Raw genomic sequence first — 56,487 nt, 5'->3', positions numbered from 1 at the left:
GACACATAAGAGGGTCGGAGGCGATGAGTGCACCGGGTGCCGACAACGAACGGTTACTGGAGTGGGTCGAGCAGGTGGCGATGTTCTGCACGGGGGAGTACGGGGTGCCGCCGATCGCGGGCCGGATCCTGGGTTGGTTGATGATCTGCGATCCGGCGGAGCAGTCCGCCGAGCAGATCTGCGGGGTGATCGGTGCGAGCCGGGCGTCACTGGCGACCAACATGCGAGTGCTGACTGATGCGGGTTTCATACGGCGCCGCTCGAGACCGGGTGAGCGCACGAACTATTACCGGATGGACGACGACGCGTGGGAAACCGTGGTGCGTCGCCGGGTGGCCTCCCTGGCCGCGTTCCGTGATGTCATCGCCACGGGAATCGACCTGTCGGGAACAGGGTCGGCCCGGTCCCGGCGGCTACGGGCCGCGCACGACGTTTACGACTGGATGGCCAAGCGACTCACCGACGAACCTCTGCCTTTCGAAAAGGACAGCAAGCGATGACCGAATCTGTAGAGCGTGGCCGGACCGCGATAGTAGTTGGTGGCGGGATCGGCGGGCTCGCCGCGGCGATCGGGCTGCGGCGGGCCGGATGGTCGGTCACGGTACTGGAGCGACGTGCCGATACCGGCGAGGTCGGGGCTGGCTGGTCGTTCGCACCCAACGCCGTCCGCGCTGTGGATGCGCTGGGGATAGGCGAAGAATTCCGTGCTGTGTCGGTTCCGACACAGGCCGGTGCGACGCTGCGCACCCCCGACGGCCGCTATCTCATGCGATTCCGTCCAGGACGTGATACGGCACTGCTGGCCAACCATCGCGCCGATCTGCACGGTGTGCTGCATGCGAACCTTCCGGCCGAATGCGTGGTCCCTGCCGCGGAAGTCATCGGCGTCGAGCAATCCGGCAGCGAGGCGACTGTCACCTACCGCACCGCGGAAGGATCGCGGCGAGCCACCGCCGATGTGGTCGTGGGAGCCGACGGTATCCGCAGCACAATCCGGCGGTCCGTCTTCCCGAAAGCGCCCGAACCGGTGTTTCAGCGCATTCTGTGCTGGCGGGGGGTCACCACGTCCGGCGCGGTATGGCCGGTCGACGGATTCCAGACCTGGGGTCGCGGAGCACGTTTCGGGGCACACCCGCTGGCCGGCCAGCGCGTGTTCTGGTTCCTCGCCATCCGCTGCGACCAGCCCGGCATTCGATACGACGACGATCTCACCGAGATCGGCCGCCGCGTCGGCTACTGGCACGACCCGATCCCCGCCATGCTGGCCGCGACACCGCCGGAAGCGATTCTGCGCCATGATATTTACGACCTCGAGCCGCTCGAGTCGTACATCGATCGCCGGGTCGTGCTGCTCGGTGACGCCGCGCACGCGATGACTCCGTTCCTGGCTCAAGGTGCTTGTCAGGCGTTCGAGGATGCGTGCGTGCTGGCCGCGCAACTGTCAGGTGACACCGAAATCCCCACTGCCCTGGCGGGCTACGACCGGCTGCGCCGGCCCCGCAGCCAACGGGTGGAGCGCATGGCCCGCCAGGACCCGCGAATCAGCCTGTCCACCAACCCTTTCACTTACAGCCTCATGACCGGGCTGACCAGTCTGGCAGGCAGCGGTATCGGCGCCCGCAAGTCCGCCCACCTGTGGGATTGGACCCCACCCACCATCAACACACACCCAGCCACGGTGAAAGGCGAATGACATGACTGTCGAGCACGTGATGTTCCGCAGTGACCAGGTCCGATGCGCTGGCGATCTCTATCTGCCGGACGAGATCGACGATCCATCCCCCCTTCCCGCGGTCGTGATGGGTCACAGTGTGCACATGGTCAAGGAGGCACTGGCGCCGCATGCGGACTATCTGGTCCGGGCCGGATATGCCGTGCTGGCCGTCGACTACCGCACCATCGGATCCAGCGAAGGCACACCTCGGGGGCAGGTCTTTCCCGGCCGTTACGTCGACGACGTCCGCAACGCTCTGTCCTATCTGGAAACACGTCGTGAAATCGACCCGCGGCGGATCGGTGTGTGGGGCCACAGTCTCGGCGCGACCGTAGCCATCCAGGCAGCTGCGATCGACCGCAGGATCGCCTGCCTCGCCTGCCAGAACCCGAGCATGTTCAACGGCTGGCGAGCCTTGGAGAAGAGCCGCGGCCGCGCCGGTGTGCAAGCCCTGCTCGACACGATCGACCGCGACCAGCAACAACGGTTCGCAACCGGCACCGGAATGCGCATCCCGCTGCTCGGTACCGGCGATCCCCACATCGTCGACTACCTGACCCTGGCCAAAGAAGCATTTCCCAGTTTCGACGACGAGGTGCAGGTGGAATCCCTGGCCCACATCCTCGCCTGGACGCCGGAAGTCTTCCTGACCCGAGTGGCGCCGCGGCCGCTGCTGATGGTCACCGGAAGTGCGGACCTCACCCACGACATCGACGAAGTCCTCACCGCCTTCGCTGCTGCCCACGAACCGAAACAGCTCGAGATACTGCCCTACGACGAACGCGGCCTCACCATCGAACCCGGCCTCGGCCAAGCCATGGCCATAGCCGTCGACTGGTTCGATCACCACCTACGCACAGCAGCCACCATCACCACCTCCCCACCCGCCAGCCAAGTCCGATCCCAAGGCCTACGCACAGAATTCCGTTGACACGAACACAACAGCAGCACAACAGAGCGTCCAGGGTCAGGCTCGGTGCCGCTCGCGACGGACGAATTCACTGACCTGCGCGGCCGCGGGCGGGTCCGCTCCACGGCGGGTGCAGGTCAGGGCCGCTATCAGCGCCGCCTCGTCCAGGAGTTGCACCAGGTCGGTTTCGCTTATGGCGCGCAAAGCTTTTCGACGGTCAGCACCCAGCAGGTCGCGACGGTGCAGACCGGCGAGCAGGCCCGTGGAGAAGGCGTCGCCCGCGCCGACGGTATCCATCACCTCGATCGACAGGCCGGGGCGGTGAATCGGGGTGCGATCCTCGGCGGTAGCGGCGAGGGCGCCGTCACCACCGAGGGTGACGACGACCAACGCCGGGCCCCGGCATGCCCAGTCCGTGAGGACGTCCCGCGGCGAACGTCCAGGGTAGAGCCAGGCCAGATCCTCCGAACCGACCTTGACCACATCGGCCAGCGGTAGCACCGTGTCGACCCGGGTCCGCGCCTGTTCATGATTCATCAACTGCGGCCGCATATTCGGGTCGTAGGAGATCGTCGCGACGGGTCGGGCGCGTTCGATCAGGCGAAGTAGAGCGTCGGCGCCGGGCTGCTGGGTCATCGCCAGCGAGCCGGTGTGCAGGGCGACGACGCCACCGTCGAGCGCATCGGCGAGTTCGGCATCGGTCCACTGCCAATCCGCGGTGCCGTCGATGCGGAAGTCGTACTGCGCCACACCGTTCGCGTCCAGATCGACGATGGCAAGGGAGGTCGGTTCCCGCGCCTGAATCGTATGGTCGAGGCTTATGCCGTTGTGCCGCAGATGGTTCCGGACTCGGTTACCCATCGCGCCCACGCCGATGCGCGCAAGCATCCGCACCGGAGTAGCCAACCGGGCCAACCCCACCGCGACATTGGCCGGGCTGCCGCCGGGCATCGCCACGAACTGTCCCGGAGCGTCGGCGGGCACGAGGTCGACCAGCGCCTCCCCGGCGACGGCGATGATCCGCGCTGCCCCACCGGCGTCTTCCACACTCTCCTCAGCCCCGGACACGGTGACTGTCCACCTCCTCACCGGCCATCGCCCCGGTCATGATGGCGACAGCGTCGGACATCGAGAACTCGTGCGGTTCGATAACCGCTACCCGGCGGCCCAGCCGCTGGATGTGCACGCGGTCGGCGATCTCGAAGACGTTGGGCATGTTGTGGCTGATCACGATCACCGCCAGGCCGCGGTCGCGGACCTCACGGATCAGATCGAGTACCATGCCGGTTTCCTTGACCCCGAGGGCCGCGGTGGGCTCGTCCATGATCACTACATGCCGGGCGAAGGCAGCGCTACGCGCCACCGCCACCCCCTGACGCTGCCCACCCGAGAGCGTCTCCACGGACTGCTTCATCGATCGGATGCCGATCTTCAGATTCGCCATGTGCTCCTGGGATTCGCGGACCATCCGATCCTTGTCCAGCATCCGGAACACCGAACCCAGGATGCCGCGGCGGCGCAATTCCCTGCCCAGGAACAGATTCTCGGCTATATCGAGCGCGGGAGCCACCGCCAGATCCTGATACACCGTCTCGATGCCGGCGCGGCGGGCATCGAGGGGACGGCGGAATCGCATCGGCTTGCCATCCAGGAGGATCTCGCCCTCGTCCGGAGCCACCGCACCCGAAAGCGTTTTGATCAGAGTGGATTTCCCAGCGCCGTTATCGCCGATCACCGCGAGGATCTCGTTCGGATACAGGTCGAAGTCGGCGCCGTCCAGCGCGGTGACATGGCCGTAACGCTTCACCAGTCCCTTCGCCTGCAGGACAGGCTGTTTCAACTCACTCATCTCTGCGCCCTCCTGCGGTTGAACTGGTCCACGGCCACCGCGGCGATCACCAGGATGCCGGTGATCAGCGTCTGATAGATCGACGCGACGCCCATGAGCTGCAGGCCGTTTCGGATGATTCCGACGATCAGCGCGCCCAGCAGCGTTCCGATCACACTGCCGCGCCCGCCGAACAAGCTGGTGCCGCCGAGAACCACGGCGGTGATCGAGTCGAGATTGTCGGTCTGCCCCGCATTCGGATCACCCACCCCGGTGCGCGCGACCAGCAGCAACGCGGCCAGGCCGTAGATCAGCCCGGCGACGGTGTAGACGCCGAGAAGGACTCGGCGCGTGTCTATTCCGCTCAGCCGCGCGGCCTCGGGATTGTTTCCGACGGCATAGACGTGCCGCCCGGCCGAGGTCTGCCGCAGCACATACCACGCCACGGCGAACAGCACCAGCATGGCCACCGAGCCATAGGTGATGTCGGTGCTGCCGAGCGGGAACGTCCGGTCGAAGAAGGTGAGCATCGGAGGCAGTCCCGAGATGGTCTGCTCCTGTGAATAGATGTGCGTCAGCGCGAACGCGACACCGTAGGTACCGAGCGTGACGATGAACGGCGGCAACTTCAGCATGCTGACCAGCGAGCCGTTCACCAGTCCGAATGCCGCGGTCAGCGCCAGGCCCAGCACGATCGCCAGCAGCGGCGGCAGCCCGGAGTCCACGGCCAGTTTCGTGATCGCGATATTGCCCAGCGCCATCACCGCACCGTTGGACAGGTCGATACCGGCGGTGAGGATGACCAGCGTCTGCCCGATGGCCAGTGTCCCGACCTCCATCACCTGCTGCACGATCAGCGAAAAGTTGCCGCCGGTGAGGAACCGGTCGGATTCGGCGGCGAAGAAGACCACGGCGATGAGGATCGCCGCGACCGGGCCGAAGTTCGGCAGATTCAGCACGCGCGTCAGGGTCGACGAAATCGACCGCGGCGGAGTGCTTTGCGGGGCGGAGGTGGTGGCGGTCATGCGAATCCTTGCTTCGGTGAAGTGTGGCCTGGGGAGGCTGGGCGATCAGCCCCAGCAGTTGTCCAGGCCGTACTGCACATCCTTGGAGTCGATGCCGGCGCGCGGTTCGGCGGTGACGAGGTTGACCCCGGTGTCGGTGAAGCCGGTGGTCTTCTTGCCGGTCCTGGCGTAGTCGACGATCGCCTGCACGCCCTCGCCGGCCATCTTCAGCGGGTACTGCTGGGCGGTCGCAGCGATCTTGCCGTCCTTGACCGCCTGCACGCCAGTGCAGCCGCCGTCGATGGATACGATCAGCGCGTCGTTCTTCCGGCCGGCTGTCTCGAGCGCGGTGTACGCGCCCAACGCCGAGGGCTCGTTGATGGTGTAGACGAGGTTGATGTCGGGATCCTTCTGCAGGCAGGTCTCCATCGCCGTCTGCGACTTGGCTTGGTCGCCCTGGGCGGCCTGCGCACACACCACGTTCGGCGCGGTCACGTCCTGGGTCATATCCTGGGTGGCCTGAGCGGCGCCGTAACCGGACAGGAATCCGTTGTGCCGCAACGTGCCGACGCTCACGCCCGGGTTCAGGTCGATCATCGCAATCTTGACCGGCTTGTCACCCTCGACGGCCTTGGCGTACTTGCCGATCAACGTTCCCGCGGTGAAGTTGTTCGTCGCGAACAGCGCGTCGACCGCGGATTGCGGCTCGGTCGGGGTGTCCAGCGCGAACACTACGACGCCCTTGGCACGGGCCTTGGCGATCGCCGGGACGATCGCCTTGGTGTCGCTCGCGGTGATCATGATGCCCTTGACGCCCTCGGCGACCATATTCTCGATCGCGGTCACCTGGCTGGCGTTGTCCCCGTCGAATTTTCCCGCGGCCGTGACCAGTTTGACCCCCGCCTGGTCGGCGGCCTTCTGCGCACCCTGTTTCATCTTGACGAAGTACGGGTTGGTGTCGGTCTTGGTGATGAGCCCGACCTCGATTTGCCCGCTGCCGCCGGCCCCCTTGCCACAGGCAGTGGCCGTGAGGGCGACACAGGTGAGCGCGACCGCGGCGGCGGCGAAACGAGAAACACGAGGGGATATGGCACGAGAGGACATCGATGTGCTCCTGGCGGGTACTGCGAAGACAACGTTGTCAGAGACCATAGACCGTGGCGCAGCTCACGTCCAGAGCTGTGTCCAACTGTCACCACTCCGCTTATCCGCTGGCGGACGCGGCTTCATCGATCGGTGTGGGCGTTCCACGGCGTGCTAGAAAAGAAGGTGATGTCAGCGTTGTCAAGTTCCACGCCGCCCACCTCTCGCGCACCACGACGCGGTGCCACCATGCGTGAGGTCGCCGCACTGGCCGGCGTGAGTATCAAGACGGTGTCGCGGGTGGTGCGCGGCGAAGCCGGGGTCTCCCCGGAGCTGGCCGCGCGGGTCACCGACGCCGCCGCCATGCTCGACTACCGGCACAATCTCGCGGCCAGCACGCTGCGTGGGCGCGGTCAGAAGACCGCCGCGATCGGGCTGGTGCTGATGGATGTCGCCAACCCGTTCGCCTCGGCGCTGCATCGCGCGGTGGAGGATTTCGCACACGACCGCGGGACATTGGTATTCGCGGTGTCCAGCGACGAGAACCCCGGCCGTCAGCGCGAGGTGCTCGACGCGCTGCTTTGCCGCCGCGTCGACGGGCTCATCGTGATGCCGGTCGGCATCGATCACGGCATGCTATTGCACGAGCAAAAGCGCGGCACCCCAATGGTTTTCGTCGACCGACTGCCCGCGGCCGCCGAAATCGACAGCGTCACCGTAGACAATCGCGAGGGCGCGCGGCGCGCGGTCGAACACCTCGCCGCGCACGGCCATCGCCGCATCGCGTATCTCGGTGACCTGCAAACGATCTGGACCGCCGCGCAACGCTACGCCGGCTACGTCGAGGGCCTGGCCCGCAACGGAATCACCCTGGACCCGGAACTGGTCCGTGCCGACCTGCACTCCCCCGAGGCCGCCGAGACCGCAGCCGACATTCTGCTCACTCGCCCCGACCGCCCTACCGCGATCTTCAGTGCCCAGAACCTGGTCACCGTCGGCGTGTTGCGCGCCATCCAGAAACACGGCCTGCACCATGAGATCGCCCTCGTCGGCTTCGACGACCTCCCACTGGCCGAACTCCTCACCCCGCGCCTCACCGCCGTCGCCCAGGACCCCGCCCGCATCGGCCACACCGCCGCCGAACTCCTGTTCGCCCGCCTCGACGGCGACCCGTCCCCGCCCCATCACCGAGTGATCCCCACCCGTCTCGTCCCCCGCGGCTCCGGCGAGATCCCCCCACTCGCCGAGCGAGACAGAACACCGCGATCACCGCGCTGAGCATGACAGAAATACACACACCGACCTCGACAGACAGCCATTACCATTACCGATATGTCCATCCGGCACCATGCGCGCCCCGACCTTCCCTCGACGATGACCTGGGAGGAACTCGAGCTCTTGCCCGAGGAGATCGCGGGTCAGATCGAACTGTGGGAGGGGCGCGTCGTATGGGCACGACGAGGACCGGCCGAGCACCGGGACTGCACCGTCGAGTTTCGCAACGCACTCAGACGGTGCGCCCGCGCAGATATGGCCGAGCGTCCGGACCGGTGTTGGCGAGTCAGCGTCGAAACAAATATATTCCTCGGCGACACCGGTAAATCCGACTTTCTGACCCCCGACTTCTTGGTCTACGGCTGTCTGCAGGAGAGGTACCAGGACATTCGCGCCTCGGACGTGCAACTGGTCGGCGAAGTACTGTCGCCGTCCAACACTCCGCGTGACGTCGAAATGAAGAAGACGAGATACGCGAATGCCGGTATCCCCTGGTACTGGGAGGTGCTCCTCGGGCGCGGAGAGCATCCCACGACCACCGTTCGAGCATTCGGCCTCGAGACCGGCCACGGTCGGCTTCCTGAAGATGTAACCCCGTTGCGTCGGGCGAACTACATCATCGCCGGAGAGTGGATGTCCGGCCCTCCGGAGACCGAGGACCTGGAGGACGGCCTGGACCCCGGCGAATTCGATTCCGACGGAATCACTTTCGATTTCCCGTTTCCCATTCGTATCCCGTGGTCCGAACTCGAATACTGACGCCGCACCCGGCAGACCCGGCGGCGTCGGGCAAGATCGTCTCGCAATCTCGGCGCGGGTGACCGAGCCGCCGACTCGGCACATGAGACGACGGCGTCGCCGACGGCGGACAGGTGGCGGGTGCCCACACCAACGGTTCTGGCAGCTGTCACAGCACGGTGAACACTTCGGCCCGAAATCGAGCCTCACACCATAGTCCGGTCTGCGGTTATCATGACCGGCATGGGTGTCCCACACGTCGCGCCGCCGAACCTCCCGGCGTATATGACCTGGGAGGAACTCGAACTCCTGCCCGAGGAGATCGCGGGTCAGATCGAACTGTGGAACGGGCGCGTCGTGTGGGCGCGGCGCGGTCCTGCAGAGCATCAGGATTTTACGAACCTGCTCTGGTCGAGCCTGCGACGCTGTGCTCGGCAAGAAATGCAGAACAGTCTCGGACATTGCTGGCGAGTGTCAACCGAAACGAACATCTTCTTCGGCGAAACCGGCAAGTCCGACTACGTAACTCCCGATTTCCTCATTTATCGTTGCCTCGAGGAGGAGTTTCAGGATATCCGGGCAGCTGATGTCTACGTGGCCGGAGAGGTCATTTCACCCTCGAATTCCGATCGTGACATCGAAGCAAAGAAAGCGCGCTACGCGCATGCGGGCATCCCGTTGTACTGGGAAGTGCTGATGGGGCACTCGCCCCGCCGCATAAAGACCGTTCGGGCGTTTGCGCTGGAAACCGGTCATGGGAAACTGCCGGCGGGCGTTACGCCGCTACACTCGGCGAACTACATCATCGCCGGGGAGTGGCGATCGGATACACCCGATGCCGACGACCGCGCAGCATATGGCGAATTCAATTCCGACGGAATCACTTTCGATTTCCCGTTTCCCATCCGTATCCCGTGGTCCGAACTCGAATACTGACGCCGCACCAGGCAGACCCGGCGGCGTCGGGCAAGATCGTCTCGCAACCTCGGCGCGGGTGACCGAGCCGCCGACTCGGCACATGAGACGACGGCGTCGCCGACGGCGGACAGGTGGCGGGTTCGAAGAGTTGCCACTGCCATAGGGATCCCGAATCAGTTGGCCGCGTTGAGGTCTCGGCCGAGGCTCGAGGCAGTGTCGGTCAGCAGCGGGATGATGGCGTCCATGTCCAGACCGGAGACCCGCGCCTGCGGGCCGGAGATGGACACGGCGGCGCGAGTCGGAGCATCGGGGATGGCGACCGCGAAGCAGCGGACGCCGATCTCCTGCTCACCGTCGTCCATGGCGTAGCCCTGCTCGCGGATTCGATCGATCTCCTCCAGGATCACGGCCGGATCGGTGATGGTGTGAATTGTGCGGGGGCTCATCGTGATTCGCGACAGGATGCGATCGACCTCGGCGGGCGACAGGGTGGCGAGCACAGCCTTGCCGACGGCGGTGCAGTGCAGGTCCACGCGCTGACCGATCTCGGTGAACATCCGCATGGCGTGCGGTGAGGGCACCTGCGCGACGTAGACGACCTGATCGCCGTCCAGCACAGCCATATTGGAGGTCTCCCCGGTCAGATCCCGCAGCCGGGTCAGATGCGGGCGGGCCGAGGCGCCCAGCACCCGGCCGGCCGTCTCGCCGAGACGAATAAGCCTGGGCCCCAACGCGTACCGCCGCGATGGCTGCTGCCGGATGTAACCGCCCGAGATGAGTGTACGCAACAGCCGGTGGATGGTCGGCTGCGGCAGCCCGGACGCCTCCGCGAGCTGGGACAGCGTCGCATCCCCACCGGCGTCGGCCACCAGCTCCAGCAGTTCGAAGGCCCGGTCGACGGACTGCACGCCGCCACTGGCCCGCGTCTGCGTTTCGGTCACGCCGCTACTCCTCCTCGGTAGGCATTTCCACCATCTTGCCAGCGAATTCCGCCATACGGAAGAGTGTCTGGTGTCTCCGCTCAGCAGAAGCCCGGGATGCCGCGCCAAGCGTTGCCCGGCTCGGGTGCGTCGTCACGTTCGACAGTGGCCTCGATCAGCCCGTACGGCCGGTCCGCGGCGATGAACACCTCCCCCGGGTTGTCCAGCCCGAAACGCTCCAGGTCGTATTGGAAGTGGTGCTTGTTCGGGGCCGAGAAGCGGATCTCGGCGACGTCCGGATGCTGTTCGAGCACCGCGTGCCCCATGCTGTAGAGGGTTTGCTGCAATGCGTACGAATGCACAACGGCGAACTGCCGCAACAGGATCGCGCGAATCGAGTCGAAACTTCCGTCCCAGTCGATCGCGTCGGCGCCGCTGTAGCGCCAGCGGGCGACGAGAGAGGTGGCCATGACGCGGTCCGTGGTCGGTTCGAGGGTGGTGTACTCGTCCTGGAAGAAACCGTGGAATTCCGAACCGGTCGACTTCAGCACCATCAGATCCTTGATCCCGGACACCACGTGCGCCCGCCGATCCGGCCCGGCTCCGTCGACATTGACCACCGTCGTGCGCACACCGCCGCCGGTGCGCACGAAGGAGTGGTCGTGCGGCGCGCCGTCCACCGGGATGCGGCCCCAGGAGTACTCGTCGATCTCGATGCGCGCCCCGTCCGCGCCCGGACAGCGGGCGATGAAATGGTCGCCGAGAGTCAGCGCGAACTCCTCGATCGCGGCCACGCCCTTCTCCTTGGCGAAGGCGAATACCGTGTTCTTCTGCGTATCGGTGGGCAGAACGTCCCGCTGATCACCGGTGACGTGCGCGTCCTCGAACCGGCCGCGCAGCGCGGTGGAGACATTCAGGTCGCGGATCCGGTGGCGATCGGTGTCCCGGAATACGCGCACGAGACGGTTCTCGGCCTTGCCGTACTGATTGGGCCCGAGCCGAATGGCCATGGGTCAACTCCCTCGGTAGGTGGAAATGGCGAACGGGGACAGCAGCAGCGGAACATGGTGGTGCTGTCGCGGATCGGCGACGGTGAAGGTGATCGTCACCTCGGGGAAGAAGTGCTCACGGTCGCCGTAGTAGGCGGCGGTGTCGAAGGTGAGCCGATGGTCCGCGGCCGCCGCCCGCTCCGGGCCGAGGGTGGTGCAGCGGCCGTCCTCGTCGGTGCGGCCGGAACCCAGCTCGCGCCAGCCCTCGGGCGAACGCACTTCGAGCCGGACGGGAACGTCGTGCGCGGGGCGGCCGTCGGCGGTGTCGAGCACATGGGTGGTGATGGCGCTGCGGGTCATGGAATTACCGTCCCTTCCAGCCGCTTTCGCGTGATCGCGGCGAGTTCCGTTCTGGTGACGTGGATTTCGGTGTCGGGATCGTTGTCCAGGCGCGCGGTGAGGTCGGCGAGCAGCTCCGGCCCGCTGCGACCGGCGGCGCACACCAGGTAGATGCGCCCGAATCGGGCTTCGTAGGCGCGATTTCCCGCACGCAGCCGTTCGAGGAGCGCGGCGTCGGCGGGGTCGACACCGGACTGCTCTCTCGCGGCCGATGAGCCGGGGACCGTGGCCGCGCCGATACGAGGATGATCGGCCAGTGCGGCGCGCACCTGTTCGGGACGCAGTGCGAGCACCTCGCGCTCGGCCAGGGACAGCAGCGTCGCCCGATCGGGGTAGGGACGGGCGGCGGCGACCGCGTCGATCCACTCCACCAGGCCGATCACCGCTCGCAGGGTGTCGCGCCAATCGTCCTCGGGTAGCTCGTTCAACTGTGCCATCGTCAGGGGTAGTCGCACTCGCCGCACCTCCGAGTCTCATTGTTCCGGCAGACTCACGACCGAAAGCCGAATGGCCGAATCGCAGACGTTGACCACCATGCCCGACAGGCGTTACCGTCATATTACGGAAGTAAAATTCCACATTACGAAACTCGCCGTTCGGGCGACCCCGTGGTGGGATCGACGGCAGCGGATTCGCCCGCACCCACTCAGACGAAGAAGAGATGGCATGACACGACACCCCCTGCCTTATGCGGTGAATCTGTCCATCCTGTTCACCGAACTGCCGCTGCTCGAGCGCCCGGCGGCGGCCGCAGCCGCCGGATTCGACGCGGTGGAGTTCTGGTGGCCCTTCGCCACCGCGGCCCCGGCCGATGCCGAGGTCGACGCCTTCGCCGCCGCGATCGAACGAGCCGGGGTGCGGCTGATCGGGCTGAACCTCTTCGCCGGGGATATGCCCGCCGGTGACCGCGGACTGGTCTCCTGGCCCGGCCGCGAGGAGGAGTTCGCCGCGGGTGTCACCGCCGCCGCGCGAATCGGCAGGCGGCTCGGCTGCCCGGCGTTCAACGCCTTGTACGGCAATCGAATCGAGGGACAGGACCCGGACGAGCAGGACGAGGTGGCGATCCGCAATCTGGGTATGGCCGCCGGCGTTCTCGGTGCGATCGGCGGCACCGCCTTGATCGAGCCGGTCAGCGGGATGCCCGCCTATCCGTTGCGCACCGCGCAGGATGCGATCGGCGTCATCGATCGGGTGCGTGATGCGCACGGTGCGACGAATCTGGGCCTGCTCGCGGACCTGTACCACCTGAGCGTCAACGGCGACGATCTGGACAAGGTCATCGACGGCTACGCGGATCGGATCGCACACGTCCAGATCGCCGACGCACCCGGACGTCACGAACCCGGCACCGGTGACCTGGACATCTTCGGTTATCTGGACCGGATCGCCGATACCGGTTATCGCGGCCACGTCGCCGCGGAATACGTCCCCAGCGGAGCCAGTGCCGAGAGCTTCGGTTGGCTGCCGGCAACCCGCTGAACGAACCGCGGCATCGGCGCCCGAGCGCGACGATCTGCGGCACGAGCCAGACCGGCCGAATACCACTGGGACACAGCGATATTGGAGCGCAAATGAGCAGGATCGGATTCATCGGACTCGGAATCATGGGCGCACCCATGGCATCCGCCGAGGATTTGGGCACCGTCACCGATGCCGCCCGCCAGGCAGACCTCGCACTGCCGACCGCCTCGCTCATCGCCGCCGCCCGCGCCCGGGGCCTCGGATCGTTCGATCATTCCGCACTGCCGACGGTGATCGAGAAGCTCGACGGACGCGGCGAGTCATGACGCGGCGAGGGAGTACCCCGGGCGGACCACCGCCGCGAATCGTCCTGGCGCCGGACAAGTTCAAAGGATCGCTCACCGCCCGGCAGGTCGCCGATGCGGTGGCCGAGGGAATCCGGCGGATTCGCCCCGATGCCGATATCGTCCGGGTACCCGTGGCCGACGGCGGGGAGGGCACGGTGGATGCGGCGATCGCCGCCGGATTCGAGGCGCGCACGGTCCGGGTGACCGGGCCAACCGGCGAACAGATACGAACTTCGTTCGCGTACAACCGATCCGTCGCGGTCGTCGAAGCGGCCGCGGCCTGCGGGTTGTACCAGCTGCCCGGCGGTGTACTCGCCCCGCTGACGGCAACCAGTCGCGGCGTCGGCGAGCTGATTCGCGCCGCGCTCGATACCGGTTGCGGCACAATCATTCTCGGTGTCGGTGGTAGCGCCTGCACCGATGGCGGGGCCGGATTGCTCGATGCGCTGGGCGCTTCGCTGCTCGACGCCGACGGCCGACCCGTTGGTCCGGGTGGCGGCGCACTGACAGATATCGCCGATCTGGATCTGCATCGGCTCGATCCGCGTGTCCGCGAGGCCGAACTGGTGCTGGCCAGCGATGTGGACAATCCGTTGCTCGGAATCCGTGGCGCTGCCGCGGTTTTCGGTCCGCAGAAGGGTGCGGGCCCGAGTGAGGTGGCCGCCCTGGAAGCGGGTCTGGCGCATTGGGCCGAGCTGGTGGCCCAGCACACCGGATTCGATGCCGCCGATCGGCCGGGAGCCGGGGCGGCCGGAGGGATCGGCTTCGCCGCCCTGGCCGTGCTCGGGGCGCACCGGTCCAGCGGTATCGATGTCTTGCTCGACCTGGTCGGATTCGACCGGATCGTGCGAGGAGCGGACCTCGTGGTGACCGGCGAGGGCTCGCTCGATGCGCAGACCCTGCACGGCAAGGCGCCCGCGGGCGTCGCGGCCCGCGCCGGGCGCGCGGGGATTCGCACGATCGCCGTGGCGGGTCGGCAACTGCTGGATGAAGCTCGGCTGCGCGCGGCGGGATTCGCGGCCGCGTATCCGCTCACCGATCTGGAGCCGGACACGCGCCGTTGCCAGGACGAGGCCGCGGCGCTGCTGCGACGACAGGGTGAGCGGATCGCCCGCGAACAGCTCACCGCACCGATCCCGCCGCCACCCCACTCGCCATCATGACCGAGACCATGCCCGCCGCCCGAGCCCGTGCACATCGTCCGCACCCGGTTCGACGCGCACACATCATCAGCAAGGAGCACCGCACGCACGAATACGCCGACCCGCATGCCGACGCCGCGTTTCATGCCTTCGGCGGCGTCGCTCCGCCTCGAACACAGACAACACAGGCCCATGAGGCCGAGCCGCCGATGGCTGTCCATCGGCCCGCCGGCCCCGACGATGCGACCGCACCAGTGATACCGGAGTACCCGCGCCTATGAACGCACCGAACCCCCTCGCGGACAGAGTCTTTCGCGCCCGCCGGGTGATCACCCCGGCCGGGGAGCTTGCGGCATCGGTGGTGGTTCGGTCCGGCCGGATCAGTGACATCGCACCGTACGATGCGGTTCCCGGCGCACGACAGATCGTGGAGATCCCCGATGACGCGGCACTGCTGCCCGGACTGGTCGACAGCCACGTGCACGTGAACGAACCCGGGCGCACCGAATGGGAGGGCTTCGCCACCGCCACTCGCGCCGCGGCGGCGGGCGGTGTCACGACGCTGATCGATATGCCGCTCAACAGTATTCCCGCTACCGTGACGGTGGCGGCGTTGCGCGAGAAGCAGAATGCCGCCGCGGCGCAGTGCAGTATCGATGTGGGATTCTGGGGCGGGGCGGTCGGCAGCAATCTCGCCGATATGGGCGATCTTGCGAATGCCGGGGTGTTCGGGTTCAAGGCCTTTCTGCTGCCCTCGGGCGTCGAGGAGTTCTGTCATCTGAACTCCGCGCAGCTCGAGGCCGCGGTGCGCGTCGTCGCCGAACTCGACGCGCTGCTGATCGTGCACGCCGAGGACCCGAACGTCATCGATACCGCGCCCGCGCCGCACGGCCGCGGCTACGCCGAATTCCTCGCATCGCGACCCGCCGAGGCGGAGATCCGCGCCATCACAACGCTGATCGACCTGGCCGAACGGTATGACGCCCGGGTACACATCCTGCATCTGGCCGCGGCCGATGCCCTGCCGATGCTCTCGGCGGCGCGGATACGAGGCGTGCGAATCACCGCCGAGACCTGTCCGCATTATCTGTCCCTGTGTGCCGAGGAGATTCCGGACGGGGCAACCGAATTCAAATGCTGTCCGCCGATCCGCGACCGGGTGAATCAGCGGAATCTCTGGAACGGATTGCGCGACAACATCGTCGACTGCATCGTCAGCGACCACTCGCCGAGTACCGTGGCGCTCAAACGTGCCGGTGACGGGGATTTCGGCAGGGCCTGGGGTGGGATCGCGGGCTTGCAGGTGGGCCTGCCCGCGGTCTGGACGGCCGCACCGGACTGGGTCGATCTGGTCGATCTGGCCCGCTGGATGGCCACCGGGCCGGCGGATCTGGTCGGACTGGAACGGAAGGGCCGCATAGCGATCGGCGCGGACGCGGATTTCTGCGTCTTCGCACCACACGAGGAGTTCACCGTCGACGCGGCCGAACTGCGGCATCGAAACCCGATCTCGGCCTACCACGGGCGCACTCTGCGCGGCGTGGTCCGATCCACCTGGCTGCGCGGCGAACGGATCACCGACGGCCGCCCCCGTGGCCGCCTGCTGCAGAAACGAGGTATCGATGAGTGAGTGGTCCCAGCGTCCCGATCTGGCCGCCCGGCACAGCGGCGGCAGTGTCGTCGCCGCCAACGACGAATTCTTCGCCGACCGAGAGAATCTCATCCGAGACGAGGCCCCGGTGTTCCAACCGCATACCTTCACTGCCAAGGGGCAGGTGTACGACGGCTGGGAGACGCGGCGCCGGCGGGACGGCAGCCCCGGGCCCGACTGGGCGCTGATCCGTCTGGGTATCCCGGGCATTCCGGCCGGAATCGTTGTTGACACAGCGCATTTCGTCGGAAATTATCCGCCGCGGGTGTCGATCGAGGGATGCGGTGTGCTCGGACACCCCTCGGTGACGCAACTGCTCGAGGCCGATTGGCACCCCCTGGTTCCGGTATCCCCGGTCGAGGGCGACACGCGCAACACTTTCGAGGTCGGTTCGGACCGCCGGATCACGCATGTGCGGGTGAACATGTACCCGGACGGCGGTATCGCGAGGGTCCGGGTGCACGGCACCGCGGTTCCCGATCCGCAGTGGATCGACGACATCCCCTTCGATCTGGCGGCCCTGCACAACGGCGGCCGGGTGGTGGCCTGCAGCGACGGCTTCTTCTCACCGCCGAACAATATGCTGCAGCAGGGGATTTCACGCCTCATGGCCGACGGCTGGGAGATGCGGCGGCGCCGCGACGGCGGAAACGACTGGGCCACCGTGGCACTGGCCACCGAGGCGGTTCCCACGGTGCTCGAGGTGGACACCACGCACTACAAGGGAAATGCTCCGGCCCGGATCTCACTCGACGGCCACGCTGCCGACGGGAAACCGATCGGCCTGCTCGATCCAGTGGCGCTGCAACCCGACGCACCGCACCGATTCCGCCTCACCGGGGACATCCCGGTGCAGCAGGTGCGGCTCAACGTCTTTCCCGATGGCGGCATCGCCCGCCTGCGCCTGTTCGGCCGGATCACCGACGCAGGGCGCAGCGAGCTCGAAAAGCGTTTCAGGAAAACCACTTCCGGCCGATGACCAAGGAGACGCTATGGTCCTGATGTTCCTCAACGGTGACGGTATGCGCGGCGGTCGCCTGAACGCCCTGCTCGACGGCGCACCATTGCTCCGGACGGCGCGCAGCGCGGCGAAGTACCGCTACTACTCGGTCGGCGACCGCTTTCCCGCCATGATCGCCGCCGACGATGGCCGCGCGGTCACCGGCGAGGTGTACGACGTGCCGCTGGAAGTGCTGCGGGACAGGCTCATTCCGAGCGAGCCGCCCGAACTCGAACTCGGCCTGATCGAACTCGAGGACGGCACCGCCTGCCTGGCGACGGTCCTGCGCGCCGATCTGCTCGGCTCGCCCGAACTCATCGATATTTCCGATATCGGCGACTGGCGCGCCTACCGCGAGGAATCGGCCGCCGCACAACGCGATACCGAGATCTCACCCGAGTGATCGGTCCCGACCGGGATAGAGATACCGATCCAGGGCGGCACACGGCGAGATCGGCGTGTGCACCGGCACCTCGGGCCCGGAGTCCCCCCGCAGGCGACCCGATACGGAGAATTTGCTTCCGCACAATCCGGCTCCGCTCCACCAACGGCTCTACTGCCGAACGGATTCAGAACCTGCCTGATTTCATTGCGGCAGAGTCCCATTGAGAATCCAGTCAGCGCAGCCCGCCGACCACATCGTCCCGGTGGGAACGCCGCCCATCACCTACCAGGATGCTCACAGGAGGTCCTGGAGGTACTGCCGGCGAGCGCGGAGGAATCTCACAGGGGCGGCGAATACCGTTGCCGCCATGACAAATTCGACACGTTCCACGGAATCCGCCAGGTCGTCTCGGCGGCGCGGGATCACGCTGCTCATCGGTACTACGGGGCTGGCCGTGGCGGTTGCGGCGGGGGTGAGCGCGTGCGGTTCATCGGGAGGTTCGAGTTCGGCGGCGTCCACGTCCGCGGCGGCATCGAGTTCGGCGAAAGCGGGTAAGCGGATGGGGCACGGACACGGGGTAATGGGCACCATCGCCGCGGAGAACGCCGACACCTGGACACTCACCAAGAAGGACGGAACCACCGAGACCGTCACCATCACACCGCAGACCACCTTCGGCAGCAAGCAGAATCCGGCACAGAAGTCGCAGTTCACGGTCGGTGAGAACGTCGTCGTGCGCGGTAAGGAGTCCGGGACCACCATCACCGCCACCGCGATCATGCCGGCCAAGGCCCGCCCCGCCACGACCACGCCGTCCGCTTCCAGCGCCCCGCCTCCCACCAACTGACCGTCCCGTCGTTCCGGTAGCCCGCGCTCCCCGGCCACCGGAACGCATTCCGGCGCAACCCACGATATCCGTTGCGCGGCAGGCACTTCCGATGTGCGCCCCGCTGCCGACCGGCGGCGCCGCACAACGGGCCGGTCCGGACCGCAGATTCGGCGCAGGGATCCCGATTCGGCGGACTCTCGGCGCTTCTCACAGCTCACACCTAATCTCCACCTACTCGCGACACATGCTCGGTGGCGAAGCTCTCCTGGTCGGTTCGCCGGTGACGAACCGGCGGATCGGACGACGTCCGGCGAGACAAGGAGATGCGATGCGAATCAAGTCGAGGTTGGCAGCGGGTGCGGCGGCGGGAGCCGTGGCATTCGCACTGGTGGGCATGGGTGCGGGTATGGCGAGTGCCGCTCCGGCCCCGCAGCAGAACCCCGCACCGAACGGGCAGTGTGCTCCGCCGGCCGGCCACCCGCAGGGGCCCCCGCCCAGCAACCACCAGAAGCCGCCGGGCAACCCACCCGCGGGCAAGCCGCCCGCTTGCCCGCACAAGTAGTTCTGCGCGGGAGATGAGGGCTGCGTAGAAAGACGAAGTGCGACACGGTCCCATGCCCGTTGTTCGGGCATGGGACCGCGCGCATCGGCGTCCCCATCCGGGCGATCGGCCCGGAGTGAGGTAGCCCCGGGGCCGGACTGTATCCGGCCCGCGACGCGCTCACAACGAGGTGAGCACATCCTCGAAAGCCGCCTCGGCGGCTCCGAGAAGTTTGAGATCCGCTCCGAGAGAGGACTTCTCGATCCGCACGCCACCCAGCGCGCGACTGACAATACTGCGCTTGCGGACCTCCTGCTGGATGCGCTGCACCACCGCTTCGGGCAGGATCGCGAACAGGTCGCCGAGCACCACCAGCTCCGGCCCCAGGATGTTGACCACATTGACCAACCCCAGGATCAGCCAGTCGACGTAATCGCCGAGCCTGGCCACCGGGTCCGAATCCCTTCGCAGCTCACGCAGTTCCGCCACGATGGCCCCCCGCGGCACCGATTCGGCCAGCCCCAGCGCGCGGCGCAGCGCGAGCTCGCCGACCTCGGTCTCCCAGCAGCCCGCATTCCCGCAGTGGCAGGCGCGCCCACCGGGATGCACTGTCATATGGCCGATTTCACCCAGGTAGCCGCCGGAGCCGCGCAGCAGACCGCCCTGGGCGATGATGCCGCCGCCGACGCCCACATCCGCGGAGACGAATACCGCGTCCGACGCGCCTCGCCCCACCCCGCGCACGTATTCGGCCAGCGCGCCGAGTTCGGCGTCGTTGCCCACCACCACCGGAACGCCCAGCACCGTGCCCATCCGCTCGCCGAACGGCACATCCGTCCAGCCGAGATTGGACGAGTCGTGCACCATTCCGTCGGTGCGGCGCACCACGCCGGGCACCGAGATTCCCGCGGCCACCGGATGCAGATCCAGATCCTGGGCCAGCAGCGCCGAGGATTCCGCGACGTGGGTCACCACCTCGTCCGGATCTCGTTGCCGCCCAAGCAGATTCCAGCTGTTGCGACCCAGGATCTGACCGCCCAGACCGACCAGCGCGATACCCGCGTGCTCGACCTGGACGTCCACCGCCAGCACCACAGCCGCCTGTGCCTGCGGCAGCACCAGCAATGAAGGACGTCCCGCGCCCTGCGGCAGCCGCGGCACCCGCTCCTCGACCACACCGTCCCCGGCCAGGCCGTCGACCAGCATCTTGATGGTCGAACGGTTCAGTCCCAGTTCGGCGGCCAGCGCCGCGCGAGTGGCCGGGCCGCCGACGTGCAGGATCCGCAGCAGCGAGGCGCGATTGAACTTGCGCACCTCGTCCGGCCGCGCAACGTTCATGCGCGCGTCCCGCCGCCGTGCGGCACGGCCGTGCGCAGAATGCGCCGCGCCGCCGACTCACTCGAGCGCCCGTCCATGACTCCACCTCGCCCGTGCTTCGGCTCCGTCGGGTGCGACACGCACGATATCGATCGTTCGATCGCAAGCTCGTCCACGAACCCACCCTGCGACCTCGGCACCCGCTTACTCCCTCTCACCTGTTCCGGCCCGGTCCGGCCGAATGCCATCGGTGCGATCCGGAGCTGCGGACCGCCGGTACGCCGGTGTCCAGAACATTTCCGAACACCGTGCACCCCGATGACATTCGGTCGTTCTGCCGTTCGTCTCATCGACCCGTCGCGGCGGCCCGGCGGCGAGACAGGGCATCGACCGTCGCCGCCAGCAGCAGGACCAGGCCGGTGACCACCGACACCACGGCGGCCGGCTGGCGCAGCAGGCCCAGGCCGTTGGAAACCACCGCGAGCACAGTACCGCCGATCACCGCGTCGGCGATCCGGCCCTTCCCACCGAAGAGGGAGGTACCGCCGATCACCGCCGCACCGACCGCGAACAACAGCGTATTCAACCCACCGGCCTGTGGATCGACCGAACCGACCTTGGAGGAGTACACGATCGCACCCACCGCCGCACAGCCCGAGCTGATCACGAACACGCTCGACCGCAACTGCGTGACATTGATGCCCGCACGCCGCGCGGCCTCCCGGTTCCCGCCGATCGCGTAGAGGTGCCGCCCGTACGTGGTGCGGTTCAGCACATACGTCCCGACGACCAGCAGGACCAGCACGATCGGCACCACGTACGGCACTCCGGAGATCTTTATCAATGAGCTCGGCGACCGGTTCACCGACATGAACGCCGTCGCCACCGCGGCCAGTACCGTCAGCACCGCCACCTTGGCCACCACCAGCGGAGTCGGCTGGGTCACCAAACCCTTACCGCGTCTGCGGAAATGCCCGAACAACGTCACCGCGCCGAAGCCTCCCGCACCCACCACGAACAGCACCCAGCTCCACAGCACCGACAGATTGCCGTTGGCCACCGAGTCCAGTACGTGCGAGGAGCTGATGCCCAGCACGCCGCCCTCGCCGATCAACTGCAGGATCGCGCCCTGCCAGGCCAGGAACAGCGCCAGAGTCACCACGAACGACGGCATGCCGATCTTGGAGATCAGGAATCCGGTGATGCAGCCGATGGCGGTGCCGACGCACACCGCCAACAGCATCTCGATCCACGGATCGGCATGGAAGCCCACCACCGTGATCAACACCCCGAGCAGCGACATCGCCACCCCGGGCCAGATCCGCAGCAGTCCCGCCAGCACCGCGGCGAGTACCAGCAGTCCGTTGAAGATGAAGAAGACGGTACTTCCCATGCCCGACAACAGATTTCCGTTGTCGACATAATGCATCGCCAGGACCGCCCCCGCCACACCGGAGGCGGTGCCCGCCGATAGATCGATCTCACCCAGCAACAACACGTAGACGATGCCCATCGCGATGATGGTCTGCCCGGCCCCCTGGGCGAGCAGATTGGCGATGTTGTTGAGTGAGAGGAATACATCCGACAGCGAGCTGAACAGGACGACCAGCACCACCAGACCCAACAGCGCAGGCAGCGAACCGATCTCGCCGCCCCTCACGCGGGCGAGATAAGCACGCACGGCCTCCGCCGTGGATACGGTGGTGGTGTCGATACCGAAATCGGCGATCGCCGTCCGGTCCCCGGTGGCGGACTCGGGGGTCTCCCCGCCGCCCGCTGTCTCCGCCGAAACTTGCGTCATCACAATCGCTTTCTTGCTGATCCTGCTACAGCACCGCGGAATCCGGCCGGGCCAGGCCCAATTCGCCGGAACGTCCCGCGGTGATCAATTCCACGACCTGGTTCTGAGTGACCTCGCTGGTCCGCACCTGCGCGGCCATCCGGCCCAGGTACAGCACCGCGATCCGATCCGCCACCTCGAACACGTCGGCGAGGTTGTGGCTGATCAGCACCACACCCAGCCCCTGTTCGGCGAGCCGGCGCACCAGGTCGAGCACCTGGCGGGTCTGCGCCACCCCGAGGGCGGCGGTCGGCTCGTCGAGCAGAACCAGATTGCTGTTCCACAGCACCGATTTCGCGATCGCCACGGTCTGCCGCTGTCCACCGGACAGCGACGCGACCGGGGTGCGCACCGATTTCACGGTGCGCACCGACAACGATGCCAGAGTGCGCCGCGCCGCATCCTCCATGGCGGCCTCGTCCAGGAACCACGGTTTGCCGCGTTCGCGACCCAGGAACATGTTCTGCACGATGTCGAGATTGTCGGCCAGCGCGAGGTCCTGATAGACCACCTCGATGCCCAGCGCCGCGGCATCCTTGGGGCCGTGCAGGTGCACTTCCTCGCCCCGGAACTTCACCGATCCCGAATCCGAACCATGAATTCCGGCAATGCATTTCACCAACGTCGACTTGCCCGCGCCGTTATCGCCGACCAGCGCGGTCACTTCGCCCGCCGGAGCGGTGAATTCGACGTCGTGCAGGACATGAACCGCACCGAAGCTCTTGTTGAGCCCGGAGATCTGCAGCAGCGGCTCACTCATGTCAGGAGATCCCGAGCTGGGTGCAGACCGAGGCCACGTCGCCCGAGCACAGATCGCTCGCCTTGACATAGCCCTTGTCCACGACCACCTTGACCTGATCGCGAATGATCGACTGCGGGTCCAGCAGAACGGATTTCACGGTCCGGTTGCCCTTCGGGTCCTGGGACGTGCCGGTGGCGATCGCATCCGCGGCGGCCTTGTCGTTCTTGGCCAGCGCCGCGGCGAGTTTGGCGGCGGAGTCCGCCTCCTCCTCGATCGGCTTGAACACCGTCATGTACTGATCACCGCGCAGCACCGCCTTGAGCCCCTCGGTGGTCGCGTCCTGGCCGGTCACCGGCACCTTGCCGTTGAGGCCGTTCTTCTTCAGCACCGTGATGATCGCCCCGGCCAGACCGTCGTTGGCCGCGACGACGCCGCCGATCTTGTTGCCGTTACCGGTGAGCAGCTGCTCGAAGACCTGCCCGCCCTTCTGGTTGTCCCAGCCGTCGATCGCTTGGCTGGCGACGAGTTTCAGCGCACCGGAGTCGTAGAGCGGCTTCAGAACCTGCTCCTGTCCCTGATGGAACAGGGTGGCGTTGTTGTCGGTCGGCGCACCCTCGATCTCGATGACCTGCCCGCCCGCCTTGCTCTTCAGCGCGTCGGCCAGATCCTGCCCCTGCAGCGCGCCGACCTTCACATTGTCGAAGGAGACGTAGTAGTCCGAGGAGCCGCCCAGGTTCAACCGGTCGTAGTCGATCGTCGGAATTCCGGCCTTGTGCGCCTTGTTGGCGACCGCGTTGCCGACCTCACTGTTGATCGACGCGATGACCAGCACCTTCACGCCCTTGGCGATCATGCCGTCGGCCAGTGTGCTGAATTTCTGCACATCGCCCTGCGCGTTCTCGATATCCGAGTCGAATCCCTGTGCGCTCAGGGCCTTCTGCAGCATCGGGCGGTCGAATCCCTCCCAGCGGGCCGAGGTGGCGGTCTCCGGCAAGATCACCCCTACGGTCCCGTTCTTCCCTCCCCCGCTGCCGCCCGAGCTGCTGGAATTCCCGCCGCTGCTCGCGGAATTGGATCCGCAAGCGGTGAGGGTCAGGAGGCCGGCCAGCGCGACAGCCACCGCCCCATACTGTTTCATCCTCATCAGGTGAACCTTTCGAGCCGACGGCATTCGTCACCGGGCTCGGGTAGGGACCGGGCGACGAGTGCCATATGTTGTAGGCAACAACATATGACACCGAACCCGCGATGGAGGTCACAATTCGGCAACGGTGTGGTCCAGCTCACGCTCTCCATCCATGGTGACACGCGCACGGCAGATGTAACTCGGCTCACACAAATTGCACTTTCTGAAATTTTGCAGTTCGTGCTAATTTTTCCCTATGTCGCTGTTCGAGCACGAGGCGCCGGCCGTGGGCCTTCGGGAGCAGAAGAAGTATCGGACCCGGCTCGACCTGTGCCGGGCCGCGCGGCGGTCGGTGCTCGAGCGCGGCCTCGATGCGACGACGGTGGAGGACGTCGCCAAGGCCGTCGGGGTGTCGCCCCGCACGTTCTTCAACTATTACGAGACCAAGCTGGACGCGGTGGTCGGGCCGGTCGGGGACGTCGGAACCCCGCAGGCGCGAGCGCAATTCGTCGCCGGCGGGCCGACCGGAGAGCTGATCGAGGATCTGATCCAGCTCTATGCCGCCGGATTCGACGCCGATGACGAAGTGCGCGAGGCTATTTCGCAGATGGGCGAAATCTGCCGGGCGGAGCCGCGTGTACTGGCGGGCCTGGTCGCCGCGGGCGCGACATACGAGAGCGCCGTCGCCGAACTGCTGTCCGCGCGCGGCGGTGACGATCTCACACCCGAATTCGCCTCGTTCACAGCGATATTGATGTCCACCCTGACCACGCGCGCGGCGCTGGCCGTCAGCCAGAACCCGGACCGATCACTCACCGCGACGCTGCACGACTACACCGCGATGGCCACCCGGCTGTTCGCGCCGACCGCCGCACACACCACCGAGACCACCGATGACAGGAGACGGGGATGACTACGCCGGTGCAGGCTCCACCACCGATCGTCTTGACGCAGAAGCGAATCTGGCTGATCTTCGCCGCGCTGATCGCGGGCATGTTCCTGGCCGGACTGGACCAGACGATCGTGGGCACGGCGATGCCCACCATCGTCGGCCACCTGGGCGGGGTCGAGTACATGGCCTGGACCGCGACCTCCTATCTGCTCGCCACCACGATCGTGATGCCTGTCTACGGCAAGTTCGGCGACATGTTCGGGCGGCGCTGGTTGTTCCTGTTCGCGATCGCGGTCTTCACCGCGGCCTCGGTCGGCGCGGCGATGTCCACGGGCTTCTGGGAATTCGTCGTGTTCCGCGGGCTGCAGGGCGTGGGCGGCGGTGGTCTGATGATTTTGGCGCAGGCCATCATCGCCGATGTGGTGCCCGCGAAGGATCGCGGTAAGTACATGGCTCCGATGGGCGCCATCTTCGGCATCACCTCGGTCGCCGGACCGCTGCTCGGCGGCCTGTTCGCCGATCACCTCGGCTGGCAGTGGTGCTTCTGGCTGAACGTGCCGATCGGGCTGGCCGCGCTGGTGATCGCCGCGCGGTACCTGACGATTCCGAGCCACCGGCCCGCGACTCGGCCGGATTACCTCGGCGTCGTGCTGATGTCGTCCGCGACCGCACTGCTGATCCTGATCACCGACTGGGGCGGTAAGCAATACGCGTGGGGTTCGGCGACGATCCTGGCGATGATCGCGGCGCTGGTCGTCGTGGTCGGCGTCTTCGTGGCCGTGGAGGCACGGGCGCAGGAACCGATGTTGCCGCTGTGGCTGTTCCGGAACCGCACCTTCGTGCTGACCTCGGCGATCGGGCTGATCGTGGGCCTGACCATGTTCGCGGCGCTGGCGTTCCTGCCGACGTATCTGCAGATGGCGACCGGCGTTTCGGCCTCGGTCTCGGGTCTGCTGCTGATCCCGATGATGGTCGGCATGATGCTGACGCTGATCTCCTCGATGGGCGTGATCACCAAAACCGGCCGCTACCGGGCCTTTCCGCCGATCGGCGCGCTGCTGATGATCGCGGGCATGCTGTGGCTGACCCAGCTCACCGCACAGACCTCGATGTGGGTGGTCGGCGCGCAGCTGTTCGTCATCGGCGCGGGCCTGGGCCTGATCATGCAGATCATCGTGCTCGTGGTGCAGAACGCCGTGGAGCCCGGCCAGATCGGGACCGCGACCAGCGCCAACAACTACTTCCGGGAAATGGGCGGCGCGATCGGCGTCGCGGTGTTCGGGTCGATCTTCACCAACCGGCTGACCTCGGGCCTGACCGACGCGTTCACCTCGCACATCCCCGAAGTCGTGTCCTCGCACCTGAATCCGGGCAACCTGGTGCCGTCCGTGGTCAAGCATCTGCCCGCCGACCTGCACGACGCGATCGTCGGAGCCTATGTGCACGCGCTGGTTCCGGGATTCTGGTACATCATCCCGGGCGCGGTGCTGGCATTCGTGCTGGCGCTGTTCATCCCGCACATGGAACTGTCCGACGAGGCCGGCATGATCGCCCGCGGCGAAGCGGTCCTGGCGGACTCGCCCGGTGCGACCGACTGCACCGAGGATCCCCGGCAGGACCCGAAGCTCGTCACCGAGCACTGATCCCGGTATCGGGTGTTACACGGTGTTGTGTAACACCCGATACCGGCCGTAGCGTTGAATGGTTGTGCACGCCGTTCCAGGGGTTTATTGGCGACTGGCGGAAGCAGGGTTCCTCCGGCAGTGGCACTATCGGCTCGCCATGTTCGCGGGCATGGTCACCAATGTGGTGTTCGGGCTGGTCCGCGCCGCGGTGATGCTCGCCGCCGTCCGGGCGAGCGCCGGACTCGGCGGCTACACAGCCGATTCCATGGGCGCGTACGTCTGGCTCTCGCAGGGGCTGCTGGGCGCGCTCGGAGTCATGGGGCCGCCACTGGACATCGCCGAACGTATTCGCAACGGTGATGTCGCGGTCGATTTCCTGCGCCCGGTGGATATTCAGTTCTCTTATCTGGCAACCGATTTGGGTCGCTCGGGATGTACGCTGCTGCTGCGCGGGGCGCCCAGCGTCGTGGTGGGACTCGCGGTCTTCCAGCTCACCCTGCCGCGCAGCGCGTGGCCCTATCTGCTCGGCGCGCTGAGCGTCGTGCTGGCGGTGACGATCTCGTTCCTGCTGCTGTTCGCGGTCTGCCTCACCGGATTCTGGGCGGTGGAGACCCGCGGGGTCCGGCTGCTCTACCAGATCGTGGCCACCTTCCTGGCCGGACTGTTCGTCCCGGTGCACCTGTTCCCCGACTGGTTGCGCACGCTGGCCGAACTCACGCCGTTCCCCTCACTGCTGCAGGCGCCCATCGACGTGTTATCGGGCCGCGCGGTCGGTTCTCGAGCGCTGGGAATCCTTGCTGTACAGCTATTCTGGGTAGCTGTCGCGGTTCTCCTCGGCCGGATCCTGCTGCGCGCGGGGCGTCACAAGCTGGAGGTGCAGGGTGGCTGAACTGCTCGATGCCGCCCGGAAATCGGGAACATGGTTCACCCCCTACAGTGCGGTGCTCCGCTCCCGGATGCGATCCCAGCGCGCCTACCCGCTGTCCTTCGCCGCGGATATGCTCTCCTCCCTGCTGGTCGGCGCGGTGGAATTCGCCGAGGTGTGGGTCATCTACCACAACGTGCGCGTGCTCGGCGGGCTCGGCATGCATGCGATGCTGCTGCTGTTCGGCCTGTCCAATCTGGCCTTTTCCATCGCCCAGATACTGGTCGGGCATACCGACACGTTGCCGACCTACATTCGCGCCGGCACCCTGGACGCCTTCCACCTGCGTCCGCAGCCGCTGCTGCTGCAACTGATCACCAGCGATATCTCACTGCGCCGGGTGGCCCGCGCGGGCGTGGCCGCGACGGTGCTGGGCATCGGCATCGTCGCTGACGATATCCACTGGACCGCAACAACATTCATTCTCGTGACAATGTCGCTGCTCGCCGGGACGGCGATTTTCGCCGGGCTGTTCGTCTGCGCGGCCGGTCTGCAGTTCTTCCTCATCGACGGCTCCGAGCTGACCAACAGTTTCACCTACGGCGGGGCATTCGCCGCACAGCAGCCCACATCGGTGTTCGGCCACCCGCTGACACTGCTGTTCGGATTCACGGTGCCGGTGTCCTTCGTCGCCTATCTGCCCACGATCGCCCTGCTGCGCCTGCCCGGCCCGCAATGGCTGCCCGCATGGCTGGCATGGGCGAGTCCGATTGCCGCAGTATGGGTCTGGGCCATCGCGCTGCTGTGCTGGCGTTCGGGAGTACGGCACTATCAGGGAGGCGGTGGATAGCGGTGTCCATCGAGATCACGGATTTGACAAGGGAATTCGTCATCCATCGCAAGGATGAGCGGCCGTGGCGACGAAGACGTCGCGAGGTGATCACCGCGGTCGACCGGATGAGCTTCCGCATCGAACCCGGTGCGGCGGTGGGATATATCGGCGCCAACGGCGCGGGCAAGTCCACGACGATCAAGATGCTCACCGGCATCCTGGTGCCCACCTCGGGGACGGTGCGCACCTGCGGGCTCGAACCGGTACGCCAGCGCCGGGAGCTGGCCGGGCACATCGGGGTGGTGTTCGGGCAACGTTCGCAACTGTGGTGGGATCTGCCACTGCGCGAATCGTTCACCATTCTGGCAGCCATTCACCGCCTCGATCCGGACCGGGCGGGTAAGCGCATCCACGAGCTGGTCGAACAATTGGAGATGGCGCACACCCTCGACACACCCGTGCGGCAACTGTCCCTGGGCCAGCGCATGCGCGCGGAAATCGCCGCGGCACTGCTGCATTCGCCCGAACTGCTGATCCTGGACGAGCCGACCATCGGCCTGGATGTGCTGTCCAAACAACGATTACGCGACTTCCTGTCCTATGAGCGGATCGAACGCGGCACCACCCTGCTGCTGACCACCCACGATATGGGCGATATCGAGCGGCTGTGCGAACGGGTGCTGGTGGTCGATCACGGCCGCCTGGTCTACGACGGCACCCTCACCGGCCTGGCCGCCACCGTGCGGGTGCGCCGGATGCTGGTGGTGGATCTGGCCGTGCCCGCCCCCGACCTCACCGGACTGCCCGGGGCCCAGCTCATCGCGAGCGAGGGCGGCGGGATCCGGCAGCGGCTGGCCTTCGACCCCCAGGTGGTCACCGCCGCACAACTGCTCACCGCCGTCTCGGCGCGGGCGGAGGTGCGCGATCTGTCCATCGAAGAACCCGATATCGAGGATGTGGTGCGGCGCATCTACCGCACGCAGAACCTCGCACCGGATCCACGCCCACCCAGCAGCGCGCCCCCGCCGCAACGCGGCGAGGACGCGCACCGCCCGCACAACGATCGAGCAGTCACGCCCGACAATACTGCGGCTCAGGAGGATTCGGGACCGAGCTGAAGGCCGGACACCGGCTCGGCCTCCGGAGCCGACCCACTGCCGGGCTGTCCCACCCGACCACGTTGCGGCTCAGGAAGATTCGGGACCGGGCTCCGGGCCTGCCCCCGACTCGGCCGTAGGACCGGACTCCGGGCCGGCACCCGCCTCGGGGGCAGGTCCGGGCGCGGGACCCGGGCTGAACGCGGGCACAGCGGCACCGGGTTCCCGAGCGCCCTGATCCAACCGGAACGGCGGGTACTCGTCGCGCATCAGCGAGCTGTACACGCGTACCCGGATGATCCAGCGGACCAGCCCCATCACGAAGTCGAACAGCCCGCGCGGGTACTTGCCGGTGAACAACAGCCCGATCGCGGCGATGAGCACCAGGACGGTCAGCAGCGAGATCCAGCTCCCGCCGCCCATGTACGTACGATCCATATCCCCGTAATGGTCGTGGTGCCCATGACGATATTCGCCGCCCCAGGACCCCATGCCGCCGACGATAGCCGCGACGATCAGATACTGCGGAATCGCCAGCAACCACCACTTGATCAGCACCAGCCCGCGATGCAGCCGCTCGGGATAGTCGACGTCGAGGTCGGCCGGATAGTTCTCGTCCGGGCGCAGGCTGAACGGCGGATAGCGATCGGTGCCCAGCGGGGAGAACGCGTAGAACCGCACCCGCCATCCCCAGCGCATGACGCCGACATTGAAATCGAATAGCCCGCGCGGATAACGAGCCGTGAACAGGATCGCGAAGAATGCGATCACGGTGACCACGAAGTAGGCAATGTACAGGAAAAACAGCACAATGTAATGGGGAATCGCGAGAATCCATTTGACGATCCATTGCCAGCGCGACAGCGCCGGGTCCAGATCGCCCCGGACGCGCACGGGGTAAACGGGGGTATCAGGTTGCATGACCACGCTCCTCTCGGGCGTTTCCAGGCTCGCCGCCGAGCCCTGGCACGGTCAATTGTTTCGCACCCAGGTCACATTCATGCGTATTTGCCGGATGGATGTGTCATCGACTGCGGCGCGTCGCGCACATCGGCCCCGGCGCGTCACATCGCCCGGTCGAGCCGTGCCCACGTGTTGCGCGAACGATCCGCATGTGACACCTTGCTTCTGATTCTCCGCCACGTTCGAACCACCGGGCCGCGGAGAGGGAAATGAGGAGTGGAAGTGCAATTCCGTCGAGCGCGGTTGTCACCGAAAGGCGACAAAAGGCGTAACCCGGCGGCGAGGCTGTTGCGTCCCCGCACCATCCGCGGGCAGCTGATCCGGGTACTCGTGGTTTCGGTCGTGTTGGTACTCGCGCTGCTGGGCGTCGTGCTCACCAACGAGGTGCGGGCCTACCGCGACAGCGGCGATACGGCACACGCGGTGTCGCTGGCATTGTCGGTCCAGGATCTGGTACACGAGATTCAGCGCGAACGTGGCCTCACCAACGGCATGCTCGGCGGCGACGCCGCGATGCGTCAGGCGCTCGACACGCAGCGCCCGGCCACCGATCGAGCCCTGCTGGCCCTGAACTCGGCCCTGTCCGACGATGCGCCCGCCGCCGCCGAGGTACGCACGGCCCTGGCCCGATTGACGTCCCTGAGCAGTACCCGGGCCGAGGTGGACGGGCAGCGCATCGATCGCGCCGACGCGTTCGCGTTCTACACCGATGCCGTCGCCGCGCTCGACCACGCCCGCCCCGGCCTGGACCACGCGAGCGACCCACGCATCTGGCGCGGCCTGCAGGCGCTGTACGCCCTGGCCGATGTCAAGGAGTTCACCGGTCAGGAACGCGGATTCCTCACCGGCGTCTTCGCGGCCAACGCCTTCCAGCCCGGCGAGTACGTGCAGTTCTTGCAGATCGATGCGGCGAAACAGGCTGCGCTGGCGGCTTTTCCGCGCGACGCCACGGCGAGTCAGCGCGCCCTGCTGGATACCGCCCTGCACTCCCCGGACGCGACCGCGGCGGCGCAATCCCAGACGATCGCCGCCGCCGCGCAGGACGGGCAGCTCGCCGAACTCGTGCCGCCCGGACAGTGGTGGGCGCAGACGACGTCGGTGATCGACGCCGAACGCGGTGTGCAGCGGTCCATCGGCGCGGACATCCAGCATCGCGCGCAGGATCTGCGCCGGGCTTCGGCGATCACGCTGATCGCCTACACCGCCGCGGCCGTGGTGGCGCTGCTGATCCTGGTGGCCCTGGTGGTCACGGGTGTGCGCGCCATCGTGCGCCCGCTCGCGGCGCTGGCGCGCGAGGCCGACGAGGTGGCCACGCAGCGGCTGCCCGCGCTGATCGCCGCCTGGCAGCAGGAGGACGTCAGTGCGCCCGATCCGCCCGAGCCGGTGCGCACGCCGCACAACGCGAGTAACGAAATCGTCTCGGTCGCAGAGGCATTCGACCGGTTGCAGACCACCGCGTTCGAACTCGCCTCGGCACAGGCGCTGCTGCGCCGCAACATCACCGAATCGCTCGGCAACCTCGGCCGGCGCAACCAGAATCTGTTGCGCCGCCAACTCGGCTTGATCAGCGAGTTCGAACGCGAGGAACTCGATCCCAAGACGCTGTCGAACATGTTCGAGCTCGACCATCTGGCCACCCGCATGCGCCGCAACGCCGAGAGCCTGCTGGTGCTCGTCGGCGCGGCCAGCCCGCGACGGTGGAGCGAGCCGATCCCGCTGACCGATGTCATCCGGGCCGCGCTCTCGGAGGTCGAGGACTACCGCCGCGTGGTGCTGCGTCGCATCGACGAGGTGTCGATCTCCGGGTCGGCGGTCAGCGAGCTGGCGCATATGCTCGCCGAGCTGATCGAGAACGGATTGGCCTTCTCGCCACCGGATCTCGAGGTCGAGATCTACGGCCGCCGACTGGGCCAGCAGTACATGCTGGCCGTGGTCGACCACGGAATCGGCATGCCGGAGGACCAGTTGACCGCGGCCAATGCGCGACTGCGCGGCGACGCGGACTTCCTGGTCGCACCGACCCGCTTCCTGGGACATTACGTCGTCGGGCGGCTGGCCAAACGACTGGGCATCGAGGTCGAGCTGACCGCGTCGCCGATCAGCGGCGTGGCCGCGCGCATCCTGTTGCCCGCCACCCTGGTCGGCAGCGACGTCGCCCTCGCCGCCGCCCGCAAACTCGAACCGGCACAACCGGTCTGGACCACGGTCTCGCTGCCGCCCGCCGAGCGGCTGCCCGCGCTGGAACCGGTCTCGCAGGATCTGGCCGAACTCGCGCCGGGCCGCACCGCCGCCGCCATTCCGGCGGCCGTACCGACCGGTGCGCAGCCCGAGGGCTACAGCGGATTCGCCGTTCCGGGTTGGCCCGCCTCGGCCGTGGCCGCCGAGGCGTCGCGCGAGCTTCCCGAAAGCTCCGTGCAGGGCCGTGATCAGCCCGAACAGCCCACACTGAATCCCGCCGCCGTCGAGCTCGGCGACCGTCCGGACCCGTTTCCGACGCTGCCGCCGGGCCCGCTGAAGAAGTTGCTGAACACCACTGCCGCGCAACGTCATCAGCTCGGTGGGCCGAAACCCGTGGCACCTGCTTCGGACTCCAACGGAATTCACTACACTGATGCCGCACCCGACCCCGAGGTGCAACGGACCCGAAACGGTCTCGTCAAGCGCGCCAAGAAGATTCCCGGAACGACCGCACCGACCCAGGCGGTCAGCACGTCCGGGCATCCGGCGGCGCCCGCCGTCGATCGCTCACCCGAGCAGGTTCGCGGGATGCTCACCAGCTTCCGCGCGGGCCATCGACGCGGCCAATTGAACGAGGCCCCAGCGGTTCCGGCATCGATCGCACAGGAGGAAACCCGGTGACAACCCAACTGCCGGATTCCGGTCCGCACACCTTCAACTGGCTGCTCGCCGATTTCGTGCGTACCACCGACGGCGTCCGCGACACCGTGGCGGTGTCCTCGGACGGATTGCTCATGGCGATGTCGGACGGGCTGGACCGCGCCGGGGCCGACCGCCTTGCCGCGATGGTGTCGGGCCTGGTGAGCCTGTCCCGAAGCGCCTCGCGCAGTTACGATTTCGACGGCCTCAAGCTGATCATGATCGAGATGCGGCGCGGGTTCCTGCTCATCTCGGCGGTCGCAGACGGCAGCTGTATCGGCGTGATCGCCGACAGCGACAGCGATATCGGCCTGGTCGGCTACCAGATGGCCGTACTGGCCGAGCGGGCCGGCTCACTGCTGACTCCCGCGCTGATCAGCGAGTTGCGAGAGTCGCTACGCAGATGACCGGTCAGCACCGGGCGCCCGATCCACCGGTCGCCCCGGCCCACCGCCTACCCGATGGCCCCGAAACCGGCGCACCCGCGGGGCCATCGGATCTCGAACCCGTGGTGCGCCCGTTCCTGATGACCGGTGGCCGGACCACCCCGATGATCGAGGGACTGCGTATCGAAACCCTGGTCCACGCCACACCGGAGGCACTGTCGGCCCCGCTGCGCTTCGAGCTGCGAACTGTCGTACGGTTGTGCCAGCAGCCGCTCTCGATCGCCGAAATCGCTGCCGCACTCCATGTTCCGATCGGTGTGGCCCGGGTCGTGGTCGGCGATCTGGTGGCCGCCGGACATGTTTCGGTGGCCCAGGCCCAGGAAATTTCCACCGCAGTCATCGAGAGGATCAGGGATCTTGTTCGGGCACTCTGAGTTTCGCAATCCCCCGGAGCTCGCCACCACCCCGCCGGAACCGACGGCCTTCTCGGTCAAGATCGTGGTAAGCGGCGGATTCGGGGTCGGCAAAACCACGTTCATCGGCGCCATCTCCGAGATCGAACCGCTGTCCACCGAGGCGGCGATGACGGAAGTCTCGGTGGGCGTTGACGATCCGGGCCTGCGCACCGAGAAGACGACCACGACCGTGGCGATGGACTTCGGCCGCATCACCCTGGACCGGTCACTGGTGCTGTACCTGTTCGGCACACCGGGTCAGGAGCGTTTCGAATTCCTCTGGGACGATCTGCTCGACGGCGCGCTGGGCGGGGTGATCCTGGTGGACACCGCCCGCATTCAGGACTGCTATCCGGTACTGGACTTCTTCGAGCAGCACGAAACCCCCTTCGTCGTGGCGGTCAACCGTTTCGCCGAGGGCGCCCGATTCGAGCTGCCCGAGGTGCGCGAGGCGCTGGGCGTACGCGAAGCGGTGCCACTGGTCGAATGCGATGCCCGCGATCGGGAATCCGTCAAACAGGTTCTGGTCGTCCTGCTCGAGCAGGTGCTGGCCGCCCGCCTGGCCGCACATTCGGTGCGGGCGAGCTGACCGGATACCTCCCCGGATATGAATCCGCCCCGGCACATCCGAGTGGCCGGGGCGGATTCGGGCACCTCGCGGGTGCGGGCGTCACCGTGCGATCAGCGGCCGAACGAGCCGGTCCACAGGGTGCTCAGGATGCCGTGGGCAGCCGCGCTGCCGGTGCCGAGCAGGCCGTGGAGGGCAGCGGAGCCGGTGTCGATGATGACCGGAATCATGGGGTCAACCTCTCTGTCAGGGACATGAACTGTCGGCGATCCGCGCTGGAGCGCCGACCGGGTCCACCCTCGCGGGCCGACTCGAGAGCAAGCTGGCCCGAACCTGTGCGGAATATAAGAAGCACCCATGTTTTAAATCACCGTAACGCGACGCCCGGACCGGGCGATACAGGTCGCATCCGCTACCCCGCCTACTGGGGCGTTTTGCCCTCCGCGGAATACAGGCTGATCTCGCCGTTCTCGCTCAGGAAGGCGTTGATCAGCATCGTCCGGCGCTCCAGCAACTCGTCGGCTTCCGGTGCGGCGGTGGTGATCACGATCTGCGGGATGGCCGCCCAATTGACGACGTAGCGTTCGGGCGGGCCGTCGGCCCCGGACATCGGCGCCATCCGGAAGACCGAGACCACCTGACGTTCCATGAGCTGACGCACCACCTCGGCGATTCGCTCCGGATCTTCCAGGGCGAACAGGAAACCGAAGGTCAACTCCGGTGAGGACACATAGGCGGACACGAAATACCAGGTTACGGAAGTGCTGTATCCCCTGCGCGACCAGGCCTGCCGTGCGGTCCGGACCATCGATGCGGACGAGCGGGAAAAAACGCGCGGGTAAATCATCGATCTTGGCGATCACGTGACCTTCTCGTAGCTGTGTATAACGATTGCCGCGCAGCTTCCACCGATGGGGGTACCGACAGTTGCACACTTTGTTCCCGCGCGCTTTCCTGAAAGGGCCCCTTTCCTGGACCGACTCCATCACACAGCCGCGGATTTCCGGTTCTCCACCGTGCGTTCGAAGCTGGAATGCGCTGTGCGGGAAGGGGAAAGCGTGACCACGATCCGATATCGGATATGAGGGCGGAATGCGATGGCGACCGAATATGCCGGTGGCCGCAACAGTTTCGACGAGCTGCCGACAGCGCCGGAATTGTTGCGGGCCTTTCACACACCGGCGGAGCGACCGGTGCGACCGCACGCCGTACTCGAGGCGGCACACGCGCTGGTGGGCTGCCACGAACGGCGTCATCGCGCGGTGACCACGGCACACACGCGCTGCATCGATAGCGACCGGCTGGCACACTGCACCCGGACGGTCGGCGCCATCGATGCCGAACGGGCGAAACTCGTTGCGGAAATAGATATCTGGGTGGCGGAAACGATCCCGCACCGCACCGGCGCAACCCTGCACACCGAGACCCTCGGCGCGGTGATCGACCGTCTGGCGGCGAAATGGGTTGCGGCCCAAGATGCTTTGGGACTGCTATCGACCTCCGGCGAGTCCGGCCCGCACCCGCGCGACGGTCACCGCGATGTGGACCTCGAGGCCCACCTGCACTGGGTGCGTTTGGCCGAACTCACCGACGGCTACAAAGATCTGATCACCGACGTCGCCGCGCGACGACGCCGGTTGCCGGTGTTCTGAGCCCGGCGGGCTCTACGACGCCACTCGGCGGCTCAGCGCTCTGGGTCGACGATCTCGACGTCGGCGTCGATGAACGGCTGATCGGCGGACACCCGTGCACTGGGCGCCGGATCGTCCAGCAGAACGTCCGGCTTCTTCTTGTCCGCGTTGACGCGCTCGGCCGCCTCCCGGTCGCGTTCCGCGGCAGCGGCCGCCTCGCGCATCTCGATCGCGTCGGTGATCCAGTCGCCGATCTCGCGGGTCACCTCCGACACCGTGCCGGTGATGATCGAGGCGATATTGCCGACGTGCTTGGCCCCGGACGAGGTCAGTTCCTGGATCAGATCCTTGTTGCTCTCGAATTTTCCGATCATTCAACGCCCGCTTCGCTCGGCTCCGGCTGTTGCTCGTTGGTCTTCGAGCTGGCTACTCTGCGCATCACGATAACACCGGGTTGCGAAGCCTTCCCGACGAGCGCGGGCGGCAGGGCCAGCCGGAAGATCTTGCCCCACACCGAACCGATCTGGCGGCTCAGCGGGCCGGTGTTGTAGGGCAGGCCGTACTTCTCGCACAGGGCGCGCACCTCGGGGGCGATCTCCGGATAGCGGTTGGCGGGCAGGTCGGGGAACAGATGGTGCTCGATCTGGTGCGACAGGTTGCCGGACAGGATGTGGAACAGCTTGCTGCCGCTGATGTTGGCCGAGCCCAGCATCTGCCGCACGTACCACTCGCCGCGGGTCTCCTCGGCCGTCTCCTCCTCGGTGAACGTCTGTACGCCGGACGGGAAGTGCCCGCAGAAGATGATCGAGTACGCCCACACGTTGCGCACCAGATTCGCCGTCGCGTTCCCGGCCAGCGTGGACAGGAACAGCGGCCCGGACAGCAGCGGGAACGCCACGTAGTCCTTGAGCACCTGCTTGCCCGCCTTGCGCCACTGCCCCTTGAGCAGACGCTTCACATCGGACCAGGAGCGCTTGCCCTCGATGATGTTGTCCACCTCGAGGTCGTGCACCATGACGCCCCATTCGAAGAGCATCATCAGCAGGAAGGCGTAGACCGGGTTGCCCAGGTAGTACGGATTCCACTCCTGGCCCTCGTCGATGCGCAGGATGCCGTAGCCGATATCGCGGTCGCGGCCGTGGATGTTGGTGTAGGTGTGGTGCACGTAGTTGTGCGAATGCTTCCACTGATCGGCCGGGCAGACCGTATCCCATTCGAACACACGAGAATTCAGCCCCGGCTCACGCATCCAGTCCCACTGGCCGTGCATGACGTTGTGGCCGATCTCCATATTGTCCAGAATCTTGGACAGGCTCAGCGCCGCGACGCCCGCCAGCCAGAACGGCGGCAGGAAGCCCAGATACATCAGGCCGCGGCCGGCGACCTCGAATCCGCGCTGCGCCTTGATGATCGAGTAGATGTACTGGCGGTCCTTCTCGCCCAGATCGGCGGTGATGCGCTCCCGCAGCTCGTCGAGCGCGCGGCCGATCTCCTCGACCTGGTCCGGGCTCAGGACCAGCGGGCCGTCCTTGGTTTCGGTGAGATCCTGGGTTTCGGTGAGGTCCTGGGTTTCGGTGAGGTCCTGGGTTTCGGTGAGGATTGCCATGTCGTTCCCCTCTCAGATGTCGATATCCACGTCGCCCACGGCGGCGTTGACGCAGAGCTGGATCGGCTGATCGGGATCGCTGTCCAGTTCCCCGGTGCGCAGGTTGCGAGTGCAGCCCGAACGCTTGATCGAGGTGCAGGAGAAGCAGATTCCCATCCGGCAGCCGTATTCCGGTGTGAGACCGGCGGATTCGGCCTGATCGAGCAGGCTCTCGCCGGTATTGGACGACTCCGCGCCGCTGGCGGAGAAGGTGGTGGTCCCGGCAACCTGTTCCGCATCGATCGGTGCGGTGCTCAGCGTGAACTCCTCGGCGTGCAGCCGATGTTCGAGCCGTTCGGCCCGGAACACCTCGCGGACCGAGTTCATCAGCGGCGCCGGGCCGCAGACGTAGGTCTCGGCGGTGGCGAACCACGGTGCGATCCGCTCGAGCTGCTCGTAATCGAAGAATCCGGAGACCGGATTGGCCGCACAGCTCCACGGCGCGCCGTGCAGCACCTCGGACAGGTCCAATTCCGGATAGCACAGCGCGACACGGAAATTGGTGCGGCGCGCGGCGATCGCGTCGAGTTCGTCACGATGCGGCACCGCCTCCGGCGACTGCGCGTAGTGCAGGAAGACCACCGGCCCGCGATATTCCTCCACGTCCAGGGTGCGCAACATGGACAGCACCGGGGTGATGCCACTGCCGCCGCTGATCAGCACGATCTTGTCCGGACGGATCTCCGGCAGGGTGAACACCCCCGCCGCGGGAGACAGGTCCACGACCATGCCGGGTGCGGCGTGGCGGTGCAGGTATTGCGAGACCAGCCCCTCGGGGTGGGCCTTGATCGTGAGCCGCAGCCGCCGCTGCGGGCCGGCCTGCACGTCGATCGGCGAATAGCACCGGGTGTGCTTGACGCCGTCGATCAGCACGCCGATCTGCACGTACTGTCCGGCTAGGTGGCCACGCCACTGCCGGGTGGGTCGCAGGGTGAGAGTGATCGAGCCGGGGGTGCCGCGATGTACCGCGATGATCTCCGCGCGCATATCGCGCACGGTCAGCGTCGGCCGCACCAACTCCAGGTAGCGATCGAGGGCATGCGGCGTTGTCAACGTCTGGACCAGTTCGACGAGTCCTGCCATTGCGATCTCCCACTGCTGTTCATCAGGTGGTAGTGCACCAACATTTCGGTGCACATCTGTACACTAAGTAAGTGTGCCTCGAATGGGTACAGAAGTTCAACCAGCAGGTCATGTGACCGCGGCAACATCCTGAAGAATGGACCTATCGTGAACGGATGTATGCTCACCGACGTGAGCGAGCGGATTGAGCAGGCCGAAACCCGGGGCGAGCGCAAGGAGCGCACCCGGCAGGCACTGCTCGAGGGCACCCTGACACTCGCCGCCGAGCGAGGCTTCGCGGCACTGAGCCTGCGCGAGGTCGCGCGCTCGGCCGGAATCGTGCCGACCGCGTTCTACCGGCACTTCGGCTCACTGGACGAGCTGGGCACCGCACTGGTCGACGAGGGGGTCCGCCAATTGCGTCTGGCCCTGCGTGATTTGCGCCGCACCCCGGACGCGCGCCTGGCCGAGACCGTGCGGTTCGTGTTCACTCAGATCGCCGGGCGCGATGCCCTGTACGGATTCCTGATTCGCGAGCGACACGGCGGCTCGGCGGCACTGCGCAGTGCCATCGCGATCGAAATGCAGCTCATCACCAGGGAATTGGTCGTCGACCTCTCCCGGCTGCGCGCCCTGGACAGCTGGTCTCCCGATGATCTGGAACTGGCCGCGGATCTGATCGTCTCGACGGTGGCCAGTCATATCGCCGATTACGTCGCCGCTCTCCCCCGCGAACGCCCGGAACTCGTGGAACGCACGGTACGACAGGTCCGCCTGATCGCCCTGGGCATGGCCGCCTGGCACTCGACGCCCTAGCGATGAGTCGATTCCGCTGGCGCCCAACGACTTCAGATTTCCGTGATACAGAAGAACGCCCCGCGAGCCTCCCGGGATCGCGAGGCGCCCTTCCCGTATCCAAGACGGTGCTCCGAGCACCGAGCCCGACGGTACCGTACGGACGCATAATTCGGAATGGAATGGTCCTATGCACCGAGTTGCATAGGGCGGCGAATATCCATTAGTCTCGCCGCATGGCCCTCGAGCATGCGCTGCTGGTGTCGCTGACCGAGCGGGCCGGTTCGGGCTATGAGCTGGCGCGCCGCTTCGACAAATCCATCGGTTTCTTCTGGAACGCCACACATCAGCAGATCTATCGCGTACTCAAACGCATGGAGGAGCGCGGCTGGGTCGTCGGCGAGACCGTCCCGCAGGAAGGCCGCCCCGACAAGAAGGTCTACACCGTCGGCGCCAGCGGTCGCGCCGAGCTGTCCCGCTGGATCTGCGCCCCCACCGAGGACGACGCCGCCTTCCAGCGCAGCGAACTCGGCATCAAGATCCGCGCCGCCGCACACGGCGATCTGCCCGCACTGTGCGCCGAGATCGCCCGGCACCGCGACAATCACGCCGGCCGGCTCGAGCTGTACCGGCAGATCGAGAAGCGAGATTTCCCCGCGCCCGCGCGGCTCACCGGTCCAGCCCTGCACCAGTATCTCGTGCTGCGCGGCGGCATCCGGGTGGAAGCAGGCTTCGTCGAGTGGTGCGACGAGGTCCTCGAAGCACTCGGCCACAGTCTCTCCCCGGCACCGCGAGACAGCCCGAATACTACGGTGCCACAACAGGATTCCGTCTCCGAAAGGTGAGCTCCATGACCGTGAATCCCGCGGCGGCCGCATCCGCCAATCCGTATCCGCATCTGTTCGAACCGCTGCAGGTCGGATCGCTCACCCTGCGCAACCGGGTGGTGATGGGTTCGATGCACACCGGACTCGAGGACCGGGCGTGGGACACCAACCGGCTCGCCGCCTATTTCGCCGAACGGGCGCGCGGCGGCGTCGGCCTGATCATCACCGGCGGATACGCGCCGAATCGAGAGGGCTGGCTGTTGCCCTTCGGCGCGAAACTCACCAACCGGACCGAGGCGTACCGGCATCGCGCGGTCACCCGGGCAGTGCACGCCGAGGGCGGCCGGATCGCCCTGCAGATCCTGCACGCCGGACGGTATGCCTATGTGCCGTTCAGTGTTTCGGCCTCCTCGATCAAGGCGCCGATCAACCCGTTCCGGCCGCGCAAGCTGTCCGCCAAGGGCGTCGAACGCACCATCGACGACTACGCGCGCTGCGCGGAACTGGCGAAATTCGCCGGATACGACGGTGTCGAGGTGATGGGCGGGGAGGGTTATCTGATCAACCAGTTCCTCGCACCGCGCACCAACAAGCGCACCGATCGCTGGGGCGGGTCGCCGGAGAACCGCCGCCGGTTCCCGATCGAGATCGTGCGGCGCATCCGCGCGGCCGTCGGGCCGGACTTCCTGATCGTCTTCCGGCTGTCCATGGCCGAATTCGTCGAGCACGGCCAGACCGAACACGAAATTCTCGCGCTGGCAATGGAATTGCAGGATGCCGGCGCCAGCGTCATCAACACCGACATCGGCTGGCACGAGGCGCGGGTGCCGACCATCGTCACCTCGGTGCCGCGGGCGGCATTCGTGGAGTTCACCGCGAAAATCAAGGCGCGAGTGAGCATTCCGGTGTGCGCGTCGAACCGGATCAATATGCCCGAGACCGCCGAGGAGATCCTCACCCGCGGCGACGCCGACCTGATCTCGATGGCGCGCCCGCTGCTCGCCGATCCGGACTGGGTGAACAAGGCCCGCCAGACCCGCGAGGACGAGATCAATACCTGCATCGCCTGCAATCAGGCCTGCCTGGATCACGCCTTCGTGCACAAGACGGTGTCCTGCCTGTTGAATCCGCGCGCCGGACACGAGACCGAACTGCGGCTGCTGCCCACCCGGCGAATGCGGCGCATCGCCGTCGTCGGCGCGGGCCCGGCCGGTCTCTCGGCCGCGGTGAGCCTGGCCGAACGCGGGCACAAGGTGGATCTGTTCGAGGCCGAGGACAAGATCGGCGGGCAGTTCGACATCGCCCGGCGCATTCCCGGCAAGGAGGAGTTCACCGAGACCATCCGCTATTTCACGCGCAAGCTGGAGGTCACCGGTGTCCGGGTGTTCCTGAACCGCAGGGTCGAGGCCGCCGAGCTGATCGAGGGGCGCTACGACGAAGTCGTGCTGGCCACCGGGGTACGCCCACGCATCCCGGATATCACCGGTATCGATCATCCGAAGGTACTCACCTACGCCGAACTGGTGCGCGAGGAGAAGCCGGTCGGCAGGAAGGTCGCGGTGATCGGCGCGGGCGGAATCGGTTACGACGTCAGCGAATACCTCACCGTCGACGGTCATCCGTCGCTGAAGCTGGAGGAGTGGATGCAGGAATGGGGCGTCACCGCGACGGATCCCGACGCGCCCGGTCAGCTCGTCACCGCGCGACCCTCCCCCGCGACCCGGGAAGTGGTTCTGCTGCAACGTAAATCGGGGGCGTTCGGTAAGAGCCTGGGCAAGACCACCGGCTGGGTGCACCGCGCCGCGGTCAAGGCCAAGGGCGTGGAGCAGATCGGCGGGGTCAACTACGAGCGGATCGACGATCGTGGCCTGCACATCAGCTTCGGTGAGCAGCGATCTCGCCCGACCGTGATCGACTGCGATAATGTGATCCTCTGCGCCGGACAGGAATCCGTGCGCGAACTGGCCGAGCCGCTGTGGGCGGCGGGGGTGCGGATCCACCTGATCGGCGGCGCCGACGTGGCCGCCGAACTGGACGCGAAACGAGCGATCGATCAGGGCACTCGACTGGCGGCGGCGATCTGATGGGCGCGCTCACCCGCCTCGGCCTGCCCGGGGACGAGAAGGCTTGGACCACACTGGGTTTCACGGTATCCGACGGCGGATTCCGGATCGGCGGCATCAGCTGCACCATCGATGTGCGACCGAGCTGGGGCTTCGACGGGGCCATCGATGATCCGGGCCTGCTCGGCATTCCGGAACTGCTGTCCGACGATTCGGATGAATCATTCGACGGCACAACCCATCCCAACGTCGTGAGCTTCATCGACCACGTCGTGTACTGGGTGCCCGACCTGGACGAGGCCGTCGCCGCGCTCACCGCGGTCCTGGGCGCCGGTCCTCGCCGGCGCTTCCGCCCCCGCGGGCCCTCGGGTCCCGAAATGGCCTTCTTCCGCGCGGGCGAGGCCGTACTGGAAGTCGTCGCTTCCGGCAAACCTGCCACCCTGCCCGGAATAGCCTTCGGCACACGCGATCTCGACACCACCGTGGCCACGATCCGCGCCACCGACGGCCCGATCAGCGACCCCAAGCCGGCGGTCCAGGGCGGCCGCATCGCCAGTGTCTGGTCCGGGCACGCGAACTGGGGCATCGCCTTCTACGAACCGCCGGCGCGCTCGTAGGAGGCACGCTGTCGCTGTCGGATCCGCCACCGCACCCGGCGTGCGTTCGCGAGGCCGGCGTCCCGTCGCGTCCTACTCCGATCGGGCTCCCGGTCGGCCGCGGGTTCTCATCGCCGGCCGGAATGAACTCTCAGGCCGTCCACCAGAAGATCGAGCAGCCGCCCGGCCTGCTCGCTTCGACCGTTGGTGACGGTGAAGATGCCGAGGATGCTCGCCGCAACGTCCTCCGCCGGGACATCGGCGCGCAGATCGCCTGTGGCACTTCCGGCTTCGAGGATCTCGGCGATCGCCGCGAGCAGTTTGTCGCGGGTTTCGGTCTGTTCGATCTCACCGGCATCGATCATGCTGCGCAGCGTGTCGACCATGCCGTGCTTGGTCGACAGCCAGCTGCCGAACAGGTCCATCCACGCTCGCATCGCCTCGCCCGGGGGAACCCGGCGCAGTAGGTCACCGGCTCCCTGGGTGAGACGTTGCACCTGGTCGTGGTAGACGGCGTCGACCAGAGCCTCCCTGGTCGGGAAGTGCCGGTAGAGGGTGGCGATCCCGACACCGGCCGAGCGCGCGATGGCCCGCATGGACGGCTCGGTGGCCGATGCGGCGAAGGTCCGGGTGGCCGCCTCCAGCACGGCCTCCCGATTGCGCGCGGCATCGGCGCGCATCTCGGTCGATTCGACCCCAGGCAAAACGGATCACGCTCCATTTCGTGTTACGCTGAATCGGCAAACGGATCGCGTTCCATTTTACGCGACCGCATCGGAACTCACGATTGCGAGCAGACGCTGATGACCGGCAACAACCCCACGACCACGATGCGCACGGTGCGATTCCACGAATACGGGGAGGCCGGCGAGGTGCTGCGACTCGAGTACGTGCCGATCCCCGAACCGGGGCCCGGCCGAATCCGGATAGCCGTGCACGCCTGTGCACTCGCCCCGGCGGATTGGGCATTGTGCGGGGGTTTGTTCGCGGGCCGGCTTCCGCGCGGCATCGGAATCGATGTGTCCGGCACGGTGGAGGCCGTCGGCGACGGCGTCACCGGCGTGCGTCTCGGTGACGTCGTGCTCGGCAACGCCGACTGGCGCGGGTCATCGACCGCGGGCGCGTCGGATCGCGCGATCATGGACCGCTGGACGCCCGTTCCCGCAGGACTGGATCTCACCCGGGCGGCCGCGCTGCCGATGGCGGTCGACACGGCCTTCGTGCACCTCACGATGTTGGGGCTCGATCCGGACAAGACGATCGTGATTCACGGCGCGGGCAGCACCATCGGGTACGCGGCCGTGCAGATCGCCCGCACGCGCGGTATGCGGGTGATCGCCACCGCCGGGCAGACACACGCCCAGCGGCTGCGTGACCTCGGCGCCGAGGTCACCTCCTACGGGGACGGGATGGCCGAACGGCTCCTGGCGATCAGCGACGGCCCGGTCGATCTCGTCCTGGACACGTCCCCGGTCGGTGGCGCGCTGCCGGATCTGATCCGGGTCGCCGGAGACGACCCGAAGCGGGTGCTGACCTGCGGCGGGTCACTCCCGGAGGCCGCGGAACTCGGCGCGCGGGACAGTTTCGGCGAGGCTCGGCCCGAGCCGTTCGACGCACTTCCCGAATTCGCCCGGCGCGCGGCCGACGGCAAGTTCGGCATCCCCATCGCTCGCACCTTCGCTCTCGAGGATTGGCGCACGGCACTCGAGATCAGTCAGCGCGGACACGCGCGCGGCAAGCTCCTGTTGCTCCCCGGACAGACCCCCTCGATGCCCGGACAGGCCGACCAGACCCAGGGGCGCACAACCCCGGTAGGCTCCCGGGCGTGAGTCTTCCCGCACCCACCTCAGATAATCGTGCCGTCGTCACCGGGGCCTCCTCGGGGATCGGAACCGCGCTGGCCGAAGAGCTTGCCCGCCGGGGTTATTCGGTGATCCTGATCGCCCGGCGCGGCGATCTGCTCGCCGAGCTGGCCCAGCGACTGACCGACCGATACGGCGTCGCCGCAGAGGTGCGCGCGGTGGATCTCTCCGATCGCGATCAGCGCGCCCCGCTCGCGACCGAACTCGCCTCCCGCGATATCGCGATCCTGTGCAACAACGCCGGAGTCGCGACGTTCGGTCCGGTCGCGAAGCTGGATCTGGACTTCGAGCGCTCGGTGATGGAGCTCAACGCCGTCGCGGTGCACGATCTGACGCTCGCGGTGCTGCCCGGGATGCTGAAGCGGCGCAGCGGCGGCATTCTGATCACCGGATCGGCGGCCGGGAACATGCCCATTCCGAACAACGCCACCTACGCGGCCAGCAAGGCGTTCACCAACAGCTTCTCCGAATCGCTGCGCGGCGAGCTGACCGGCAGCGGCGTCAACGTCACGCTGCTCGCGCCCGGACCGGTCCGCACCGACAACCCGGATCAGGACGAGGTCGGCAACAAGATCCCCGATTTCATCTGGGTCACCGCCGCCTACACCGCGAAGATCTCCATCGACGCGCTCGAACGCAACAAGATGCGGGTGGTTCCGGGCCTGATCAGCAAGGGTATGAGCGTCGCGGGGCAGTACTCCCCCCGCGCGCTGACCGCGCCGATCGTCGGCGCCTTCTACAAGAAGCTGGGCGGGTAGCTCACACCTCGAGACACCCTCGACCACAACACGATCGGCGTGGGCGAGATCACCCTGCCGGCCGCGGTGGCCACCCGGCCGCAGCAGGTACTGCTGCGGCTGTCCCCCCGATTCCGATGTGCACGGCCATCCAGCGGTGCGAACCGGTGCGGCGGAACAGAGGTTCGGCTTCCCGCTCGGTAGCACCGCGACGGCCGAATCACTTTCCGCGACCGCGGATCTCAATGGAACCGGCCGGGGACCTGCTCGCCCGCGACCTCGGATAGCCCTTGTTAATTTAACCGTGACGACGCATCCACAGACGAGGGAGTCCGGTAATGACCGATTCCGCACGCATCGACGTCCACCAGCACATCCTCCCGCCGAGCTACCGGCGCACCCTGATCGATCGCAATCCGGCCGGCTGGCCGCTGCCCGAATGGTCGCCGAGCAGCGCCGTCGCGGCGATGGACGAGAACGAGATCGCCACCGGCCTGTTGTCCATCAGCGCACCGGGCACACATTTCGGCGACGACGCCGGCGCTCGCGAAACCGCCCGCGCGGGAAATGAATTCACCGCCGAGCTGGTCAAGGACCGACCCGACCGCTTCGGCCTGTTCGCGAGCCTGCCGCTGCCGGATCTCGACGGCGCGCTCGCCGAGGTGGCATACGCGTTCGACACCCTGCACGCCGACGGGGTCACCTTGATGACCAACGCGGGCGGACGCTATCTCGGCGATCCCGTATTCGAGCCGCTGTGGGCCGAGCTGGATGCCCGCGCGGCGGTGGTTTTCGTCCATCCCACCGAATCGGAGCTGCCCGCCCTCCCGGGCATCGTGGCCCCGATCGTGGACTTTCCGTTCGACACCACTCGCACCGCCGTGCAGATGGCCAACTCGCGGGTGCTGTCCCGGCATCCGCGGGTGAAGGTGATCCTGTCGCACGCAGGTGGCGCACTCCCCTTCCTCGCCTACCGGGTCGCGCTGACCGCACCGCTGATCGGCGACGACAGGAATCCCGAGGAGGTGCTGGCCGAACTGCGGCGCTTCTACTTCGATACGGCCCTGGCCACCAGCCCCACGTCCCTGCCGGCGCTCCAGGAGTTCGCCGACCCGGCGCACATCCTCTACGGCAGCGACGGCCCGTTCGCCCCAGCCACCTCCGTGGCCCACAACGACCGTTACCTGGACGGTTACGACGCCTGGCCCGAAGGCGGCCTGCGTGCGATCAACCGCGGCAATGCCGAATCGCTGTTCCCGCGCCTGGCCGCCTGATCGCGACCGGCCCGCCGCCCGGACCGTCCGCGGTGGACTCCGTGGCACTCCACCGAACATTTTGCAGCGCAACCAATTCAGCGGCGGGCACGGGCGTACGGGCGAACCGCCGCATAGAGCTCGCGGCCGCATACCACCAACCAGCAATCTCGTCACGACCGATTCCGGGCGCGCGAGGCGCCGCGAATGCAGGTCGCCGCGCGAGGAGAAACGGAGCAAACACCCCGAAATGCGGCCCGGCCGGGGTCCGAGGCCCGGTTGCGGCGCTAATGTGGCCCAGGTGTCCGACAAACTTGTGGTGTGGATGGATTGTGAGATGACCGGCCTGCGGCTGGACAGCGACAAGCTGATCGAGGTGGCCGCGCTGGTCACCGACAGCGAACTCAATGTCCTCGGTGAGGGCGTGGATATCGTCATCCACGCCGACGACCAGGCACTGGCCGCGATGCCCCCGGTCGTTCAGGAGATGCACGCGCGTTCCGGACTGACCGAGGAGGTACGCAATTCCACTGTGACCATGGCCGAGGCCGAACAGCAGATCCTGGACTACATCAAGGAATTCGCTCCGACCCCGGGCACCGTGCCACTGGCAGGCAACTCCATCGCCACCGACCGCGGCTTCCTGGCCCGCGATATGCCCGCCTTGGACGAGTACCTGCATTACCGGATGATCGATGTCAGCTCGATCAAGGAACTGTGCCGCCGCTGGTACCCCCGCATCTACTTCGGCCAGCCCGAGAAGGGGCTGTCCCACCGCGCCCTGGCCGATATCCAGGAGTCCATCCGCGAACTCGAGTACTACCGCCGCACCGCCTTCGTCCCCGCCCCCGGGCCCTCCACCGCGGAAATCGCCACGGTTGCCGCCCAGCTCACCACCCGCGGCAAAAACCCAGCTCGAGGCACCGATTAGGTCCCGCACAGGGGTACGCGTTAGTATCTACCGCGCCGGTTGTTACCGGCATGGTGGCTGTAGTTCAGCTGGTAGAGCACCAGGTTGTGATCCTGGGTGTCGCGGGTTCGAGTCCCGTCAGCCACCCCTGTCGTCGCAGTGTGCGAACCCCTCGAGGGTTTCGTGCACTGCGACTTTCTATTCCACATCGGCGGATTGGGCAGCACTCCGCGTACGCGATTTCGCGCACAACGCATTCTGGAGATCGTGCGATATCCGGCCCTGCGCCGAGCAGCGCATCGAGTGCGTGCGGTAGCCCCTGCTGACACCGGTCCGGAGTCCCGGTGCATCCGCCCGGGACAGCAGATGACGTTCTCCCCTTGGTTCGGCGGAATACAGAAGCCACGCTTGATGGCAATGGATGACCAGGTCCTTGTGTGAATGAACCATTTCGAAAGGACAAGCACATGAAACCGTTGTCGGAAGCATTGATGGATCTCGCGGCGCAGGTGAAGAAGTTCGAAGAGTCCTCGGCCACGGCGCGGGAGAAGAACCGAGCGATGCTGCAGGCTCAGCGGGAAGAGCTGGGCGCGACCTTGGAGCACGAGAAGAACGAGCTCGAAACGACCACGGCGGAGTTGCAGGAGGCCGCGCAGAGCTGGTGGTCGGACACCAGGGAAGCCATCGAACGTCAGATCGACACGATGCGGGCCGACTTCGAGAAGTGGCAGGCCGACATCAAAGCACAGCGCGCGGAACGAACCGCAGAGGACAGCAAGAGCGCTGAGCGGACAAGCAGCCACTGACCGGGTGACGTGGCTGCCGGCGATCACTTACCGGAAAGACTCAGGGGTGCGCCGATGATCAGGCTCGCGACGATGGACCCGTCCGGATTACGGTCGCCCTGCACGAAAACCGCATAGCCGACGGCGATATCGGATATCCGGCCGCCTCCCAGCGCCAGCACCTCGGTGGCCGGAGTGCTGTGCACGACAACGGTCCCACCGAGCATCGCCTGGACGGTCATTATCGTGCCGTCGGTGGCGGTGACCTGTCCGAATGTCATGCCGCGGTTCGCTTGCGAGCCGGCCGCGGGTGCGGCGGTCGCGGGTGTGGCGGTCGCGGTACTCGCCACCGGGCGCGATGCCGCGGCATGGTTGTCGGTGCGCAGGCAGGACGACAGTACTGCCAGCACCAGCAACAGGCACAGCCCGATGACGACGAGCGATGAGCCCTGCAACTCGCGCAATCGCCGGTACACGATGATCCACGGTTGCGGCGGCGGATGAATGTCCTCGTGGCGGACCGGCTCCGGAGCAGCGACGCGTTCGGGCAGATGTGACCACGGGCTGCTCAGCTGCCTCATACCCGGAGGGTAGGCGTTATCGCGTCGTACCGCGAGAGACCTATCCTCACCCTCGGGACGGATTCCGCTGTGCCACATGTTCATCGACTCCGGTCGGCAGCGGTGGCGAGCCTACCTTCGCGGGCGCTCGGCCTCGGCGCCCAACCGGTCGCGCGCAGGCGAGCGTCGGAAACCCGCAGTGATCCACCAGCAGCGAGACATGACCGGCGATGGCGACCACGCCTGCCGGGTGTTTCTGGAATGCGGATGAACTTTCACCGCGGTCCTTTCGTATGCTGAGTGTTAGCGATAGGGGAGGGGCGTCGATGTTGGATCTCGATGATCCAGCGATGGAGGAAGGTCCTCGCGGATGGACGGTGGCGAGGTTGCCGACATGGCGCGGACCTGGTCGGCGGCCCTGGTCGATTGCGGTGGCGTGCCGACCTCCCTGCCGCATGATCTCCGCAGCTTGACCACGCGATGGATCGTCGAACTCGAAGCCGCCCTGTCGGCCGATCCGTTCGACCTTTCCCCCGCGTACCGAATCGGGGGCGAGCTGGTTCGGTCGCACGTGACGCTGCCCACCATGATGACCCCGACCGCGACGGTGCTTGCCGGTTTGCTGGAGCGGTCGCGGCGGCCGGACCGGGCACAGCGATTCGGTGCGCTCCTGGGCGAACTGGGCCGTGGGTACGGTACCGAGCTGTCGAAGGTCCACGCGCAGACCCACCAGGCAGCCGACGAACGCTTCCGCGTGGTGTTCGAGAACGCCGCGGTGGCCATCGCGCTCTACGACAGCGACGGCATCACGCTCGAGGCCAATCCCACGACGGCGCGGATGGTCGGGATGAAACGGGAGGACCTGCCGGGTGTGCCCGGACTGGATCTGATGCACCCCGAAGACCGCGACAAACTCCGTCAGGTGGTGGTCGACCTGTACGAACGCAGACAGGGCACCGAGTACTTCGAAGGCCGCTTCCGGCGCGCCGACGGCAGCGTTTCCTGGGGTGCGTGGACGATGACGCTGGTGCGCGGCGCGGACGGACGTGGGCGCCGGCTGCTCGCCGTCGGGGAGGACATCACCGAGCGCCGGGCGATGCAGCAGAAACTGTGGTGGCAGGCCCGGCACGACCCGTTGACGGGTCTGCCGAATCGTCTTTTCCTGCTCGAGCGGCTGGAGGACATCGTCGCGGCGGCCCGCCCGGGCGATCACATCGGTTTGTGCTTCCTCGATCTCGATGAATTCAAGGTGATCAACGACCGCTACGGTCACCGCACGGGAGACAGCGTGCTCGCCGAGATCGGCCGCAGGCTCGACGCGGCGATGGCGTCACCGGCGGTCACGGTGGCCCGCATCGGAGGGGACGAATTCGTCGCACTGCTCGCGCCGCCCTGCGACGACGCCGCGGCTCACGCGACCGCCGAGAGGATGCTCGCGACGCTGCGCGACCCGATTGCCGTCGGGCCCAGCGAGCTGCTGTCGATGTCGGCGAGCATCGGCGCCGTCGTCACCCCGGTCGCCGGTGCGAATGCCGAAAAGCTTTTGGACGACGCCGATGTCGGCATGTACCACGCCAAGGCGGCCGGTCGCGGCACCTGGGTGCTGCACCGCGCCGACGACGATCCGGCAACCGGACAGTAGCCCCGGCCGGTGATGCAGCGGCTGGTGTAGCCCGCATCGGCATGGTCGTTTCGCGGCGACCTGAGCCGGGTTTCCGGACTACGACCGGAAGCCGCTGACCACTGGTCGGGCAAACTCTCTGCGCGGGAGGCGATCCCGATAACCGGCGCGGCAGTGCGGGCACTTGGCCGGTCGGCCCTTCGTCGGTAGATTTGACGGTCCATGCCCGGGGCGGGAGCGTGCCGTCCGACACCACGAGATTCCGGGAAGTCTATGCGACAGTCCAGCGAAGTCGACCTGCCCACGTGGATTTCCTATGGGGAGTTCGGCGAACGTTTCGTCGCGCACGCGGTTACGCCCGCGCGCATCGAGGCGGCCGTCTCCAGTCTGGCCGGGCGGATCGAGCTGGGGCCGTTCGCGGTCGGGCCGGGCAAGCTCGCGCGCGTGCGGGTGCGGGGTGATATCGGTAGTCCGGCGATCACCCGCACCGGATCGGAAGTCGTCTTCGCGGTGCGTATTCCGGTGCGGCTGGAGTTGACCGTCACGCTGGGCGGACGGGAACTGCGGCTGGAAGCAGCCGTCGACATCGACCTGACGCTGCACGCGCGCACCGCCGACCCGTTGCTCGTGGTCATCGATATCCCGCCGGTCACCAAGCGGAACGTCGGCCCGCCGGTCATCCGGGCCGAGGCCATCGACGCCGAAGCGGAAGTACTGCTCGAACCGACGGCGAAAATGATCCGGAAAGAGGTCGCCGACCGGCTCGATGTCATGCTCTCCGAGCCTCGTGCCCGGCGGGCCCGGGTGTTCGACATCGAGGCGATCTCGGCGGGCGAACCCGCCGGGCACGAGGCTCGCGCGAACTACGACTGGATCGAGTACGCCGAGTTCGGTCGCCGTTTCCTCCCGCGCATCGTGACGCCCGAGCGGGTGCGCGCGGTGGCCGAGAGCCTGTCGGGTCGGGTGATCGATGTGGAATCGTTGCGCACCGGACCCCGCGACGCGGCCGAGGTGACCGCGCGGGGCGCCATCCGGTTGCCCAGGGTGAGTGAGCGAACCGACGAGGATACGGTCGCCTTCGATATGGTCGTCCCCGTCACGCTCGATGTCGTGGTGGATGTGCGCAAGGCCGACCATTATCACGCCGAGGTGGAGATCCCGCTGGTACTGGTGACGCGCACGGCCGCCCCGCTGCTCATCGTGATCGATGTGGAGCAGCCGAACCCAGCACAGATCGAGGTCCAGCTGCGGGCCGACGGGCTGCGGGCCCGCACGATCGGCGTGATCGGCAATCTCCGCCGCCGGATCGCCGCCGAGGTGTCGGCCGCGGTGAGCCGGCACCTGGCCGATCCGTCGCTGCGCACCGTCGATGTCGCGGCCCGGCTCGACGCGACCCGGATTCGCGACACGGACGAGCCGGGTGGTTCGGTCGAGATTTCCAGGGTCGGTTAGCCCGGATTCACCTCTACCGACAGATCATCCAGAAGGTGATCGGCCAATTCGGTCGCCGTGGGATAGGTGAATACCAGTCCGGGCGGCAGCGGTTGTCCGAGCACCGCGCCCAGGCTGTTCTGAAGTTCGACCGCGCCCATCGAATCCAGGCCCAGATCTTCGAACGGATCGTCCGGGTCGATATCTTCCGGGCCGGCGAAACCCAGGACGACGGCGGCCTTGGTACGGATCATCGCCATCAGCTCGGATCGCCGCTCGGCCGGGGAGAGCTCGTCGATATCGGTCCGTACGACCTCGCGCCGGGTGTCGGCCGGTCTGCGCGCAGGCGCCGGGATGAGGGTCCGGAGCAGCGGGAATACGTCGGTTCCGCGCTCCAGGGCACGCATCTCGAGCCGCGCCGGGGCCAGGCAGGCGCGGTCGAGGCCCAGTGCGGTGTCGAACAGCGCCAGCGCTTCCGGTTCGGACATCGCCGCCAATCCGCCGCGGCCGATCCGGGCCATCTCCCGCGCACCCAGGTGTCCGGTCATGGCACTGGCCTGAGCCCACAGTCCCCACGCCAACGACATCGCCGCCGAACCCTGGGCGCGGCGACGGGTGGCCAAGGCGTCGAGGAAGGCGTTCGCCGCGGCGTAGTTGGCCTGTCCCGGTGAGCCCACGATGCCCGCCATCGACGAGAACAGCACGAACACCGGAAGGTTCATATCGCGGGTCAACTCGTGCAGATTCCACGCACCGTCGACCTTCGCGCGCAATACCGTATCGACGCGGTCAGCGGTCAGCGAACCGAACACCGCGTCGTCGACCACTCCGGCGGCATGGATCACGGCCGTGAGCGGAGCCTCGGCGGGTATGTCGAACAGCAACTGCGCCAATGCGTCCCGGTCGGCCACATCGCAGGCCGCCACCCGCACCCGGGCACCCGATTCGGTCAATTCGGCAACCAGATCGGACGCACCGTCGGCCTCCGTACCGCGCCGACTCACCAGCAGCACATTCCTGATGCCGTGCTCGGCGACCACATGTCGTGCGATCGCGGCGCCGGCCATCCCGGTGCCCCCGGTGATCAATACCGTGCCCGCCGAATCGAATTCGGCCCCGGCGATATCGTGCTCAGCGGAAGCCCTGGTCAACCGCGCGGCATGGATGGTCCCGGCACGGACGACGACCTGCGCTTCTCCGGTCGCCAGGATCGCGGATGCATCGACGTGGGAATCGGTGTCCGCCAATATGATCCGGCCGGGCTGTTCGGTCTGCGCCGACCGCACCAACCCCCACACCGCCGCACCGGCCAGATCTCGCACGTCCTCACCCGGCAACGCGACCGCGCGATGCGTCACCACGATCAGTGGACTCGAAATGGTCCGGGTCAGCCAGGATTGCACGCTTGCCAGCACTCGGCGGGTCAGGTCGTGAGCGTCGGCCACGACGTCGCCCCCCAGGGCACTCGCCTCCAAGATCACCGCATCCGGAGCGACCGCATCCGACACCGCGTCCGGCGAGGTCGCGTGCTGCTCGAATACGTTCCAGGCCAACGTCTTCACCAGCGTCACAGGTCGGCCGGTGGTAGGTATCGGCGACCATGTCAGCTCGAACAGGTTGTCCGTACCGGCCCCGGACAACGCCGCGGCACGCAACTCCGCGGCCGCCACCGAACGCAGTGTCAGCGACCGCACCGACAACACCGGAAGTCCGGCCTCGTCGGTCAACTCCAACGACACGGCACCGGCACCGGCAGGGCTGACGCGCACACGCACCACATCGGCTCCGGCGGCGTGCAGGCAAATACCTTCCCATGCGGACGGCAGCGCGATATCTCTCCCACCGGAAGCGGCTACCACAGCGTGCAACGCCGCGTCCAGGAGCACCGGGTGCACGCCGAAAGCGGTTGTGCGGATAGCAGTTTCCGCAGGGACGGCGACCTCGGCGAACAGCTCCGCGCCGCGTTGCCACATCGCCCGCAGACCGCGGAACGCCGGGCCGTATCCATAACCCCGCGCCGTCAATTTCTCGTAGATATCGGAGATATCGAGCGCGGTGGCGACCACCGGAGGCCACGCCGAAAGATCCGACCCACCCGGCGCGAAACCCTTGGGGCCCAGCACTCCCTCGGCGTGCAGCACCCAGCCGGAAGCCGCACTTCGTCGCGAGTACACCGATACCGTCCGCTGTCCGGATTCTTCGCCGGGGCCGACGGCGACCTGTACCTGAACCGCTCCCTCGGTCGGTAGTACCAGTGGCGCTCGCAGCGCCAATTCTTCGACCACACCGCAACCGACCTGGTCACCGGCACGCACGACCAGTTCCACCACACCGGCATTCGGGAATATCGCCGCACCGGCCAGCAGATGGTCGGCCAGCCACGGCTGCACGGCCGGCGACAGTCGCCCGGTCAACACGACACCGCCGGTGCCGGGCTGTTCCACCACCGCACCCAGCAGGCCGTGGCCGGCCTCGTCCACCCCGAACCGGCCGGCGTCACCAGCCGCGGCCGAACTCGGCAACCAGAATCGACGACGCTGAAACGCGTACGACGGCAACGAAATACGACGAGCACCCGATCCCGTGAACAGGCCGTCCCAGGATGCGCCCGCTACCACCAGACGGCCCAGCGCCACCATCAGCGATTCCGGTTCCGAGCGTCCTTTTCGCAGGACGGGGATCGTCGCGGCGACGTCGGGGGACGACAGCGATTGCTCGATCGATGCCGCGAGTCCTCCGGTCGGCCCCACCTCGACGAATCGAGTCACACCCGCCGATTCCAGGAACCGCACGCTGTCGGCGAATCGCACCGTCTCGCGCACGTGCCCGGTCCAGTACCGTGCCGAGCCGAAATCCGAATCTGTCGGTCCCGCAGTGAGATTCGAAATGATCGGAATCTCCGGTTCGGTGACTTCGACGGTTTCGGCGATCGCGCCGAATTCGGCGAGGATCGGTTCCATCAACGGTGAATGGAAGGCATGTGACACCGGCAGGCGGTGAATTCGGCGACCCTGCTCACCCCACCGATCCGCGATGGCCTGCACTGCCTGCTCGGCACCGGAGATCACCACCGATCGCGGGCCGTTGACGGCGGCGACGGCGACGCCATCGATCAGCGACGACCGAACCTCGTCCTCGTCGGCCTGCACCGCGACCATCGCTCCGCCGGTCGGCAGCGACTGCATCAATCGTCCCCGTGCGACGACCAGCGCCGCGGCGTCGGGCAATGTCAGCGCGCCCGCCACGTGGGCCGCGGCCAACTCGCCCACCGAGTGCCCCATCACGAAATCCGGTCGCAGCCCCCACTTCTCCAGCAGCCGGAAGAGCGCCACCTCGATCGCGAACAGCGCGGGTTGCGCGAATTCGGTGCTGTTCAGCAGCTCTTCGTCTCGGCCCCAGAGGATTTCGCGCAACGGCTGGTCAAGATATTTGTCCAGCACGTCGGTCACGTCGTCGAATGCCTCGGCGAACGCCGGGAATCCCGCATACAGGTCCGCACCCATGCCCAGCCATTGCGCGCCTTGGCCGGGGAAGACGAACACCGTCCCGCCCGCGAGGCCGACACGGCCGCGCACGACGTTTCGGCCGGGTTCGCCCTCGATCAGTTCGGTCAGGCCGTGGATCAGCTCGTCGCGATCTCTGCCGACCACGACGGCCCGATGCTCGAACATCGACCGGCGCGCCAGCGAGAAGCCGATATCGGACACGTCCAGCTCCGGATATCGCCGTACTTGCGCGAGCAACCGATTCGCCTGTCCTACAAGCGCTTCGGCAGATTTGCCCGACAACGTCCACGGCACAACCGGCAACCGCACGCCATGGGATTCCGCCGCGTCCGATGCCACACTGTCGGGTGCCTGCTCCAAGATGACGTGCGCGTTGGTTCCGCTGATCCCGAACGACGAGACGCCCGCGCGACGAGGTGCACCGGTCTCCGGCCACTCCCGGGACTCGCTCAGCAACGAGACCGCACCCGAAGACCAATCCACG

Annotated in this window: 55 protein-coding genes and 1 tRNA gene; 36 read left to right on the top strand and 20 right to left on the bottom strand. The window is 67.0% G+C overall.

What is annotated here, in order from left to right; all coding sequences use genetic code 11:
* Window positions 1–23 precede the first annotated feature (23 nt).
* From NV1_RS28180 to NV1_RS28170, 3 genes are read left to right on the top strand one after another with little or no spacing between them, the layout of a single operon-like run.
* The gene (locus NV1_RS28180; protein WP_067897868.1) at window positions 24–500 is read left to right on the top strand and encodes a GbsR/MarR family transcriptional regulator; all 477 of its coding nucleotides are present in this window, start codon (window positions 24–26) and stop codon (window positions 498–500) included.
* A complete protein-coding gene (locus NV1_RS28175; protein WP_067897866.1) occupies window positions 497–1,693 on the top strand; it encodes an FAD-dependent monooxygenase in 1,197 nt (398 codons plus the stop codon). Before NV1_RS28180 ends, NV1_RS28175 begins: the two co-directional genes overlap by 4 nt.
* A gap of 1 nt (window position 1,694) precedes the next feature.
* Entirely contained in the window at window positions 1,695–2,645 is a 951-nt protein-coding gene (locus NV1_RS28170; protein ID WP_067897863.1) for an alpha/beta hydrolase, read from the top strand.
* A 36-nt stretch (window positions 2,646–2,681) separates the two neighbouring features.
* On the opposite strand, the gene NV1_RS28165 is transcribed toward NV1_RS28170, so the two are convergent.
* Genes NV1_RS28165 through NV1_RS28150 form a run of 4 tightly spaced genes read right to left on the bottom strand, consistent with a single transcriptional unit; the run spans window position 2,682 to window position 6,560 of the window.
* Window positions 2,682–3,692: a carbohydrate kinase family protein gene (locus NV1_RS28165; protein WP_218027224.1), complete on the bottom strand. Its 1,011-nt coding sequence runs from the start codon at window positions 3,690–3,692 to the stop codon at window positions 2,682–2,684.
* Window positions 3,679–4,473 (bottom strand): ATP-binding cassette domain-containing protein, encoded by a 795-nt coding sequence (locus NV1_RS28160; protein WP_067897860.1) that lies wholly within the window; start codon window positions 4,471–4,473, stop codon window positions 3,679–3,681. The genes NV1_RS28165 and NV1_RS28160 overlap by 14 nt, the downstream gene beginning before the upstream one ends.
* On the bottom strand, window positions 4,470–5,477 hold the full coding sequence (locus tag NV1_RS28155; RefSeq protein WP_067897856.1) for an ABC transporter permease: 1,008 nt from the start codon (window positions 5,475–5,477) through the stop codon (window positions 4,470–4,472). The genes NV1_RS28160 and NV1_RS28155 overlap by 4 nt, the downstream gene beginning before the upstream one ends.
* A 45-nt stretch (window positions 5,478–5,522) precedes the next feature.
* A complete protein-coding gene (locus tag NV1_RS28150; RefSeq protein ID WP_067897852.1) occupies window positions 5,523–6,560 on the bottom strand; it encodes a substrate-binding domain-containing protein in 1,038 nt (345 codons plus the stop codon).
* Between the two features lie 228 nt (window positions 6,561–6,788).
* Between NV1_RS28150 and NV1_RS28145 the strand changes: the two genes are divergently transcribed.
* From NV1_RS28145 to NV1_RS28135, 3 genes are all read left to right on the top strand, one after another.
* A complete protein-coding gene (locus NV1_RS28145; RefSeq protein WP_245713964.1) occupies window positions 6,789–7,817 on the top strand; it encodes a LacI family DNA-binding transcriptional regulator in 1,029 nt (342 codons plus the stop codon).
* A 54-nt stretch (window positions 7,818–7,871) separates the two neighbouring features.
* Complete coding sequence (locus tag NV1_RS28140) at window positions 7,872–8,573, top strand: Uma2 family endonuclease (RefSeq protein WP_245713963.1); 702 nt, start codon at window positions 7,872–7,874, stop codon at window positions 8,571–8,573.
* Between the two features lie 222 nt (window positions 8,574–8,795).
* Window positions 8,796–9,488: a Uma2 family endonuclease gene (locus NV1_RS28135; protein WP_067898001.1), complete on the top strand. Its 693-nt coding sequence runs from the start codon at window positions 8,796–8,798 to the stop codon at window positions 9,486–9,488.
* Between the two features lie 155 nt (window positions 9,489–9,643).
* Here NV1_RS28135 and NV1_RS28130 read toward each other — a convergent pair whose 3' ends face one another.
* The 4 genes from NV1_RS28130 to uraD all read right to left on the bottom strand — a co-directional run bounded on the left by NV1_RS28130 (window position 9,644) and on the right by uraD (window position 12,233).
* Complete coding sequence (locus NV1_RS28130; RefSeq protein WP_067897849.1) at window positions 9,644–10,411, bottom strand: IclR family transcriptional regulator; 768 nt, start codon at window positions 10,409–10,411, stop codon at window positions 9,644–9,646.
* Between the two features lie 80 nt (window positions 10,412–10,491).
* A complete protein-coding gene (pucL, locus tag NV1_RS28125; RefSeq protein ID WP_067897845.1) occupies window positions 10,492–11,400 on the bottom strand; it encodes a factor-independent urate hydroxylase in 909 nt (302 codons plus the stop codon).
* Window positions 11,401–11,403: 3 nt separating this feature from the next.
* Window positions 11,404–11,739, bottom strand: coding sequence for a hydroxyisourate hydrolase (uraH, locus tag NV1_RS28120; protein ID WP_067897843.1), 336 nt, complete (start codon window positions 11,737–11,739; stop codon window positions 11,404–11,406).
* A complete protein-coding gene (uraD, locus tag NV1_RS28115) occupies window positions 11,736–12,233 on the bottom strand; it encodes a 2-oxo-4-hydroxy-4-carboxy-5-ureidoimidazoline decarboxylase (RefSeq protein WP_245713962.1) in 498 nt (165 codons plus the stop codon). Before uraD ends, uraH begins: the two co-directional genes overlap by 4 nt.
* Window positions 12,234–12,444: 211 nt before the next feature.
* Here uraD and NV1_RS28110 point away from each other — a divergent pair, with 211 nt between their 5' ends.
* From NV1_RS28110 to NV1_RS43875, 8 genes are all read left to right on the top strand, one after another.
* Window positions 12,445–13,257, top strand: coding sequence for a hydroxypyruvate isomerase family protein (locus NV1_RS28110; RefSeq protein ID WP_067897837.1), 813 nt, complete (start codon window positions 12,445–12,447; stop codon window positions 13,255–13,257).
* A 92-nt stretch (window positions 13,258–13,349) separates the two neighbouring features.
* Complete coding sequence (locus tag NV1_RS28105) at window positions 13,350–13,565, top strand: hypothetical protein (protein WP_067897834.1); 216 nt, start codon at window positions 13,350–13,352, stop codon at window positions 13,563–13,565.
* A complete protein-coding gene (locus NV1_RS28100) occupies window positions 13,562–14,749 on the top strand; it encodes a glycerate kinase (protein ID WP_067897831.1) in 1,188 nt (395 codons plus the stop codon). The genes NV1_RS28105 and NV1_RS28100 overlap by 4 nt, the downstream gene beginning before the upstream one ends.
* A gap of 256 nt (window positions 14,750–15,005) precedes the next feature.
* Window positions 15,006–16,358 (top strand): allantoinase AllB, encoded by a 1,353-nt coding sequence (gene allB / locus NV1_RS28090; RefSeq protein WP_067897825.1) that lies wholly within the window; start codon window positions 15,006–15,008, stop codon window positions 16,356–16,358.
* The gene (alc, locus tag NV1_RS28085) at window positions 16,351–17,358 is read left to right on the top strand and encodes an allantoicase (RefSeq protein WP_067897822.1); all 1,008 of its coding nucleotides are present in this window, start codon (window positions 16,351–16,353) and stop codon (window positions 17,356–17,358) included. The genes allB and alc overlap by 8 nt, the downstream gene beginning before the upstream one ends.
* A gap of 13 nt (window positions 17,359–17,371) precedes the next feature.
* Complete coding sequence (locus NV1_RS28080) at window positions 17,372–17,782, top strand: gamma-glutamylcyclotransferase family protein (protein WP_067897818.1); 411 nt, start codon at window positions 17,372–17,374, stop codon at window positions 17,780–17,782.
* A 349-nt stretch (window positions 17,783–18,131) separates the two neighbouring features.
* A complete protein-coding gene (locus NV1_RS43880) occupies window positions 18,132–18,611 on the top strand; it encodes a hypothetical protein (protein ID WP_157117417.1) in 480 nt (159 codons plus the stop codon).
* Window positions 18,612–18,921: 310 nt separating this feature from the next.
* A complete protein-coding gene (locus tag NV1_RS43875) occupies window positions 18,922–19,155 on the top strand; it encodes a hypothetical protein (protein ID WP_157117416.1) in 234 nt (77 codons plus the stop codon).
* A 159-nt stretch (window positions 19,156–19,314) separates the two neighbouring features.
* Here NV1_RS43875 and NV1_RS28065 read toward each other — a convergent pair whose 3' ends face one another.
* The 4 genes from NV1_RS28065 to NV1_RS28050 all read right to left on the bottom strand — a co-directional run bounded on the left by NV1_RS28065 (window position 19,315) and on the right by NV1_RS28050 (window position 24,177).
* The gene (locus NV1_RS28065; protein WP_067897808.1) at window positions 19,315–20,472 is read right to left on the bottom strand and encodes an ROK family transcriptional regulator; all 1,158 of its coding nucleotides are present in this window, start codon (window positions 20,470–20,472) and stop codon (window positions 19,315–19,317) included.
* Window positions 20,473–20,797: 325 nt separating this feature from the next.
* A complete protein-coding gene (locus NV1_RS28060) occupies window positions 20,798–22,252 on the bottom strand; it encodes a sugar ABC transporter permease (protein WP_067897805.1) in 1,455 nt (484 codons plus the stop codon).
* 25 nt (window positions 22,253–22,277) lie between these two features.
* The gene (locus NV1_RS28055; RefSeq protein ID WP_067897802.1) at window positions 22,278–23,051 is read right to left on the bottom strand and encodes an ATP-binding cassette domain-containing protein; all 774 of its coding nucleotides are present in this window, start codon (window positions 23,049–23,051) and stop codon (window positions 22,278–22,280) included.
* 1 nt (window position 23,052) lies between these two features.
* Complete coding sequence (locus NV1_RS28050; protein WP_067897799.1) at window positions 23,053–24,177, bottom strand: sugar ABC transporter substrate-binding protein; 1,125 nt, start codon at window positions 24,175–24,177, stop codon at window positions 23,053–23,055.
* Between the two features lie 238 nt (window positions 24,178–24,415).
* Here NV1_RS28050 and NV1_RS28045 point away from each other — a divergent pair, with 238 nt between their 5' ends.
* From NV1_RS28045 to NV1_RS28025, 5 genes are all read left to right on the top strand, one after another.
* Entirely contained in the window at window positions 24,416–25,072 is a 657-nt protein-coding gene (locus NV1_RS28045; RefSeq protein WP_067897796.1) for a TetR/AcrR family transcriptional regulator, read from the top strand.
* A complete protein-coding gene (locus NV1_RS28040; protein ID WP_067897794.1) occupies window positions 25,069–26,694 on the top strand; it encodes an MDR family MFS transporter in 1,626 nt (541 codons plus the stop codon). Before NV1_RS28045 ends, NV1_RS28040 begins: the two co-directional genes overlap by 4 nt.
* Window positions 26,695–26,833: 139 nt before the next feature.
* Entirely contained in the window at window positions 26,834–27,565 is a 732-nt protein-coding gene (locus NV1_RS28035; RefSeq protein WP_084525851.1) for an ABC transporter permease, read from the top strand.
* On the top strand, window positions 27,558–28,391 hold the full coding sequence (locus NV1_RS28030; protein ID WP_067897786.1) for an ABC transporter permease: 834 nt from the start codon (window positions 27,558–27,560) through the stop codon (window positions 28,389–28,391). The genes NV1_RS28035 and NV1_RS28030 overlap by 8 nt, the downstream gene beginning before the upstream one ends.
* 107 nt (window positions 28,392–28,498) lie before the next feature.
* Entirely contained in the window at window positions 28,499–29,491 is a 993-nt protein-coding gene (locus NV1_RS28025) for an ABC transporter ATP-binding protein (RefSeq protein ID WP_373864663.1), read from the top strand.
* A gap of 69 nt (window positions 29,492–29,560) precedes the next feature.
* Here NV1_RS28025 and NV1_RS28020 read toward each other — a convergent pair whose 3' ends face one another.
* Window positions 29,561–30,391, bottom strand: a complete 831-nt coding sequence (locus NV1_RS28020) for a DUF4389 domain-containing protein (RefSeq protein ID WP_084525850.1) — start codon at window positions 30,389–30,391, stop codon at window positions 29,561–29,563.
* A gap of 264 nt (window positions 30,392–30,655) precedes the next feature.
* Here NV1_RS28020 and NV1_RS28015 point away from each other — a divergent pair, with 264 nt between their 5' ends.
* Genes NV1_RS28015 through NV1_RS28000 form a run of 4 tightly spaced genes read left to right on the top strand, consistent with a single transcriptional unit; the run spans window position 30,656 to window position 34,740 of the window.
* The gene (locus NV1_RS28015; protein ID WP_157117415.1) at window positions 30,656–33,292 is read left to right on the top strand and encodes a sensor histidine kinase; all 2,637 of its coding nucleotides are present in this window, start codon (window positions 30,656–30,658) and stop codon (window positions 33,290–33,292) included.
* Window positions 33,289–33,717, top strand: coding sequence for a roadblock/LC7 domain-containing protein (locus tag NV1_RS28010; RefSeq protein ID WP_040831726.1), 429 nt, complete (start codon window positions 33,289–33,291; stop codon window positions 33,715–33,717). Before NV1_RS28015 ends, NV1_RS28010 begins: the two co-directional genes overlap by 4 nt.
* A complete protein-coding gene (locus NV1_RS28005) occupies window positions 33,714–34,130 on the top strand; it encodes a DUF742 domain-containing protein (RefSeq protein WP_067897778.1) in 417 nt (138 codons plus the stop codon). The genes NV1_RS28010 and NV1_RS28005 overlap by 4 nt, the downstream gene beginning before the upstream one ends.
* Window positions 34,111–34,740, top strand: a complete 630-nt coding sequence (locus NV1_RS28000; protein WP_373864662.1) for a GTP-binding protein — start codon at window positions 34,111–34,113, stop codon at window positions 34,738–34,740. The genes NV1_RS28005 and NV1_RS28000 overlap by 20 nt, the downstream gene beginning before the upstream one ends.
* Before the next feature lie 400 nt (window positions 34,741–35,140).
* Here the strand turns inward: NV1_RS28000 and NV1_RS27995 are convergent, their stop codons facing one another.
* Complete coding sequence (locus tag NV1_RS27995) at window positions 35,141–35,461, bottom strand: hypothetical protein (protein ID WP_067897995.1); 321 nt, start codon at window positions 35,459–35,461, stop codon at window positions 35,141–35,143.
* 355 nt (window positions 35,462–35,816) lie between these two features.
* Between NV1_RS27995 and NV1_RS27990 the strand changes: the two genes are divergently transcribed.
* Window positions 35,817–36,371 carry a DUF4254 domain-containing protein gene (locus NV1_RS27990; protein ID WP_067897776.1) on the top strand — a complete coding sequence of 185 codons (555 nt, stop codon included), beginning with the start codon at window positions 35,817–35,819 and terminating at the stop codon, window positions 36,369–36,371.
* 32 nt (window positions 36,372–36,403) lie between these two features.
* Here the strand turns inward: NV1_RS27990 and NV1_RS27985 are convergent, their stop codons facing one another.
* From NV1_RS27985 to NV1_RS27975, 3 genes are read right to left on the bottom strand one after another with little or no spacing between them, the layout of a single operon-like run.
* Entirely contained in the window at window positions 36,404–36,724 is a 321-nt protein-coding gene (locus NV1_RS27985; protein WP_067897773.1) for a hypothetical protein, read from the bottom strand.
* Window positions 36,721–37,956, bottom strand: coding sequence for a fatty acid desaturase family protein (locus NV1_RS27980; RefSeq protein WP_084525848.1), 1,236 nt, complete (start codon window positions 37,954–37,956; stop codon window positions 36,721–36,723). The genes NV1_RS27985 and NV1_RS27980 overlap by 4 nt, the downstream gene beginning before the upstream one ends.
* A 12-nt stretch (window positions 37,957–37,968) precedes the next feature.
* Window positions 37,969–39,078: a ferredoxin reductase gene (locus NV1_RS27975; protein ID WP_067897770.1), complete on the bottom strand. Its 1,110-nt coding sequence runs from the start codon at window positions 39,076–39,078 to the stop codon at window positions 37,969–37,971.
* 159 nt (window positions 39,079–39,237) lie between these two features.
* Between NV1_RS27975 and NV1_RS27970 the strand changes: the two genes are divergently transcribed.
* The 4 genes from NV1_RS27970 to NV1_RS27955 all read left to right on the top strand — a co-directional run bounded on the left by NV1_RS27970 (window position 39,238) and on the right by NV1_RS27955 (window position 43,359).
* The gene (locus NV1_RS27970) at window positions 39,238–39,873 is read left to right on the top strand and encodes a TetR family transcriptional regulator (RefSeq protein WP_067897767.1); all 636 of its coding nucleotides are present in this window, start codon (window positions 39,238–39,240) and stop codon (window positions 39,871–39,873) included.
* Window positions 39,874–40,088: 215 nt separating this feature from the next.
* Window positions 40,089–40,697, top strand: coding sequence for a PadR family transcriptional regulator (locus NV1_RS27965; protein WP_084525847.1), 609 nt, complete (start codon window positions 40,089–40,091; stop codon window positions 40,695–40,697).
* A 5-nt stretch (window positions 40,698–40,702) separates the two neighbouring features.
* Entirely contained in the window at window positions 40,703–42,763 is a 2,061-nt protein-coding gene (locus NV1_RS27960) for an NADPH-dependent 2,4-dienoyl-CoA reductase (RefSeq protein ID WP_067897764.1), read from the top strand.
* Window positions 42,763–43,359: a VOC family protein gene (locus NV1_RS27955; protein ID WP_067897760.1), complete on the top strand. Its 597-nt coding sequence runs from the start codon at window positions 42,763–42,765 to the stop codon at window positions 43,357–43,359. The genes NV1_RS27960 and NV1_RS27955 overlap by 1 nt, the downstream gene beginning before the upstream one ends.
* Window positions 43,360–43,466: 107 nt before the next feature.
* Here the strand turns inward: NV1_RS27955 and NV1_RS27950 are convergent, their stop codons facing one another.
* Window positions 43,467–44,018 (bottom strand): TetR/AcrR family transcriptional regulator, encoded by a 552-nt coding sequence (locus NV1_RS27950; protein WP_067897757.1) that lies wholly within the window; start codon window positions 44,016–44,018, stop codon window positions 43,467–43,469.
* Between the two features lie 123 nt (window positions 44,019–44,141).
* On the opposite strand from NV1_RS27950, the gene NV1_RS27945 reads away from it, so the two are divergent.
* From NV1_RS27945 to NV1_RS27920, 6 genes are all read left to right on the top strand, one after another.
* A complete protein-coding gene (locus NV1_RS27945) occupies window positions 44,142–45,167 on the top strand; it encodes an NADP-dependent oxidoreductase (RefSeq protein WP_067897755.1) in 1,026 nt (341 codons plus the stop codon).
* Entirely contained in the window at window positions 45,164–45,958 is a 795-nt protein-coding gene (gene cmrA / locus NV1_RS27940; protein ID WP_067897752.1) for a mycolate reductase, read from the top strand. The genes NV1_RS27945 and cmrA overlap by 4 nt, the downstream gene beginning before the upstream one ends.
* A 317-nt stretch (window positions 45,959–46,275) precedes the next feature.
* Entirely contained in the window at window positions 46,276–47,211 is a 936-nt protein-coding gene (locus tag NV1_RS27935) for an amidohydrolase family protein (RefSeq protein WP_067897749.1), read from the top strand.
* Between the two features lie 280 nt (window positions 47,212–47,491).
* The gene (gene orn / locus NV1_RS27930; RefSeq protein WP_067897989.1) at window positions 47,492–48,121 is read left to right on the top strand and encodes an oligoribonuclease; all 630 of its coding nucleotides are present in this window, start codon (window positions 47,492–47,494) and stop codon (window positions 48,119–48,121) included.
* A gap of 53 nt (window positions 48,122–48,174) precedes the next feature.
* Window positions 48,175–48,247, top strand: a tRNA-His gene (locus tag NV1_RS27925).
* Window positions 48,248–48,567: 320 nt separating this feature from the next.
* A complete protein-coding gene (locus NV1_RS27920) occupies window positions 48,568–48,906 on the top strand; it encodes a hypothetical protein (RefSeq protein WP_067897745.1) in 339 nt (112 codons plus the stop codon).
* Window positions 48,907–48,929: 23 nt separating this feature from the next.
* Here the strand turns inward: NV1_RS27920 and NV1_RS27915 are convergent, their stop codons facing one another.
* Entirely contained in the window at window positions 48,930–49,466 is a 537-nt protein-coding gene (locus NV1_RS27915) for a DUF5666 domain-containing protein (protein ID WP_067897742.1), read from the bottom strand.
* Between the two features lie 349 nt (window positions 49,467–49,815).
* On the opposite strand from NV1_RS27915, the gene NV1_RS27910 reads away from it, so the two are divergent.
* Together NV1_RS27910 and NV1_RS27905 are read left to right on the top strand one after the other, a co-directional pair.
* Entirely contained in the window at window positions 49,816–51,087 is a 1,272-nt protein-coding gene (locus NV1_RS27910; protein WP_067897740.1) for a diguanylate cyclase domain-containing protein, read from the top strand.
* A 201-nt stretch (window positions 51,088–51,288) separates the two neighbouring features.
* Complete coding sequence (locus NV1_RS27905) at window positions 51,289–52,518, top strand: hypothetical protein (RefSeq protein WP_245713960.1); 1,230 nt, start codon at window positions 51,289–51,291, stop codon at window positions 52,516–52,518.
* On the opposite strand, the gene NV1_RS27900 is transcribed toward NV1_RS27905, so the two are convergent.
* The coding region (locus tag NV1_RS27900; protein WP_157117414.1) for a type I polyketide synthase at window positions 52,515–56,487 on the bottom strand (3,973 nt) is incomplete at its 5' end. The two genes, NV1_RS27905 and NV1_RS27900, sit on opposite strands and share 4 nt — an antisense overlap.

The sequence above is a fragment of the Nocardia vaccinii NBRC 15922 genome (genome assembly GCF_001613305.1).
Taxonomy (GTDB): Bacteria; Actinomycetota; Actinomycetes; order Mycobacteriales; family Mycobacteriaceae; genus Nocardia; species Nocardia vaccinii.
Note: the sequence above shows the minus strand (reverse complement) of the source record. Positions and strands in the feature narration are given on the sequence as shown.

What these genes read in the sequence shown, in the direction of transcription:
- NV1_RS28180 (WP_067897868.1), top strand. Translation starts at nt 24, where the DNA reads ATGAGTGCACCGGGTGCCGACAACGAACGGTTACTGGAGTGGGTCGAG.
- NV1_RS28175 (WP_067897866.1), top strand. Translation starts at nt 497, where the DNA reads ATGACCGAATCTGTAGAGCGTGGCCGGACCGCGATAGTAGTTGGTGGC.
- NV1_RS28170 (WP_067897863.1), top strand. Translation starts at nt 1,695, where the DNA reads ATGACTGTCGAGCACGTGATGTTCCGCAGTGACCAGGTCCGATGCGCT.
- NV1_RS28160 (WP_067897860.1), bottom strand. Translation starts at nt 4,473, where the DNA reads ATGAGTGAGTTGAAACAGCCTGTCCTGCAGGCGAAGGGACTGGTGAAG.
- NV1_RS28155 (WP_067897856.1), bottom strand. Translation starts at nt 5,477, where the DNA reads ATGACCGCCACCACCTCCGCCCCGCAAAGCACTCCGCCGCGGTCGATT.
- NV1_RS28150 (WP_067897852.1), bottom strand. Translation starts at nt 6,560, where the DNA reads ATGTCCTCTCGTGCCATATCCCCTCGTGTTTCTCGTTTCGCCGCCGCC.
- NV1_RS28145 (WP_245713964.1), top strand. Translation starts at nt 6,789, where the DNA reads ATGCGTGAGGTCGCCGCACTGGCCGGCGTGAGTATCAAGACGGTGTCG.
- NV1_RS28140 (WP_245713963.1), top strand. Translation starts at nt 7,872, where the DNA reads ATGTCCATCCGGCACCATGCGCGCCCCGACCTTCCCTCGACGATGACC.
- NV1_RS28135 (WP_067898001.1), top strand. Translation starts at nt 8,796, where the DNA reads ATGGGTGTCCCACACGTCGCGCCGCCGAACCTCCCGGCGTATATGACC.
- pucL (WP_067897845.1), bottom strand. Translation starts at nt 11,400, where the DNA reads ATGGCCATTCGGCTCGGGCCCAATCAGTACGGCAAGGCCGAGAACCGT.
- uraH (WP_067897843.1), bottom strand. Translation starts at nt 11,739, where the DNA reads ATGACCCGCAGCGCCATCACCACCCATGTGCTCGACACCGCCGACGGC.
- NV1_RS28110 (WP_067897837.1), top strand. Translation starts at nt 12,445, where the DNA reads ATGACACGACACCCCCTGCCTTATGCGGTGAATCTGTCCATCCTGTTC.
- NV1_RS28105 (WP_067897834.1), top strand. Translation starts at nt 13,350, where the DNA reads ATGAGCAGGATCGGATTCATCGGACTCGGAATCATGGGCGCACCCATG.
- NV1_RS28100 (WP_067897831.1), top strand. Translation starts at nt 13,562, where the DNA reads ATGACGCGGCGAGGGAGTACCCCGGGCGGACCACCGCCGCGAATCGTC.
- allB (WP_067897825.1), top strand. Translation starts at nt 15,006, where the DNA reads ATGAACGCACCGAACCCCCTCGCGGACAGAGTCTTTCGCGCCCGCCGG.
- alc (WP_067897822.1), top strand. Translation starts at nt 16,351, where the DNA reads ATGAGTGAGTGGTCCCAGCGTCCCGATCTGGCCGCCCGGCACAGCGGC.
- NV1_RS28080 (WP_067897818.1), top strand. Translation starts at nt 17,372, where the DNA reads ATGGTCCTGATGTTCCTCAACGGTGACGGTATGCGCGGCGGTCGCCTG.
- NV1_RS43880 (WP_157117417.1), top strand. Translation starts at nt 18,132, where the DNA reads ATGACAAATTCGACACGTTCCACGGAATCCGCCAGGTCGTCTCGGCGG.
- NV1_RS43875 (WP_157117416.1), top strand. Translation starts at nt 18,922, where the DNA reads ATGCGAATCAAGTCGAGGTTGGCAGCGGGTGCGGCGGCGGGAGCCGTG.
- NV1_RS28065 (WP_067897808.1), bottom strand. Translation starts at nt 20,472, where the DNA reads ATGAACGTTGCGCGGCCGGACGAGGTGCGCAAGTTCAATCGCGCCTCG.
- NV1_RS28060 (WP_067897805.1), bottom strand. Translation starts at nt 22,252, where the DNA reads ATGACGCAAGTTTCGGCGGAGACAGCGGGCGGCGGGGAGACCCCCGAG.
- NV1_RS28055 (WP_067897802.1), bottom strand. Translation starts at nt 23,051, where the DNA reads ATGAGTGAGCCGCTGCTGCAGATCTCCGGGCTCAACAAGAGCTTCGGT.
- NV1_RS28050 (WP_067897799.1), bottom strand. Translation starts at nt 24,177, where the DNA reads ATGAGGATGAAACAGTATGGGGCGGTGGCTGTCGCGCTGGCCGGCCTC.
- NV1_RS28045 (WP_067897796.1), top strand. Translation starts at nt 24,416, where the DNA reads ATGTCGCTGTTCGAGCACGAGGCGCCGGCCGTGGGCCTTCGGGAGCAG.
- NV1_RS28040 (WP_067897794.1), top strand. Translation starts at nt 25,069, where the DNA reads ATGACTACGCCGGTGCAGGCTCCACCACCGATCGTCTTGACGCAGAAG.
- NV1_RS28035 (WP_084525851.1), top strand. Translation starts at nt 26,834, where the DNA reads ATGTTCGCGGGCATGGTCACCAATGTGGTGTTCGGGCTGGTCCGCGCC.
- NV1_RS28025 (WP_373864663.1), top strand. Translation starts at nt 28,499, where the DNA reads ATGAGCTTCCGCATCGAACCCGGTGCGGCGGTGGGATATATCGGCGCC.
- NV1_RS28020 (WP_084525850.1), bottom strand. Translation starts at nt 30,391, where the DNA reads ATGCAACCTGATACCCCCGTTTACCCCGTGCGCGTCCGGGGCGATCTG.
- NV1_RS28005 (WP_067897778.1), top strand. Translation starts at nt 33,714, where the DNA reads ATGACCGGTCAGCACCGGGCGCCCGATCCACCGGTCGCCCCGGCCCAC.
- NV1_RS27990 (WP_067897776.1), top strand. Translation starts at nt 35,817, where the DNA reads ATGGCGACCGAATATGCCGGTGGCCGCAACAGTTTCGACGAGCTGCCG.
- NV1_RS27985 (WP_067897773.1), bottom strand. Translation starts at nt 36,724, where the DNA reads ATGATCGGAAAATTCGAGAGCAACAAGGATCTGATCCAGGAACTGACC.
- NV1_RS27980 (WP_084525848.1), bottom strand. Translation starts at nt 37,956, where the DNA reads ATGGCAATCCTCACCGAAACCCAGGACCTCACCGAAACCCAGGACCTC.
- NV1_RS27975 (WP_067897770.1), bottom strand. Translation starts at nt 39,078, where the DNA reads ATGGCAGGACTCGTCGAACTGGTCCAGACGTTGACAACGCCGCATGCC.
- NV1_RS27970 (WP_067897767.1), top strand. Translation starts at nt 39,238, where the DNA reads ATGCTCACCGACGTGAGCGAGCGGATTGAGCAGGCCGAAACCCGGGGC.
- NV1_RS27965 (WP_084525847.1), top strand. Translation starts at nt 40,089, where the DNA reads ATGGCCCTCGAGCATGCGCTGCTGGTGTCGCTGACCGAGCGGGCCGGT.
- NV1_RS27960 (WP_067897764.1), top strand. Translation starts at nt 40,703, where the DNA reads ATGACCGTGAATCCCGCGGCGGCCGCATCCGCCAATCCGTATCCGCAT.
- NV1_RS27955 (WP_067897760.1), top strand. Translation starts at nt 42,763, where the DNA reads ATGGGCGCGCTCACCCGCCTCGGCCTGCCCGGGGACGAGAAGGCTTGG.
- NV1_RS27950 (WP_067897757.1), bottom strand. Translation starts at nt 44,018, where the DNA reads ATGCGCGCCGATGCCGCGCGCAATCGGGAGGCCGTGCTGGAGGCGGCC.
- NV1_RS27945 (WP_067897755.1), top strand. Translation starts at nt 44,142, where the DNA reads ATGACCGGCAACAACCCCACGACCACGATGCGCACGGTGCGATTCCAC.
- NV1_RS27935 (WP_067897749.1), top strand. Translation starts at nt 46,276, where the DNA reads ATGACCGATTCCGCACGCATCGACGTCCACCAGCACATCCTCCCGCCG.
- NV1_RS27920 (WP_067897745.1), top strand. Translation starts at nt 48,568, where the DNA reads ATGAAACCGTTGTCGGAAGCATTGATGGATCTCGCGGCGCAGGTGAAG.
- NV1_RS27915 (WP_067897742.1), bottom strand. Translation starts at nt 49,466, where the DNA reads ATGAGGCAGCTGAGCAGCCCGTGGTCACATCTGCCCGAACGCGTCGCT.
- NV1_RS27910 (WP_067897740.1), top strand. Translation starts at nt 49,816, where the DNA reads ATGGACGGTGGCGAGGTTGCCGACATGGCGCGGACCTGGTCGGCGGCC.
- NV1_RS27905 (WP_245713960.1), top strand. Translation starts at nt 51,289, where the DNA reads ATGCCCGGGGCGGGAGCGTGCCGTCCGACACCACGAGATTCCGGGAAG.